At 69.5% G+C, this 44,084-nt stretch carries 52 protein-coding genes and 4 tRNA genes; 2 read left to right on the forward strand and 54 right to left on the reverse strand.

Features of this window, described 5'->3' with window-relative positions; all coding sequences use genetic code 11:
- The 51 genes from NCC78_RS03455 to NCC78_RS03700 all read right to left on the reverse strand — a co-directional run.
- Nucleotides 1-266, reverse strand: a 266-nt coding sequence (locus NCC78_RS03455; RefSeq protein WP_250791698.1) for a DUF1707 SHOCT-like domain-containing protein, incomplete at its 3' end; no start/stop codon positions are given.
- Nucleotides 267-538: 272 nt separating this feature from the next.
- Entirely contained in the window at nucleotides 539-1,390 is an 852-nt protein-coding gene (gene map, locus NCC78_RS03460; RefSeq protein WP_250791699.1) for a type I methionyl aminopeptidase, read from the reverse strand.
- Between the two features lie 87 nt (nucleotides 1,391-1,477).
- Nucleotides 1,478-2,131, reverse strand: a complete 654-nt coding sequence (locus NCC78_RS03465) for an adenylate kinase (RefSeq protein ID WP_250791700.1) — start codon at nucleotides 2,129-2,131, stop codon at nucleotides 1,478-1,480.
- Nucleotides 2,132-3,460: a preprotein translocase subunit SecY gene (gene secY / locus NCC78_RS03470; RefSeq protein ID WP_250791702.1), complete on the reverse strand. Its 1,329-nt coding sequence runs from the start codon at nucleotides 3,458-3,460 to the stop codon at nucleotides 2,132-2,134.
- A 236-nt stretch (nucleotides 3,461-3,696) separates the two neighbouring features.
- The gene (gene rplO / locus NCC78_RS03475; protein ID WP_250791703.1) at nucleotides 3,697-4,140 is read right to left on the reverse strand and encodes a 50S ribosomal protein L15; all 444 of its coding nucleotides are present in this window, start codon (nucleotides 4,138-4,140) and stop codon (nucleotides 3,697-3,699) included.
- Entirely contained in the window at nucleotides 4,140-4,322 is a 183-nt protein-coding gene (gene rpmD / locus NCC78_RS03480; RefSeq protein ID WP_120729755.1) for a 50S ribosomal protein L30, read from the reverse strand. The genes rplO and rpmD overlap by 1 nt, the downstream gene beginning before the upstream one ends.
- Entirely contained in the window at nucleotides 4,322-4,936 is a 615-nt protein-coding gene (gene rpsE / locus NCC78_RS03485; protein WP_250791705.1) for a 30S ribosomal protein S5, read from the reverse strand. Before rpsE ends, rpmD begins: the two co-directional genes overlap by 1 nt.
- Before the next feature lie 33 nt (nucleotides 4,937-4,969).
- Nucleotides 4,970-5,359, reverse strand: a complete 390-nt coding sequence (rplR, locus tag NCC78_RS03490) for a 50S ribosomal protein L18 (protein ID WP_250791707.1) — start codon at nucleotides 5,357-5,359, stop codon at nucleotides 4,970-4,972.
- Nucleotides 5,356-5,898, reverse strand: a complete 543-nt coding sequence (rplF, locus tag NCC78_RS03495; RefSeq protein ID WP_250791708.1) for a 50S ribosomal protein L6 — start codon at nucleotides 5,896-5,898, stop codon at nucleotides 5,356-5,358. The genes rplR and rplF overlap by 4 nt, the downstream gene beginning before the upstream one ends.
- Nucleotides 5,899-5,914: 16 nt before the next feature.
- The gene (gene rpsH, locus NCC78_RS03500; RefSeq protein WP_007465270.1) at nucleotides 5,915-6,322 is read right to left on the reverse strand and encodes a 30S ribosomal protein S8; all 408 of its coding nucleotides are present in this window, start codon (nucleotides 6,320-6,322) and stop codon (nucleotides 5,915-5,917) included.
- 115 nt (nucleotides 6,323-6,437) lie between these two features.
- The gene (locus NCC78_RS03505; protein ID WP_007465272.1) at nucleotides 6,438-6,623 is read right to left on the reverse strand and encodes a type Z 30S ribosomal protein S14; all 186 of its coding nucleotides are present in this window, start codon (nucleotides 6,621-6,623) and stop codon (nucleotides 6,438-6,440) included.
- Between the two features lies 1 nt (nucleotide 6,624).
- Nucleotides 6,625-7,194, reverse strand: coding sequence for a 50S ribosomal protein L5 (gene rplE, locus NCC78_RS03510; protein WP_308220858.1), 570 nt, complete (start codon nucleotides 7,192-7,194; stop codon nucleotides 6,625-6,627).
- Nucleotides 7,194-7,514 carry a 50S ribosomal protein L24 gene (rplX, locus tag NCC78_RS03515; RefSeq protein ID WP_007465276.1) on the reverse strand — a complete coding sequence of 107 codons (321 nt, stop codon included), beginning with the start codon at nucleotides 7,512-7,514 and terminating at the stop codon, nucleotides 7,194-7,196. Before rplX ends, rplE begins: the two co-directional genes overlap by 1 nt.
- Nucleotides 7,511-7,879: a 50S ribosomal protein L14 gene (rplN, locus tag NCC78_RS03520; protein WP_007073026.1), complete on the reverse strand. Its 369-nt coding sequence runs from the start codon at nucleotides 7,877-7,879 to the stop codon at nucleotides 7,511-7,513. The genes rplX and rplN overlap by 4 nt, the downstream gene beginning before the upstream one ends.
- Nucleotides 7,880-7,976: 97 nt before the next feature.
- Nucleotides 7,977-8,252, reverse strand: a complete 276-nt coding sequence (gene rpsQ, locus NCC78_RS03525) for a 30S ribosomal protein S17 (protein WP_250791709.1) — start codon at nucleotides 8,250-8,252, stop codon at nucleotides 7,977-7,979.
- The gene (rpmC, locus tag NCC78_RS03530; protein ID WP_013288628.1) at nucleotides 8,249-8,485 is read right to left on the reverse strand and encodes a 50S ribosomal protein L29; all 237 of its coding nucleotides are present in this window, start codon (nucleotides 8,483-8,485) and stop codon (nucleotides 8,249-8,251) included. Before rpmC ends, rpsQ begins: the two co-directional genes overlap by 4 nt.
- Nucleotides 8,485-8,910 (reverse strand): 50S ribosomal protein L16, encoded by a 426-nt coding sequence (gene rplP, locus NCC78_RS03535; protein WP_007465292.1) that lies wholly within the window; start codon nucleotides 8,908-8,910, stop codon nucleotides 8,485-8,487. The genes rpmC and rplP overlap by 1 nt, the downstream gene beginning before the upstream one ends.
- Before the next feature lie 3 nt (nucleotides 8,911-8,913).
- A complete protein-coding gene (gene rpsC / locus NCC78_RS03540) occupies nucleotides 8,914-9,783 on the reverse strand; it encodes a 30S ribosomal protein S3 (protein ID WP_250791710.1) in 870 nt (289 codons plus the stop codon).
- Nucleotides 9,783-10,241, reverse strand: coding sequence for a 50S ribosomal protein L22 (gene rplV, locus NCC78_RS03545; RefSeq protein ID WP_250791711.1), 459 nt, complete (start codon nucleotides 10,239-10,241; stop codon nucleotides 9,783-9,785). Before rplV ends, rpsC begins: the two co-directional genes overlap by 1 nt.
- 40 nt (nucleotides 10,242-10,281) lie before the next feature.
- Nucleotides 10,282-10,563 (reverse strand): 30S ribosomal protein S19, encoded by a 282-nt coding sequence (rpsS, locus tag NCC78_RS03550; RefSeq protein WP_250791712.1) that lies wholly within the window; start codon nucleotides 10,561-10,563, stop codon nucleotides 10,282-10,284.
- Between the two features lie 12 nt (nucleotides 10,564-10,575).
- A complete protein-coding gene (gene rplB, locus NCC78_RS03555; RefSeq protein WP_250791713.1) occupies nucleotides 10,576-11,415 on the reverse strand; it encodes a 50S ribosomal protein L2 in 840 nt (279 codons plus the stop codon).
- 12 nt (nucleotides 11,416-11,427) lie between these two features.
- Complete coding sequence (rplW, locus tag NCC78_RS03560) at nucleotides 11,428-11,730, reverse strand: 50S ribosomal protein L23 (RefSeq protein WP_088998352.1); 303 nt, start codon at nucleotides 11,728-11,730, stop codon at nucleotides 11,428-11,430.
- Nucleotides 11,727-12,377, reverse strand: a complete 651-nt coding sequence (rplD, locus tag NCC78_RS03565) for a 50S ribosomal protein L4 (RefSeq protein WP_250791714.1) — start codon at nucleotides 12,375-12,377, stop codon at nucleotides 11,727-11,729. Before rplD ends, rplW begins: the two co-directional genes overlap by 4 nt.
- Nucleotides 12,374-13,039 (reverse strand): 50S ribosomal protein L3, encoded by a 666-nt coding sequence (gene rplC / locus NCC78_RS03570; protein WP_250791715.1) that lies wholly within the window; start codon nucleotides 13,037-13,039, stop codon nucleotides 12,374-12,376. The genes rplD and rplC overlap by 4 nt, the downstream gene beginning before the upstream one ends.
- A gap of 11 nt (nucleotides 13,040-13,050) precedes the next feature.
- Nucleotides 13,051-13,359 (reverse strand): 30S ribosomal protein S10, encoded by a 309-nt coding sequence (gene rpsJ / locus NCC78_RS03575; RefSeq protein WP_007073037.1) that lies wholly within the window; start codon nucleotides 13,357-13,359, stop codon nucleotides 13,051-13,053.
- A gap of 351 nt (nucleotides 13,360-13,710) precedes the next feature.
- On the reverse strand, nucleotides 13,711-14,904 hold the full coding sequence (tuf, locus tag NCC78_RS03580) for an elongation factor Tu (RefSeq protein WP_250791716.1): 1,194 nt from the start codon (nucleotides 14,902-14,904) through the stop codon (nucleotides 13,711-13,713).
- Between the two features lie 220 nt (nucleotides 14,905-15,124).
- Nucleotides 15,125-17,221, reverse strand: a complete 2,097-nt coding sequence (gene fusA, locus NCC78_RS03585; RefSeq protein WP_284706217.1) for an elongation factor G — start codon at nucleotides 17,219-17,221, stop codon at nucleotides 15,125-15,127.
- Nucleotides 17,222-17,295: 74 nt separating this feature from the next.
- Entirely contained in the window at nucleotides 17,296-17,766 is a 471-nt protein-coding gene (gene rpsG, locus NCC78_RS03590) for a 30S ribosomal protein S7 (RefSeq protein WP_250791717.1), read from the reverse strand.
- Between the two features lies 1 nt (nucleotide 17,767).
- On the reverse strand, nucleotides 17,768-18,142 hold the full coding sequence (gene rpsL / locus NCC78_RS03595; RefSeq protein WP_007465318.1) for a 30S ribosomal protein S12: 375 nt from the start codon (nucleotides 18,140-18,142) through the stop codon (nucleotides 17,768-17,770).
- A 493-nt stretch (nucleotides 18,143-18,635) separates the two neighbouring features.
- Nucleotides 18,636-19,013 carry a hypothetical protein gene (locus NCC78_RS03600; RefSeq protein ID WP_250791740.1) on the reverse strand — a complete coding sequence of 126 codons (378 nt, stop codon included), beginning with the start codon at nucleotides 19,011-19,013 and terminating at the stop codon, nucleotides 18,636-18,638.
- 399 nt (nucleotides 19,014-19,412) lie between these two features.
- Nucleotides 19,413-19,784, reverse strand: coding sequence for a hypothetical protein (locus NCC78_RS03605; protein ID WP_250791718.1), 372 nt, complete (start codon nucleotides 19,782-19,784; stop codon nucleotides 19,413-19,415).
- A gap of 111 nt (nucleotides 19,785-19,895) precedes the next feature.
- Nucleotides 19,896-23,786 (reverse strand): DNA-directed RNA polymerase subunit beta', encoded by a 3,891-nt coding sequence (locus NCC78_RS03610; protein ID WP_250791719.1) that lies wholly within the window; start codon nucleotides 23,784-23,786, stop codon nucleotides 19,896-19,898.
- 81 nt (nucleotides 23,787-23,867) lie between these two features.
- Nucleotides 23,868-27,299, reverse strand: coding sequence for a DNA-directed RNA polymerase subunit beta (rpoB, locus tag NCC78_RS03615; protein ID WP_250791720.1), 3,432 nt, complete (start codon nucleotides 27,297-27,299; stop codon nucleotides 23,868-23,870).
- 574 nt (nucleotides 27,300-27,873) lie between these two features.
- Complete coding sequence (gene rplL / locus NCC78_RS03620) at nucleotides 27,874-28,257, reverse strand: 50S ribosomal protein L7/L12 (RefSeq protein WP_250791721.1); 384 nt, start codon at nucleotides 28,255-28,257, stop codon at nucleotides 27,874-27,876.
- A gap of 54 nt (nucleotides 28,258-28,311) precedes the next feature.
- Nucleotides 28,312-28,857 (reverse strand): 50S ribosomal protein L10, encoded by a 546-nt coding sequence (gene rplJ / locus NCC78_RS03625; RefSeq protein ID WP_250791722.1) that lies wholly within the window; start codon nucleotides 28,855-28,857, stop codon nucleotides 28,312-28,314.
- 423 nt (nucleotides 28,858-29,280) lie between these two features.
- Nucleotides 29,281-29,970, reverse strand: coding sequence for a hypothetical protein (locus tag NCC78_RS03630; RefSeq protein ID WP_250791723.1), 690 nt, complete (start codon nucleotides 29,968-29,970; stop codon nucleotides 29,281-29,283).
- Entirely contained in the window at nucleotides 29,967-30,743 is a 777-nt protein-coding gene (locus NCC78_RS03635) for an ATP-binding cassette domain-containing protein (RefSeq protein ID WP_250791724.1), read from the reverse strand. Before NCC78_RS03635 ends, NCC78_RS03630 begins: the two co-directional genes overlap by 4 nt.
- Before the next feature lie 78 nt (nucleotides 30,744-30,821).
- Entirely contained in the window at nucleotides 30,822-31,538 is a 717-nt protein-coding gene (gene rplA, locus NCC78_RS03640) for a 50S ribosomal protein L1 (RefSeq protein ID WP_250791725.1), read from the reverse strand.
- A gap of 81 nt (nucleotides 31,539-31,619) precedes the next feature.
- Complete coding sequence (gene rplK, locus NCC78_RS03645) at nucleotides 31,620-32,051, reverse strand: 50S ribosomal protein L11 (RefSeq protein WP_250791726.1); 432 nt, start codon at nucleotides 32,049-32,051, stop codon at nucleotides 31,620-31,622.
- A gap of 191 nt (nucleotides 32,052-32,242) precedes the next feature.
- Nucleotides 32,243-32,965 carry a transcription termination/antitermination protein NusG gene (nusG, locus tag NCC78_RS03650; protein ID WP_250791727.1) on the reverse strand — a complete coding sequence of 241 codons (723 nt, stop codon included), beginning with the start codon at nucleotides 32,963-32,965 and terminating at the stop codon, nucleotides 32,243-32,245.
- Nucleotides 32,966-33,003: 38 nt separating this feature from the next.
- Complete coding sequence (gene secE, locus NCC78_RS03655; protein ID WP_250791728.1) at nucleotides 33,004-33,396, reverse strand: preprotein translocase subunit SecE; 393 nt, start codon at nucleotides 33,394-33,396, stop codon at nucleotides 33,004-33,006.
- A gap of 211 nt (nucleotides 33,397-33,607) precedes the next feature.
- Nucleotides 33,608-33,680, reverse strand: a tRNA-Trp gene (locus tag NCC78_RS03660).
- Between the two features lie 128 nt (nucleotides 33,681-33,808).
- The gene (locus NCC78_RS03665; RefSeq protein ID WP_250791729.1) at nucleotides 33,809-34,201 is read right to left on the reverse strand and encodes a MaoC/PaaZ C-terminal domain-containing protein; all 393 of its coding nucleotides are present in this window, start codon (nucleotides 34,199-34,201) and stop codon (nucleotides 33,809-33,811) included.
- A 1-nt stretch (nucleotide 34,202) separates the two neighbouring features.
- Nucleotides 34,203-34,649 (reverse strand): MaoC family dehydratase N-terminal domain-containing protein, encoded by a 447-nt coding sequence (locus tag NCC78_RS03670; protein WP_250791730.1) that lies wholly within the window; start codon nucleotides 34,647-34,649, stop codon nucleotides 34,203-34,205.
- Nucleotides 34,650-34,778: 129 nt separating this feature from the next.
- On the reverse strand, nucleotides 34,779-34,946 hold the full coding sequence (gene rpmG / locus NCC78_RS03675) for a 50S ribosomal protein L33 (RefSeq protein WP_013288652.1): 168 nt from the start codon (nucleotides 34,944-34,946) through the stop codon (nucleotides 34,779-34,781).
- A gap of 132 nt (nucleotides 34,947-35,078) precedes the next feature.
- Nucleotides 35,079-35,151: transfer RNA gene (locus NCC78_RS03680), tRNA-Met, on the reverse strand.
- Nucleotides 35,152-35,176: 25 nt separating this feature from the next.
- Nucleotides 35,177-35,249: transfer RNA gene (locus tag NCC78_RS03685), tRNA-Thr, on the reverse strand.
- A gap of 96 nt (nucleotides 35,250-35,345) precedes the next feature.
- Nucleotides 35,346-37,877: a putative bifunctional diguanylate cyclase/phosphodiesterase gene (locus tag NCC78_RS03690; protein ID WP_250791731.1), complete on the reverse strand. Its 2,532-nt coding sequence runs from the start codon at nucleotides 37,875-37,877 to the stop codon at nucleotides 35,346-35,348.
- 91 nt (nucleotides 37,878-37,968) lie between these two features.
- Nucleotides 37,969-38,097, reverse strand: coding sequence for a hypothetical protein (locus tag NCC78_RS31955; RefSeq protein ID WP_284706218.1), 129 nt, complete (start codon nucleotides 38,095-38,097; stop codon nucleotides 37,969-37,971).
- 480 nt (nucleotides 38,098-38,577) lie between these two features.
- Nucleotides 38,578-39,165 (reverse strand): GNAT family N-acetyltransferase, encoded by a 588-nt coding sequence (locus tag NCC78_RS03695; RefSeq protein ID WP_250791732.1) that lies wholly within the window; start codon nucleotides 39,163-39,165, stop codon nucleotides 38,578-38,580.
- A 197-nt stretch (nucleotides 39,166-39,362) separates the two neighbouring features.
- Nucleotides 39,363-39,446, reverse strand: a tRNA-Tyr gene (locus NCC78_RS03700).
- Nucleotides 39,447-39,594: 148 nt separating this feature from the next.
- Between NCC78_RS03700 and NCC78_RS03705 the strand changes: the two genes are divergently transcribed.
- Nucleotides 39,595-40,089 carry a YajQ family cyclic di-GMP-binding protein gene (locus NCC78_RS03705; RefSeq protein WP_250791733.1) on the forward strand — a complete coding sequence of 165 codons (495 nt, stop codon included), beginning with the start codon at nucleotides 39,595-39,597 and terminating at the stop codon, nucleotides 40,087-40,089.
- Between the two features lie 175 nt (nucleotides 40,090-40,264).
- On the opposite strand, the gene NCC78_RS03710 is transcribed toward NCC78_RS03705, so the two are convergent.
- A complete protein-coding gene (locus NCC78_RS03710; protein ID WP_250791734.1) occupies nucleotides 40,265-40,645 on the reverse strand; it encodes a hypothetical protein in 381 nt (126 codons plus the stop codon).
- Nucleotides 40,646-40,796: 151 nt separating this feature from the next.
- Here NCC78_RS03710 and NCC78_RS03715 point away from each other — a divergent pair, with 151 nt between their 5' ends.
- Complete coding sequence (locus tag NCC78_RS03715) at nucleotides 40,797-40,973, forward strand: hypothetical protein (protein ID WP_250791735.1); 177 nt, start codon at nucleotides 40,797-40,799, stop codon at nucleotides 40,971-40,973.
- 518 nt (nucleotides 40,974-41,491) lie between these two features.
- On the opposite strand, the gene NCC78_RS03720 is transcribed toward NCC78_RS03715, so the two are convergent.
- Nucleotides 41,492-42,751 carry an MFS transporter gene (locus NCC78_RS03720; RefSeq protein ID WP_250791736.1) on the reverse strand — a complete coding sequence of 420 codons (1,260 nt, stop codon included), beginning with the start codon at nucleotides 42,749-42,751 and terminating at the stop codon, nucleotides 41,492-41,494.
- A gap of 156 nt (nucleotides 42,752-42,907) precedes the next feature.
- Nucleotides 42,908-43,783 carry a zinc metalloprotease HtpX gene (gene htpX, locus NCC78_RS03725; RefSeq protein WP_250791737.1) on the reverse strand — a complete coding sequence of 292 codons (876 nt, stop codon included), beginning with the start codon at nucleotides 43,781-43,783 and terminating at the stop codon, nucleotides 42,908-42,910.
- Nucleotides 43,784-44,084 lie beyond the last annotated feature (301 nt).

A 44,084-nucleotide genomic window follows, 5' to 3' on the forward strand; every position in this document is an offset into this window, starting at 1 on the left:
GCGGGCGCCCGCGCTCCGGCAGGCGGGACCGCGGCCGCACCGGCGCCCTCGGGCACCGCCAGCCGGGACGACTCCGGGACGGCCGGCGCCGGCAGGTCGGCGAGGAGCAGGTCCAACTCGGCGTACGTCCGGGCGGCGTACGCCCGCTGCAACCGTTCGTCGTACTCGTGCAGGTCCAGCCGGCCCTCGTCGACGGCCACCCGCAACCGGTCGGCCACCGCCTGGCGGTCGGCGTCGGCGGCCCGCATCCCGTCGCGCCCGTCCATGCGACCAAGCATGCCACCGGCCCGCCACCCGTCCCGCCGTCGACGGACCGGGGGAGGCGTGGAGCCAGGCCGACACCGTCCGCGCTGGCAACCGGCCGTCAGGTCAACACCGTCCGCGCCGACGAGCGGCCGTCGGCGCGGGCGCGTTCGCCGGCGGGGTGGCCGGGGCGCGCCAGGAGAGGTGGCGGCGGGGCGGTGGTTCGGCCAGCTTTCGTGCGGCTCGCCCGGCGGTGACCCCGCCCGACGGGCCTGCGTTCCGGGGCGCGCCCCGGTCAGACCGCCGGGGAGCCGGCCGGCTGCCGGGCGGTGACCAGCTCACCCAGCCGGGCCCGGCCGCCGTCCGGCGCGGTCAGCACCCAGACGCCGTCCGGGAGCAGCGCCATCGTGTGCTCGACGTGCACCGCCATCGACCTGTCCCGGGTGACGACGGTCCAGCCGTCGGAGAGCTCGACCGTCCGGGGGGACCCCATCGTGATCATCGGCTCGATGGCCAGCGCCATGCCGGGCACCAGGCGGGGGCCCTTGCCCGGCCGCCCGTGGTTGAGCACGTGCGGGTCCTGGTGCATCTCGGTGCCGATGCCGTGCCCGCCGTAGCCGTCGACGATGCCGTAGCGCCCGCCCTTGCGGACGGCGCTCTCCACGGCGTAGGAGATGTCGGTGAGCCGGCCCTTGCCGCTGGCCGCGCCCCGGGCGGCGGCGGCAATGCCGGCCCACATGGCGTCCTCGGCCACCTCGGCCATCTTCAGCAGCGCCGGGTCGACCTCACCGACCCCGACGGTGATCGCCGCGTCGCCGTGCCAGCCGTTCAGCACCGCGCCGCAGTCGATCGAGATCACGTCACCGTCGCCGAGCACCTGGTCGGGCGCGGGGATCGCGTGCACCACCTGCTCGTTGACCGACGAGCAGATCGACGCAGGGAAGCCGTGGTAGCCCTTGAACGAGGGGACGGCCCCCGCCTCGCGGATGGTCGACTCGGCGATGGCGTCCAGGTCGGCGGTGCTGACCCCGGGGGCGACCGCCTCCCGCATCCGACGCAGCGCCTCGGCGACCACCAGGCCGGCGGCCCGCATCTTCTCGATCTGGTCAGGGGTCTTCAGCTGGATGTCCAGCTGGGGACGACGCATGGAGCCGTTACCTTTCGTTGCCGAAGAGCGGGGCACGTCGCACGTACCCCGCTCTTCGCACTCTATCCGCCGGAGCCCGGCAGGACGTCAGCCGCCGTACGAGCGCAGGGCGTCGATGGCGCGGACGGTGACGTCCTCCACCGGCCCGGTGGCGTCGATGCCGACGAGCTTGCCCTGGGCGCCGTAGTAGTCGACCAGCGGCGCGGTCTTGTCCGCGTACTCCCGCAGTCGGGTCGCGATGGTCTCCGGCTTGTCGTCGTCGCGCTGGAACAGCTCGGCGCCGCACCGGTCGCAGATGTTCTCGCGGTTGGTGGCGTCGAACTCGACGTGCCAGATCTTGCCGCAGCCCCGGCAGGTGCGCCGGCCGGAGAGCCGCCGGATCACCTCGTCGTCGTCGACGACCAGCTCCAGCACCAGGTCCAGCGCGGTGCCGAGGTCGGCGAGGAGCTTGTCCAGCGCGGCGGCCTGCGGCGTGGTGCGCGGAAAGCCGTCGAGCAGGAAGCCCTCACTGGCGTCCGCCTCGGCGAGCCGGTCCCGCACCATGTTGATGGTGACCTCGTCGGGCACCAGCTCACCGGCGTCCATGTAGCGCTTCGCCTCGACGCCCAGCGGGGTGCCCTGCGAGACGTTCGACCGGAAGATGTCACCGGTCGAGATCTTTGGGACCGAGAGGTGCGCGGCGATGAACTCGGCCTGCGTGCCCTTGCCCGCGCCCGGCGGGCCAACCAGAACGAGTCTCATCTACCGCAGGAACCCTTCGTAGTTCCGCTGCATGAGCTGGCTCTCGATCTGCTTCGTGGTCTCCAGACCGACGCCGACCATGATCAGCACAGCGGTGCCGCCGAACGGGAAGTTGAGGTACTGCTGCTTGTCCAGCCAGATGAAGAAGAAGTTCGGCAGGATCGAGATGATGCCCAGGTAGAGCGCGCCCGGCAGGGTGATCCGGCTGAGGATGAAGTCCAGGTAGTCGGCGGTCGGCTTGCCGGGGCGGATGCCCGGCACGAAGCCGCCGTACTTCTTCATGTTGTCCGCGACCTCGGTCGGGTTGAACGTGATCGAGACGTAGAAGTACGTGAAGAAGATGATCAGCAGGAAGTAGGCGGCGATGTAGATCGGGCTGGTCGGGTCGACCAGGTTGTTCTGGATCCACGCCTGGGTCTTGCCCGGGTTCTGCTGGTCGAAGAACTGCAGCGCCAGCTGGGGCAGGTAGAGCAGCGACGAGCCGAAGATGACGGGGATGACACCCGCCTGGTTCACCTTGAGCGGGATGTAGGTGGAGGTGCCGCCGTACATCCGCCGGCCGATCATCCGCTTCGCGTACTGCACCGGGATCCGGCGCTGCGCCTGCTCGATGAAGGTGACCGCGGTGATGACGACCAGGACCAGGGCGATGACCAGGGCGAACTTGCCCCAGCCCTGGCTCTGCTTGATGTTCCAGCCCTCGCTGGGCAGCCGGGCAGCGATCGAGGTGAAGATCAGCACGGACATGCCGTTGCCGACGCCGCGGTCGGTGATCAGCTCACCGAGCCACATGACCACGCCGGTGCCGGCGGTCATCGTCATGACCAGGATGCTCAGGGTCAGCCAGTCCGGGATCCCGGTCCCCTCGGGGATGATCGGGAACTGGTCGCACCGGTTCTGGAAGAGCTGCCCCGAGCGGGCCAGCGCGACGAACGCCGACGCCTGGAGGATGCCCAGGCCCAGGGTGAGGTAGCGGGTGTACTGGGTGATCTTCGCCTGGCCGGCCTGGCCCTCCTTGCGGAGCTGCTCCAGCCGGGGGATGACCACGGTCAGCAGCTGCAGGATGATCGACGCGGTGATGTAGGGCATGATGCCCAGCGCGAAGACCGACAGCTGCAGCAGCGCACCTCCGGAGAAGAGGTTGAGCAGGTTCAGCACTCCGGTGGAGCCGTCCTGCAGGGTGTCGAGGCACTTCTGGACGTTGCCGTACGAGACACCCGGGCTGGGCAGGGTGGCACCAAGCCGGTAGACCGCGATGATGCCTACTGTGAACAGCAGCTTCTTGCGCAGGTCAGGCGTACGGAACGCACTGAGAAAGGCGGACAGCAACTTCTTCCTCCTGCGCGAGGCGGGCCGCCGGTGATCCCTGGCGGTTCGGGGTGGGTGCCGGGCGAGTGCCCGATATCCATAGCTGGGATGGGACTCTAACAGCCCGCTCCCGGTCCGGGCAGACGTGCCCGGCTACATAAACCGAATCCGATGTTACCCGGCGCACATGTCCCGGGTAGACCATGGCGCCCGCCCAGTCGAGAGCAACTGAGCGGGCGCCACGGGTCGTACAGCCCCTACAGCTCGGTGACGGAGCCACCGGCGGCGGTGATCTTCTCCTTGGCCGACGCGCTGAACGCGTGCGCCGACACCTGGAGGGCGACCCCACCGAGGTCCCCGGTGCCGAGGACCTTGACCGGCTGGCCCTTGCGGACCGCGCCGGCCTCGACCAGCTCGAGCGGGCCGACCTGGCCGCCGTTCGGGAAGAGCTCGGCGAGCCGGTCCAGGTTGACCACCTGGAAGACCACCTTGAACTTGTTCTTGAAGCCCTTCAGCTTCGGCAGGCGCATGTGGATGGGCATCTGCCCACCCTCGAACGCCGCCGAGATGTTCTTGCGGGCCTTGGAACCCTTGGTACCGCGACCGGCGGTCTTGCCCTTCGAGCCCTCACCGCGACCCACACGGGTCTTCGCGGTCTTGCTACCGGGCGCCGGACGCAGGTGGTGGACCTTGATCGTCATTACTCGACCTCCTCGACCTTCACGAGGTGGTTCACAGTGAAGATCATGCCGCGGATCTCGGGCCGGTCCTCCTTGACCACCACGTCGTTGATCCGCTTGAGACCGAGCGAACGCAGCGACTCACGCTGGTTGCGCTTGGTCCCGATCTCGGACCGGAGCTGGGTGACCTTGAGACGTGCCATCAGGACGCCACCCCCGCCCGCGACGCCAGCATGGCGGCCGGCGCGACGTCCTCGACCGGCAGGCCACGACGGGCCGCGACCTGCTCCGGGGACTCGAGGCCCTTCAGAGCCGCCACGGTGGCGTGCACGATGTTGATCGGGTTCGACGAGCCGAGGCTCTTGGAGAGCACGTCGTGGATGCCCGCGCACTCCAGCACGGCACGCACCGGACCACCGGCGATGACACCCGTACCGGCCGAGGCCGGCTTGAGCAGCACCACACCGGCGGCGGCCTCACCCGTGATCGGGTGGGGGATCGACTGGCCGATCCGCGGCACCTTGAAGAAGTGCTTCTTGGCCTCCTCGACACCCTTGGCGATCGCCGCGGGCACCTCCTTGGCCTTTCCGTAACCCACGCCGACGGTGCCGTCGCCGTCGCCCACGATCACCAGGGCGGTGAAGCTGAAGCGACGACCACCCTTCACGACCTTGGCGACGCGGTTGATCGCGACGACCCGCTCGAGGTGCGGGGTCTTCTCGGCGGGCGCGTTTCCGCGGCCGCCCTCACGGCGGTTGTCGCGGCGACCACCCTCGTTGCCACCGGACCCGCCGCCACGGCGCTGTTGACCTGGCATCAGCAGCCTTCCTTATCTCTCGTGACGGGGTTTCTAGAACTCGAGCCCGGCTTCGCGGGCGGCGTCGGCAAGCGCGGCGACCCGCCCCGCGTACCGGTTGCCACCGCGGTCGAAGACGACCTTGGAGACGCCGGCGGCCTTGGCCCGCTCGGCGAGCAGCGCGCCGACCTTGCCGGCCAGGGCGCTCTTGTCGCCCTCCGTGCCGCGCAGCGAGGCGTCCAGGGTCGACGCCGACGCCAGGGTGTGACCCTTGGTGTCGTCGACGATCTGGGCGACCATGTGCCGCAGGGAGCGGGTGACGACCAGGCGGGGACGCTCGGCGGTGCCGTTGACGTTCTTGCGGACCCGGAAGTGCCGACGCGCACGCCCGACGGCGCGCTTGGCGGCGACGCCGCGGCGGCGCTTGAGCAGCGTGGCGCTCACTTCTTACCTGCCTTTCCAGCCTTGCGGCGGATGACCTCGCCCTGGTACTTCACGCCCTTGCCCTTGTAGGGCTCCGGCGGGCGGATCTTCCGGATGTTGGCGGCAACCTCGCCGACCTGCTGCTTGTCGATGCCGGCCACGTGGAACAGGGTCGGCCGCTCCACCGTGAAGGTGATGCCGTCCGGCGCGGGGACCAGCACCGGGTGCGAGAACCCGAGCGCGAACTCGAGGTCCTTGCCCTTGGCGGTGACCCGGTAACCGGTACCGGCGATCTCCAGGCTCTTGCGGTAGCCCTCGGTGACGCCGACGATCATGTTGGCGACCAGGGTACGGCTCAGGCCGTGGAGCTCCTTAGCCTTGCGCTCGTCGTTCGGGCGGTTGACGTTCAGCTGCCCGTCCTCGGCCCGCTCGACCGTGATCGGCTCGGCAAGGGTGTGCGAGAGCTCGCCCTTGGGGCCCTTGACCTTGACGGTCTGCCCGTCGATCGTGATGTCGACGCCGGCTGGCACCGGGATCGACTTACGTCCAATTCGCGACATTTCTACCTGTCTCCCGTTACCAGACGAAGGCGAGGACTTCCCCGCCAACACTCCGCTTGCGGGCCTGCCGGTCGGTGAGCAGCCCCTGGGACGTCGAAATGATCGCCACGCCCAGCCCGCCGAGCACCCGCGGGAGCCCGTCCGACTTGGCGTACACCCGGAGACCGGGCTTGGACACGCGCTTGATGCCGGCCAGGCTCCGCTCGCGGTTCTGGCCGTACTTCAGCTCGACGACCAGTCGCTTGCCGACGGCGCCCTCCTCGGGCTCCTCGACCGACCAGGTGGCGATGTAACCCTCGGCCTTGAGGACCTCGGCGATGTTCGCCTTGATCTTCGAGTAGGGCATCTTCACCTGGTCGTGGTACGCCTGGTTGGCGTTACGCAGACGCGTGAGCATGTCTGCGATCGGGTCGGTCATCGTCATGGATTTCGTCAGCCTTTCTCGCCGGGGTTCCCGGGGCGATGCCCCGGGCCTACGGCGAAGAGCAATACATGATCGGTGCAAGGGGTCCCGGCCTCAGGCCGGGACGCGGTCGCCCTTACCAGGAAGCCTTGGACACGCCCGGCAGCTCACCGCGGTGGGCCATCTCCCGGATGCAGACCCGGCAGAGACCGAACTTGCGGTAGACCGCCTTGGGACGCCCGCACCGCTGGCAGCGGGTGTACGCGCGAACCGAGAACTTCGGCTTCGCGGCCGCCTTGATGATCAGCGCCTTCTTGGCCATCTCAGTTCTCCTTGAACGGGAAGCCCAGGAGCTTGAGCAGCGCCCGGCCCTCGTCGTCGGTCGTGGCGGTCGTGACCACCGTGATGTCCATGCCCCGCTGCCGATCGATCTTGTCCTGGTCGATCTCGTGGAACACCGACTGCTCGGTCAGACCGAACGTGTAGTTGCCGTGCCCGTCGAGCTTGCGCCCGTCCAGACCGCGGAAGTCGCGGATACGCGGCAGCGCGATCGAGAGCAGCCGGTCCAGGAACTCCCACATCCGGTCACCGCGGAGGGTGACCTTCGCGCCGATCGGCATGCCCTCGCGGAGCTTGAACTGCGCGATGGACTTGGTCGCCCGCCGCACCTGAGGCTTCTGGCCGGTGATGGTGGCCAGGTCGCGGACGGCGCCGTCGATCAGCTTGGCGTCCCGGGCGGCCTCGCCGACACCCATGTTGACGACGATCTTGACCAGCCGCGGCACCTGCATGGGGTTGCCGTAGCTGTGCTGCTCACGCAGCTGCGCCACGATCTCGTTGCGGTACCGCTCCTTGAGGCGCGGCATGGTCTTGGTTTCGGTAGCCGTGGTCATCACAGGTCCTTACCGGTGCTACGCGCGATGCGGACCTTCTGGCCGTTGTCGTCGATCCGGTAACCGACGCGGGTCGGCTTGCCGTCGGAGTCCAGGACCTGCACGTTCGAGACGTGGATCGGGGCCTCCTGGGTGACGATGCCACCGGTCTTGGCGCCACGCTGGGTGGTGCTGATACGGGTGTGCTTCTTGACCCGGTTCACGCCCTCGACCAGGACCTTGTCCTGCCGCGGGTAGGCCGCGATGACCTTACCCTTGGCACCCTTGTCCTTGCCGGCGATGACGACGACCGTGTCGCCCTTCTTGACCTTCACGGTCACAACACCTCCGGCGCGAGAGAGATGATCTTCATGAACCGCTTGTCCCGCAGCTCCCGACCCACCGGGCCGAAGATACGGGTACCGCGCGGGTCCCCGCCGTCCTTGATGATGACGGCGGCGTTCTCGTCGAAGCGGATGTACGAACCGTCGGGGCGACGCTTCTCCTTGGCGGTGCGAACGACGACAGCCTTGACGACGTCGCCCTTCTTGACACCGGCACCCGGGATCGCGTCCTTGACGGTGGCCACGATGACGTCGCCGATGCTCGCGTAGCGCCGACCGGAGCCACCGAGAACCCGGATGCACAGGATCTCCCGGGCACCCGTGTTGTCGGCGACGCGCAGTCGCGACTCCTGCTGAATCACGTCTATCTCCTATGTCTGCCGGTTCTCCGGCCGCGCAGGGCGGCCGGAGCCTGGCGGAACCCGCGCCCGACTGACGCCGGGCGAGCTTGAGCCTTCGCTACTTGGCCTTTTCCAGGATCTCCACGATCCGCCAACGCTTGGTGGCGGACAGCGGCCGGGTCTCCATGATCAGGACCCGGTCGCCGGTGCCGGCGGCGTTCTGCTCGTCGTGGACCTTGAGCTTGCGGGTCCGGCGCATGATCTTGCCGTACAGCGCGTGCTTGACCCGGTCCTCGACCTCGACCACGACGGTCTTTTCCATCTTGTCGCTGACCACGAGGCCCTCACGCACCTTACGGCGGGCCCGCGCGGCGGCGGTGGTGTTCTCGCTCATGATGCAGTCACCTCAGTCGGCGCGGCCGAGAGCCCCAGCTCGCGCTCACGCATGATCGTGTAGATCCGGGCGATTTCCCGACGGATGACCTGCAACCGCCGGTTGTTGTCCAGCTGCCCGGTCGCGGCCTGCACGCGGAGGTTGAACAGCTCCGCCTTGGCCTCACGCAGCTTCGTGACCAGCTCCTCTTCGGAGAGCTCACGCAGCTCGGAAGGCTTGACGCCAGCTGCCATCAGGATTCACCCACTTCGCGCGTAACAATCCGGCACTTCATCGGGAGCTTGTGGATCGCGCGACGCATTGCCTCTCGCGCGATCTGCTCGTTGGGGAAGGACATCTCGAAGAGCACCCGCCCCGGCTTGACGTTGGCGACCCACCACTCGGGCGAACCCTTACCGGAACCCATGCGGGTTTCCGCCGGCTTCTTGGTGAGCGCCTGGTCCGGGAAGATCGTGATCCAGACCTTGCCACCACGCTTGATGTGGCGGGTCATCGCGATACGCGCCGACTCGATCTGGCGGTTGGTCACGTACGCCGGCTCGAGAGCCTGGATCCCGAACTCGCCGAACACCACCCGGTTACCACCCTTGGACGCGCCACTGCGGTCCGGGTGGTGCGGCTTGCGGAAGCCCTTCGGGGGCTTGCGCGGCATCAGCATCTGTCAGCCCTCCTGCTGCGTTTCTGCCGGAGCGGAAGCCGTGGCGGCGACAGCGGCGCTGTCGACCGGCTCGCCGCTCGGCGTCTCGGCCTGCTGCGCGATCGTGGTCGCGGCAGCCCGGCCGGCCTCGGTCCCGCCAGCGGTCGTGCCGGCCGAACCCGACCGACCACGGCGCGGACGCTCCGGACGATCGCCACGCTCACCACGACGCGGGCGGGACGGAGCCTCGGTCGGGGTCTCCCGACCCGGCACCGCGTCACCCTTGTAGATCCAGACCTTCACGCCGATCCGGCCGAAGGTGGTACGGGCCTCGAAGAAGCCGTACTCGATGTTGGCCCGCAGCGTGTGCAGCGGAACCCGGCCCTCGCGGTAGAACTCGGTCCGGCTCATCTCGGCGCCGCCGAGGCGACCCGAGACCTGGACCCGGATGCCCTTGCAGACCGGGTTCTTCATCGCCGACTGCATGGCCTTGCGCATCGCCCGACGGAAGCTGACCCGGCTGGAGAGCTGCTCGGCCACACCCTGTGCGACGAGCTGCGCGTCCGACTCGGGGCTCTTCACCTCGATGATGTTCAGCTGGACCTGCTTGCCGGTGAGCTTCTCGAGCTCGCCGCGGATCCGGTCGGCCTCCGCACCCTTACGGCCGATGACGATGCCCGGCCGGGCGGTGTGGATGTCGACGCGGACCCGGTCCCGGGTGCGCTCGATGTCGACCTTGGAGATGCCGGCGCGCTCGAGGCCCTTGGACATCATCCGGCGGATCTTGACATCCTCGCCGATGTAGTCCTTGTAGAGCTTGTCCGCGAACCAGCGGGACTTCCAGTCGGTCGAGATGCCGAGCCGGAACCCAGTGGGGTGAACCTTCTGACCCATTACTCGGCGCCCTCCGTCTTGCTCTGCGTCTCAGCCGGCTCCGCCTGCTTCGCCGGGGCGGTCTTCTTCGCCGCTGCCTTCTTCGGCGCGGCGGGCGCGACCGCCTCGACCGCCACGGTGATGTGGCACGTGCGCTTGCGGATCCGGAACGCCCGGCCCTGCGCCCGCGGCTGGAACCGCTTCATCGTCGGGCCCTCGTCCACGAACGCCTCGCTCACGAGCAGCGCATCGGGGTCCAGCCGCTCGTTGTTCTCCGCGTTGGCGATCGCGCTAGCGAGCACCTTGTACACCTGCTCGCTCGCAGACTGCGGCGCGAACTGCAGCACCGTGAGCGCCTCCTTCGCGGGCAGGCCGCGGACGAGGTTGACCACCCGGCGCGCCTTCATCGGCGAGATGCGCACGTGCCGCGCAACCGCCCGCGCGCCCGGAAGCACCGGAGCGTCGCCCTTTCCTGGCATCGCTGTAACCCCTTGTTCCTCTATCCGTATGCCCGCGGCGTCAGCGCCGACGGCTCTTCCGGTCGTCCTTCTCGTGACCCTTGAACGTGCGGGTCAGCGCGAACTCGCCGAGCTTGTGCCCGACCATCGCCTCGGTCACGAACACCGGGACGTGCTTGCGTCCGTCGTGCACGGCGATCGTGTGACCCAGCATGTCCGGGATGATCGTCGAGCGCCGCGACCAGGTCTTGATCACGTTCTTCGTGCCCTTTTCGTTCTGCGTCTCCACCTTCTTGAGCAGGTGGTCGTCGATGAACGGGCCCTTCTTCAGGCTGCGAGGCATGTCTTATCTCCCTCAGCCGCGCTTACGCGTGGCGTAGCGGCGGCGGACGATCAGCCGGTCACTCGGCTGGCCCTTACGACGGGTGCGGCCCTCGGGCTTACCCTGCGGGTTGACCGGGTGGCGACCGCCGGAGGTCTTACCCTCACCACCACCGTGCGGGTGGTCGACCGGGTTCATGGCGACACCACGGACGGTCGGGCGCCTGCCCTTCCACCGCATGCGGCCGGCCTTGCCCCAGTTGATGTTCGACTGGTCGGCGTTGCCGATCTCGCCGATGCTGGCGCGGCAGCGGACGTCGACCCGCCGGATCTCACCGGACGGCATACGCAGGGTCGCGTACGCGCCCTCACGGCCGAGCAGCTGGATGCCGACGCCGGCCGAGCGGGCCAGCTTGGCGCCGCCACCCGGACGCAGCTCCACGTTGTGGATCGTGGTACCGACCGGGATGTTGCGCAGCGGCAGGTTGTTGCCGGGCTTGATGTCCGCGCCCGGACCCGACTCCACGCGGTCGCCCTGCTTCATGTCCTTCGGCGCGATGATGTACCGCTTCTCGCCGTCGGCGTAGTGCAGCAGCGCGATACGCGCGGTGCGGTTCGGGTCGTACTCGATGTGAGCGACCTTCGCCGGCACGCCGTCCTTGTCGACCCGCTTGAAGTCGATCAGACGGTACTGGCGCTTGTGGCCGCCACCGTGGTGGCGCGTGGTGATCCGGCCGTGGGCGTTGCGTCCGCCCTTCTTCGGCAGCGGAGCCAGCAGCGACTTCTCGGGCGTCGACCGGGTGATCTCGGCGAAGTCGGCAACGCTCGAGCCACGCCGGCCCGGCGTCGTCGGCTTGTACTTACGGATAGCCATTGTCTACACCCCTCAGCTGACCGGGCCGCCGAAGGCCTCGATACGGTCACCGTCAGCCAGCTTGACGATCGCCCGCTTGGTGGCCTTGCGCTGACCGAACCCAGTCTTGGTCCGCTTGCGCTTGCCCTGGCGGTTGAGCGTGTTGACCGTCAGGACGCGGACGTCGAAGATCTGCTGGATAGCGATCTTGATCTCGGTCTTGTTCGCGTCCGGGTGCACCAGGAAGGTGTACCAGTTCCGGTTCAGCTCGCTGTAGCTCTTCTCCGAGACGACCGGCGCCACGATGATGTCGCGCGGGTCGGCGATCGTGCTCACTTGCCACCCTCCTCGGTGGTCTCGGCGGGAACACCCAGGAACTCGTCCAGGGCGTCCTTGGTGAAGACCACGTCGTCGGCCACCAGCACGTCGTACGTGTTGAGCTGGCCGGCCTCGATCAGGTGCACGCGCGGCTCGTTGCGCAGCGACACCCAGTTCAGCTCGTCGGTGCTGCTCAGCACGACCAGGACCCGACGGGCCTCGGTCAGCTTCGCCAGCGTGGCCAGGGCGGCCTTGGTCGACGGCTTCTCGCCCGAGACGAACGCCTCGACGACGTGCACCCGCCCGGCGCGGGCCCGGTCCGACAGGGCGCCACGCAGGGCGGCGGCCTTCATCTTCTTCGGGGTGCGCTGGCTGTAGTCGCGCGGCACGGGACCGTGGACCACGCCACCGCCGGCGAACTGCGGCGCGCGGATCGAGCCCTGCCGGGCACGACCGGTGCCCTTCTGCTTGTACGGCTTCTTGCCGCCACCGGCGACCTCGCCGCGGGTCTTGGCCTTGTGCGTGCCCTGCCGGGCCGCCGCGAGCTGACCCACCACGACCTGGTGCATCAGCGCGAGGTTGGCCTGGGCGTCGAAGATGTCGGCCGGCAGCTCGACGGAGCCGCTCTTGGCGCCTTCGACGTTGAGGACGTCAACGGTGGTCACTTGGCCACACCGCCCTTCTTCACCTTGGCCTTGGCCGCGGTACGGACCAGGACCAGCGCGCCCTTGGGGCCGGGAATGGCACCACGAACGAGCAGGAGGTTGTTCTCGGTGTCGACCGCCTGGACGGTCAGGTTCTGGACGGTGTAGCGCGTGCCACCCATCCGGCCGGCCATCCGGGTGCCCTTGAAGACGCGACCCGGGGTGGAGGCGCCGCCGATGGAGCCCGGCGACCGGTGCTTGCGCTCGACACCGTGGCCGGCGCCCAGACCGTGGAAGCCGTGCCGCTTCATGACACCGGCGTAGCCCTTGCCCTTGGTCTTGCCGGTGACGTCGATCGACATGCCGGCCGGGAACTCCTCGACCGTGATCTCCTGGCCGAGCGAGTAGTCCGCCGCGTCGGCGGTGCGCAGCTCGACGATGTGCCGGCGCGGCGCGACGTCCGCCTTCGCGTAGTGCCCGCTGATCGGCTTCTTGACCCTGCGCGGGTCGATCGTGCCGTACGCCAGCTGGACCGCGGAGTAACCGTCCTTGTCGGCGCTACGAACCTGGCTGATGACGCACGGGCCGGCCTGAACCACGGTCACCGGGACAACACGGTTGTTGTCCCAGACCTGGGTCATGCCGAGCTTTGCGCCCAGGATCCCCTTGACTTGCCTGTCCATTTGTCCGGTCCCTACAGCTTGATCTCGATGTCGACGCCAGCCGGCAGGTCGAGGCGCATGAGCGAGTCGACCGTCTTCGGGGTCGGGTCGATGATGTCGATCAGCCGCTTGTGCGTGCGCATCTCGAAGTGCTCGCGCGAGTCCTTGTACTTGTGCGGCGAGCGGATAACGCAGAAACGGTTGATCTCCGTGGGCAGCGGCACCGGGCCCGCGACCTGCGCCCCGGTGCGCGTCACCGTCTCGACGATCTTCCGAGCCGAGGAGTCGACGACCTCGTGGTCATAGGCCTTGAGCCGGATGCGGATCTTCTGTCCCGCCATGGTGGCTTCTGTTCCTTCTCTCGATGCCGCTGTGTTGCGGGCGCCTGTACCGGCTGGCACAGGCCCACTTCGCCGACCCCCGCGGTCGGGCGTGTCGCGCCCTCGGGCCAGGCTCCGCCCCGGGACTCCGGAGCGGTACCGACCGCGCGGTGGGTCAAGGCGCCGATCGCATTACCGCGACCTGAACGCCGTGCGAGGGTGGTTGACGGACGGGCCGTCAACCACCCTACGCCCGACTAGTCCTCCCGCCCGGAGGTTCAGCGTGAGCCGAACGCAGGCGTCGAACTGTCGTTACGCAACCTGACTAGTATGCCGCACGACTGGCGGCGGGTCTAATCGGGGTTACCTAGCTCACTTGATGATCTTGGTGACGAACCCGGCGCCGACGGTGCGGCCACCCTCGCGGATCGCGAACTTGAGGTTCTCCTCCATGGCGATGGGCTGGATCAGCTTCACCGTCATGGTGGTGTTGTCACCCGGCATGACCATCTCGGTGCCCTCGGGGAGCGTGACGACACCGGTGACGTCCGTGGTCCGGAAGTAGAACTGCGGACGGTAGTTCTGGAAGAACGGGGTGTGCCGGCCGCCCTCCTCCTTGGAGAGGATGTAGACCGTCGCCTCGAACTCGGTGTGCGGGGTCGTGGTGCCCGGCTTGATGACGACCATGCCGCGCTCGACGTCCTCGCGCTTGATGCCACGCAGCAGCAGACCGACGTTCTCGCCCGCGCGGGCCTCGTCGAGCAGCTTGCGGAACATCTCGATGCCGGTGCAGGTGGTCTTCATCGACTTCTCACGGATGCCGACGATCTCCACCTCCTCGTTCGGCTTGAGGATGCCGCGCTCGGCGCGACCGGTGACGACGGTGCCACGACCGGTGATCGTGAAGACGTCCTCGATGGGCATGAGGAACGGCTTCTCGGTCTCACGCTCCGGCTGCGGGATCGCGGTGTCGACCGCGGTCATCAGGTCCAGGAGCTTGCCGGTCCACTCGGGGTCACCCTCGAGGGCCTTCAGCGCCGAGACGCGGACGACCGGCAGGTCGTCGCCCGGGTAGTCCTGGTTCGACAGCAGCTCGCGAACCTCGAGCTCGACGAGCTCCAGGAGCTCCTCGTCGTCGACCATGTCGCTCTTGTTCAGCGCCACGACGATGTAGGGCACGCCGACCTGGCGGGCCAGCAGCACGTGCTCGCGGGTCTGCGGCATCGGGCCGTCGGTCGCCGCGACCACCAGGATCGCGCCGTCCATCTGCGCGGCACCGGTGATCATGTTCTTGATGTAGTCGGCGTGACCGGGGCAGTCGACGTGCGCGTAGTGCCGCGCCTCGGTCTGGTACTCGACGTGCGCGATCGAGATCGTGATGCCGCGGGCCTTCTCCTCCGGCGCCTTGTCGATCTCGTCGAACGGCGTGTACGGGTTCAGGTCCGGGAACTGGTCGTGCAGGACCTTGGTGATGGCCGCCGTCAGCGTCGTCTTACCGTGGTCGATGTGACCAATGGTGCCGATGTTGACGTGCGGCTTAGTCCGCTCGAACTTCGCCTTCGCCACTGGTGTCCTCCTGTGGACTTCTTGGTTCGTACGCCCGGCGCGCCGGTCGGCGCTTAGGACTCTGTCGACAGCCTTTCCGGCCTGACGGCCGGAGAGCTTTGTGGGTTCTGCGGCGATGAAGCCTACAGGCCCGGTCTCACACAACCCGACCAAGGTGGCCGCGGGCGGGGATACCCTCCCGCGACCAGCCCCGGTTCATCGGATCAGCCGAGGGTGAGCGTCACTCACCCGTCGCCTTGGCGATGATCTCCTTCGCCACGCTCTGCGGAACCTCGGCGTAGGAGTCGAACTGCATGCTGTAGCTAGCCCGGCCCTGGGTCTTCGACCGCAGGTCGCCGACGTAGCCGAACATCTCCGACAGCGGCACCAGAGCCCTGACGACGCGGGCGCCGCTGCGCTCCTCCATCGCCTGGATGATGCCCCGCCGGGAGTTGAGGTCGCCGATGACGTCACCCATGTTCTCCTCGGGAGTGGTGACCTCAACAGCCATCATCGGCTCGAGGAGAGCGGGGTCGGCCTTGCGGGCCGCCTCCTTCATCACCATCGAACCGGCGATCTTGAATGCCATTTCCGACGAGTCGACCTCGTGGTACTGGCCGTCCAGCAGCGTCAGCTTGACACCCACCAGCGGGAAACCGGCGAGAATGCCGTACTGCATCGCATCCTGGGCGCCGGCGTCCACCGACGGGATGAACTCCCGGGGGATGCGGCCACCGGTGACGGCGTTGGCGAACTCGTAGGTCGGCGAGTCGTTGCCCAGGGGCAGCGGCTCGATGCTCACGATCACGCGGGCGTACTGGCCGGAACCACCGGTCTGCTTCTTGTGGGTGTACTCGATCTTGTCCACCTTGCGGCGGACGGTCTCGCGGTACGCCACCTGCGGCTTACCGATGTTCGCCTCGACGTTGAACTCGCGGCGCATCCGGTCGACCAGGATGTCCAGGTGCAGCTCGCCCATGCCGGAGATGACCGTCTGGCCGGTCTGGTCGTCGAGCTTGACCCGGAAGGTCGGGTCCTCCTCGGCGAGCCGCTGGATGGCGGTGCTGAGCTTCTCCTGGTCGGCCTTGGTCTTCGGCTCGATCGCGACCTCGATGACCGGCTCCGGGAAGGTCATCGACTCCAGGATGACCGGGTTCGCCGGGTCGCACAGGGTGTCACCGGTGGTGGTCTGCTTGAGACCCTGCACCGCGATGATGTCGCCAGCCTGGGCCGAGCCGCGCTCTTCCCGCTTGTTGGCGTGCATCTGGTAGATCTTGCCGATGCGCTCCTTGCGGTCCTTGGTGGAGTTGACCACCTGGGTACCGGTCTCGACCAGGCCGGAGTAGACCCGGACGTAGGTGAGCTTGCCGAGGTGCTTGTCGGTCTGGATCTTGAAGGCCAGGCCGGAGAAGGGCTCCGACTTGGACGGCTGCCGCTGCAGCGGGGTCTCGCCGTCGGTGGCCGTACCCTCGATCGCCGGAACGTCCAGCGGCGACGGCAGGAAGTCGATGACGGCGTCGAGCATGGGCTGCACGCCCTTGTTCTTGAACGCCGAGCCGCAGAGCACCGGGTTGGCCTTGCTGGCGATGGTGGCCCGACGGATGGCGGCCTTGATCTCCTCGGCGGAGATCTCCTCGCCCTCCAGGTACTTCTCCATCACCGCGTCGTCGACGTCGGCCAGGGTCTCGATCAGCTTCTCGCGCCACTCGGCCGCGGAGTCGGCCAGCTCGGCCGGGATCTCCTCGATCGCGTAGTCCTCACCCTTCTGGGTTTCCCCGCGCCAGGTGAGGGCGCGCATGCCGATCAGGTCGACGACACCGATGTGGTCGCCCTCGAGGCCGATCGGGATCTGGAGCACCAGCGGGGTGGCGTTGAGCCGGTCGATCATCATCTGCACGCAGCGGAAGAAGTCGGCACCGGTCCGGTCGAGCTTGTTGACGAAGCACATCCGCGGGACGTCGTACTTGTCAGCCTGACGCCAGACGTTCTCCGTCTGCGGCTCCACGCCGGCGACACCGTCGTAGACCGCGACCGCACCGTCCAGCACCCGCAGCGACCGCTCGACCTCGACCGTGAAGTCGACGTGACCGGGCGTGTCGATGATCTGGATCGTGTGGCCCTTCCACTCACACTTGGTAGCAGCGGAGGTGATGGTGATACCACGCTCCTGCTCCTGCTCCATCCAGTCCATGACGGCAGCGCCCTCGTGGACCTCACCGATCTTGTACGTGATACCGGTGTAGAACAGGATCCGCTCGGTGGTCGTGGTCTTACCGGCATCGATGTGCGCCATGATGCCGATGTTGCGTACGTTGGCGAGCGCGTCTGCGGCGGCCACTTCAATCCCTACTTATCGTCGTCTCGACACAACTGGTGGCGGTTCCGGCGCCCGTGGGCGCCGGAACCAGGGTGTTACCAGCGGTAGTGCGCGAAGGCCTTGTTCGACTCGGCCATCTTGTGCGTGTCCTCGCGCCGCTTGACGGCGGCACCGAGGCCGTTGCTCGCGTCGAGCAGCTCGTTCATCAGCCGCTCGACCATGGTCTTCTCACGACGGGCGCGGGAGTAGCTGACCAGCCAGCGCAGACCGAGGGTGGTCGCCCGGGCCGGACGGACCTCGACCGGCACCTGGTAGGTGGCGCCACCGACGCGGCGGCTGCGCACCTCGAGGGTCGGCTTGACGTTGTCCATCGCGCGCTTGAGCGTGACGACCGGGTCGGTGCCGCTCTTCTCGCGGCAGCCCTCCAGGGCGGCGTACACGATGCTCTCGGCGAGCTGACGCTTGCCGCGCATCAGGATCTTGTTCACCAGCTGGGTGACCAACGGCGAGTTGTACACCGGGTCAGCGACGAGCGGCTTCCGCGGAGCGGGTCCCTTACGCGGCATGTCAGCTCTTCTCCTTCTTCGCGCCGTACCGGCTGCGCGCCTGCTTGCGGTTGCGGACACCCTGGGTGTCCAGCGAGCCGCGGACGATCTTGTAACGCACGCCGGGGAGGTCCTTCACCCGGCCGCCGCGAACGAGCACGATCGAGTGCTCCTGCAGGTTGTGACCGACGCCCGGGATGTAGGCGGTCACCTCGATCTGGCTGCTGAGCTTGACACGCGCGACCTTGCGGAGCGCCGAGTTCGGCTTCTTGGGGGTGGTGGTGTACACGCGGGTGCACACGCCGCGCCGCTGAGGGGAACCCTTCAGCGCCGGGGTCTTGGTCTTGGTCGTCTTGGCCTGTCGGCCCTTTCGGACCAGCTGCTGGATCGTGGGCACCGGGTTTCTCCGCTCCCTTCGGCCGCTCGCGCGGCCGCGCCGTCTGCTCGTAGCCGACCTGATGGGCGGCTCTCCTACATTCCAACCAGGGCCACCTGCTGGCGGTCCCGGCACCCGCGGTCGGGCGTGTCGCCCAGATCACGGTCCCGGCGCCGACGCTCACGCGTGTCGACCGGGGTTTGTCACCGGCACACGGCTTGCCGCGCGCCGGATCTTTGGCTTTGTCGTGCTCCCGCTCGATCTCCGGTAACCGGATCCAGCGCACGCACGAGTTGCCCGGGCTGGCCCGGGCACAAGGGGAAAGAGTACCTACCACAGCCGCACAGGTCAAAACGGATGGGCCGGCGGTGCGTCTCGCCACCCGCCGTTCGAACCCGTCGTCCCTGACCGCCCGTGATGGGCACCTACAGCCACAAGTGTACCGGCTTCCCCGCAGCGCGGCCCGTCGCCCCCGGCGCGACCGCGCTCACGCCCAGACGACCGGCACGCCCGGTCACGCCAGCGACACCAGCAACGCCAGCCCCAGACCGAGCACGCTGAGCAGCAGTCCCGTTCCGCCGCAGCTGACCCCGGCGACCGCCAGGCCGCGCCCGGTGAACCGGACCGCCGGCGGCGCCATCGGGCGACGGATCTGCCGCAGCCCGAGCAGACCGGCGACGACCGCCCCCGTCCCCGCCAGGACCCCGAGGACGGTGAATGCGCCGGCCGCCCAGACGCCGCCCGCACCGGTGGCGATACCGAAGCAGATGACGAGCAGCGCGACCAGGATCGAGACGACGCCGGCCGTCAGGGAACCCACCGCCAGGCCGGAGGTGACCGGGGGCACGTCGAGGTGGACCACGCCGAACGGCGTGCCGGGGACCGGCTCCACCCGCTTCGGCGGCCGGGACGCCTCCCGCGGCGGCGGGGGCGGCAGGCCCGGAGCGGAGACCGACGCACCCGGGCTCCCGGGCGGCGTACCCCAGCCTCCGCCCGACGGCGCAGACCCCCAAGCCGTGGTCGGCGGCCCCGACGTCGGCGGCGGCGCGTACCGCACGGGTGAGATCTCGGACGGGGCACCGGACTGCTGGTCGGGCCGCGCCCACTGCCCCCCGGCCGGCGGGACGGCGTCCGGGCCCGCGGCGGGGTCGCTGCCCGGGAAGCGCGCCGGTTCCGTCACGGGGTCCTCCTGTCGGCGATCGGCGTCCACCGCCGCGCGACGGACACCGGCCAGGCTACCGCCGCCGGCCCACCGGTCCGCGCCGGGCGCGGTCGGTTCCCCCCGGAGCGCTCAGTCCACGTTCGGCGCGAAGTCCTGCCCGTAGGACGCGTCGGCGAGCCGGACCACCCCGATCACCACCGCGGCCACCACGCTGACCGCGACGAGCACCAGGCCCGTCCAGGCCAACCGCTCCCCCCGGCGCAGCCAGGCCGCGCCGGTAAGGAAACCCCCCGAGGCGTACGCCTCCCGGCGCGCCTGCCGGGCGAGCTGCAGCGCCACCGTGGCGGGCACCAGCCCGCCGACGAAGAGGCCGGTCAGCGCAGCGATCAGGCCGAGCGCGAAGACCGCCCTCGCCTTGGTGGCCCGGGCCGGGTCCGGGTCGAGCGGATGCCGTGGCGGCATCGACTGGGCGACGGGCACCTGCCCGGGCGCGGTCGTCATGCCCACCATCATGCCCCGGTCCGGGGACCGGTGGTGCCGGCACGTGGCGGTCCGGCCGCCGGACGCGACGAGGCCCCCGGCGGGTGCCGGGGGCCTCGTCGTCCGTGCTGCTTAGCGGTACGACCCGAAGTCGAAGTCGTCCAGCGGAACCGCCTGGCCGCTGGCCGGCCCGAAGCCGTAGTCGGTCTCCGGGTAGCCGGTCATCGAGTAGACCTTGGCCTTCGCCTCCTCGGTCGGCTCGACCCGGACGTTGCGGTACTTGCTGATGCCCGTACCGGCCGGGATGAGCTTACCGATGATCACGTTCTCCTTGAGGCCGACCAGCGAGTCGCTGCGCGAGTTGATCGCAGCGTCGGTCAGCACCCGGGTGGTCTCCTGGAAGGAGGCCGCCGACAGCCAGGAGTCCGTGGCCAGCGAGGCCTTGGTGATACCCATCAGCACCGGGCGACCGGCGGCGGGCTCGCCACCCTCGGAGACGAGTCGGCGGTTCTCCGACTCGAACAGCGCCCGGTCGACCAGCACACCCGGCAGGAACTCGGTCGAGCCGGAGTCGATGACCGTCACCCGCTTGAGCATCTGGCGGATGATGATCTCGATGTGCTTGTCGTGGATGAGCACACCCTGCGAGCGGTAGACCTCCTGGACCTCCTGGGTCAGGTGGACCTGGACCGAACGCGGGCCGAGGATGCGCAGCAGCTCGTGGGGGTCGATGGTCCCCTCGGTGAGCTTCTCGCCGACCTCGACGTGACCGCCGTCGTGGGTCCGCAGCCGGACCCGCTTGGAGATCTTGTCGTAGACGATCTCCTCGCTGCCGTCGTCCGGCACCACGATGATCTTCCGCGACCGCTCGCCGTCCTCGATCCGGATCCGACCCGGGGTGTCGGCGATGGGCGCCTTACCCTTCGGGACCCGGGCCTCGAAGATCTCCTGGACACGGGGCAGACCCTGGGTGATGTCCTCACCCGCGACACCACCGGTGTGGAAGGTACGCATGGTCAGCTGCGTGCCGGGCTCACCGATCGACTGGGCGGCGATGATGCCGACCGCCTCGCCGACGTCCACGGTCTTGCCGGTCGGCAGCGAGCGGCCGTAGCACGCACCGCAGACGCCCAGCTTCGACTCGCAGGTGAGCACGCTGCGCACCCGGACCGTCTCGACCCCGGCGGCGACGATCTTGTCGACCAGGATCGAGTTGATGTCCGAGCCCCGCTCGGCGACGACGGTGCCGTCCGGCCCCTTGATGTCGTCGGCGAGGGTACGCGCGTGCACGCTGGTCTCCGCGTGCTCGTGCACGGCCAGCTTGCCGCCCTCCAGGCGCTCGCCGATCTGCATCGGGATCGCCCGGTCGGTGCCGCAGTCCTCCTCGCGGATGATCACGTCCTGCGAGACGTCCACCAGACGACGGGTCAGGTAACCCGAGTCGGCGGTACGCAGGGCGGTGTCCGCGAGGCCCTTACGGGCACCGTGCGTGGAGATGAAGTACTCCAGCACGGACAGACCCTCCCGGTACGAGGCCTTGATCGGCCGCGGGATGATCTCGCCCTTCGGGTTGGCCACCAGACCACGGATCGCCGCGATCTGCCGGAGCTGGAGCAGGTTACCGCGGGCACCCGAGTGGATCATCTTCCACAGCGGGTTCTCCTGCGGCAGCGCGGTGTCCATCTCCTTGGCGACCTCGTTGGTCGCCTTGGTCCAGATCTCGATGAGCTCGCCGCGACGCTCCTCGGCGGTCATCAGACCACGCTGGTACTGCTTGTCGATCCGGTCGGCTTCCTTCTCGTACTTCTCCAGGATCTCCCGCTTGCGCGGCGGAGCGATGACGTCCTCCATGCCGATGGTGACGCCGGACCAGGTGGCCCAGTGGAAGCCGGCCTCCTTGAGGCCGTCCAGGGTGGCCGCGAGGGCCACCTTCGGGAAGCGCTCGGCGAGGTCGTTGACGATCGCGGAGAGCTGGCCCTTGCGGATCTCGTAGTTCACGAAGCGGTAGCCCTGCGGCAGCGTCTCGTTGAACAGGACCCGGCCCAGCGTGGTCTCCACGGTCAGCGCGTCGCCCTCGACCCAGCCCTCCGGGGCGGTCCACTGCTCGGCGCCGGCGCCGTTGTCGACCCCGACCACACCGCGCAGCCGGATCTTCACCGGGGCCTGCAGGTGCAGCTCGCCGTTGTCGAACGCCATCCGGGCCTCGGCGTCCGAGCTGAACGCCCGGCCCTCGCCCTTCTCACCGGTGGTGAGGTGGGTGAGGTGGTAGAGGCCGATGACCATGTCCTGGGTGGGCATGGTGACCGGCTTGCCGTCGGCCGGCTTGAGGATGTTGTTCGACGACAGCATCAGGATCCGCGCCTCGGCCTGGGCCTCGGCGGACAGCGGCACGTGCACCGCCATCTGGTCACCGTCGAAGTCGGCGTTGAACGCGGTGCAGACCAGCGGGTGGATCTGGATGGCCTTGCCCTCGACCAGCTGCGGCTCGAAGGCCTGGATGCCCAGCCGGTGCAGGGTCGGCGCCCGGTTCAGCAGGACCGGGTGCTCGCCGATGACCTCTTCCAGCACGTCCCACACGACCGGCCGCTGCCGCTCGACCATCCGCTTGGCGGACTTGATGTTCTGCGCGTGGTTGAGGTCGACCAGCCGCTTCATCACGAACGGCTTGAACAGCTCCAGCGCCATCTGCTTGGGCAGGCCGCACTGGTGCAGCTTGAGCTTCGGGCCGACCACGATGACCGAACGGCCGGAGTAGTCGACGCGCTTGCCCAGCAGGTTCTGGCGGAACCGGCCCTGCTTGCCCTTGAGCATGTCGGAGAGCGACTTCAGCGGGCGGTTGCCCGGACCGGTGACCGGCCGGCCGCGACGGCCGTTGTCGAACAGCGCGTCGACGGCCTCCTGGAGCATCCGCTTCTCGTTGTTGACGATGATCTCGGGCGCGCCGAGGTCGATCAGCCGCTTGAGGCGGTTGTTCCGGTTGATCACGCGGCGGTACAGGTCGTTCAGGTCGGAGGTCGCGAAGCGGCCACCGTCGAGCTGCACCATCGGGCGCAGGTCCGGCGGGATGACCGGGACGCAGTCCAGCACCATGCCGAGCGGCGAGTTGCGGGTGTTCAGGAACGCCGCGACGACCTTGAGCCGCTTGAGCGCTCGGATCTTCCGCTGGCCCTTGCCCGAACGGATGGTCTCGCGCAGGCTCTCGGCCTCGGCGTCGAGGTCCATGTTCTGGACCAGCGCCTTGATCGCCTCGGCGCCCATGCCGCCGGTGAAGTACTCGCCGAACCGGTCCCGCAGCTCGCGGTAGAGCAGCTCGTCGGTGACCAGCTGCTTCGGCTCCAGCTTGCGGAAGGTGTCCAGCACCTCGTCCAGGCGGTCGATCTCGCGCTGGGCCCGGTCGCGGATCTGGCGCATCTCGCGCTCTCCGCCCTCCTTGACCTTGCGCCGGACGTCCGCCTTGGCACCCTCGGCCTCCAGCTCGGCCAGGTCGGCCTCGAGCTTGGCGGCCCGCTTCTCGATCTCCGAGTCGCGGCTGTTCTCGGCCTGCCGCTTCTCGGCGAGGATCTCGTTCTCGATGGTCGAGAGGTCACGGTGACGCGACTCGGCGTCCACGCTCGTCACGACGTACGAGGCGAAGTAGATGATCTTTTCGAGGTCCTTGGGGGCGAGGTCCAGCAGGTAGCCCAGCCGGCTCGGCACGCCCTTGAAGTACCAGATGTGGGTCACCGGAGCGGCGAGCTCGATGTGCCCCATCCGCTCACGACGGACCTTCGACCGGGTCACCTCGACGCCGCAGCGCTCGCAGATGATGCCCTTGAAGCGGACCCGCTTGTACTTACCGCAGTAGCACTCCCAGTCCCGCTGCGGACCGAAGATCTTCTCGCAGAAGAGCCCGTCCTTTTCCGGCTTCAGGGTGCGGTAGTTAATCGTCTCAGGCTTCTTGACCTCACCGTGCGACCACTGACGGATGTCGTCGGCGGTGGCGAGGCCGATGCGCAGCTCGTCGAAGAAGTTGACGTCGAGCACTATGTCCCCTATGTCGTCGTCTGTACTGCTTAGCTATTGGGTGGGGTCGGGAGCCGGCGAGCCGGCCCCCGACCGCTCACCTCAGACCTCTTCGACCGAGCTCGGCTCGCGCCGGGACAGGTCGATGCCCAGCTCCTCCGCGGCCCGGAACACCTCGTCGTCGGTCTCGCGCATCTCCAGGGCCACACCGTCGCTGGAGAGCACCTCGACGTTGAGGCACAGCGACTGCAGCTCCTTGAGCAGCACCTTGAACGACTCCGGGATGCCCGGCTCCGGGATGTTCTCGCCCTTGACGATGGCCTCGTAGACCTTGACCCGGCCCAGGACGTCGTCGGACTTGATCGTCAGCAGCTCCTGCAGGGCGTACGCGGCGCCGTACGCCTGCATCGCCCAGCACTCCATCTCACCGAAGCGCTGACCACCGAACTGCGCCTTACCACCCAGCGGCTGCTGCGTGATCATCGAGTACGGGCCGGTCGACCGAGCGTGGATCTTGTCGTCGACCAGGTGGTTGAGCTTCAGGATGTAGATGTAGCCGACCGCGATCGGATCCGGCAGCGGCTCACCGGAGCGACCGTCGAACAGCTGCGCCTTGCCGCTGGAGCCGATCAGCTGCTTGCCGTCCCGGTTGGGCAGGGTCGACGAGAGCAGACCGGAGATCTCCTCCTCCCGGGCACCGTCGAAGACCGGGGTGGCCACGTTGGTGTCCGGCTCGGACTCGTGGGCGTCGATCGAACGGAGCTGACGCTTCCAGTCCGTGTCGTCGCCCTCGACGCTCCAACCGGTCTTGGCCACCCAGCCGAGGTGCGTCTCCAGCACCTGGCCGATGTTCATCCGGCTCGGCACACCCAGCGGGTTGAGCACGATGTCGACGGGGGTGCCGTCCTCCAGGAACGGCATGTCCTCGATCGGCAGGATCTTGGAGATGACGCCCTTGTTGCCGTGCCGGCCGGCGAGCTTGTCGCCGTCCTGGATCTTCCGCTTCTGGGCCACGTAGACCCGGACCAGCTCGTTGACGCCCGGCGGCAGCTCGTCGCCGTCCTCGCGGGAGAAGGTACGCACACCGATGACCGTGCCGGTCTCGCCGTGCGGCACCTTCAGCGAGGTGTCCCGGACCTCGCGCGCCTTCTCACCGAAGATCGCGCGGAGCAGCCGCTCCTCCGGGGTCAGCTCGGTCTCGCCCTTCGGCGTGACCTTGCCGACCAGGATGTCGCCGGGGACGACCTCGGCGCCGATCCGGATGATGCCGCGCTCGTCGAGGTCGGCGAGCATCTCCTCGCTGACGTTCGGGATGTCGCGGGTGATCTCCTCCGGACCCAGCTTGGTGTCCCGGGCGTCGACCTCGTGCTCCTCGATGTGGATCGAGGTGAGCACGTCCTGCTGCACGAGGCGCTGCGACAGGATGATCGCGTCCTCGTAGTTGTGGCCCTCCCAGCACATGAACGCCACCAGCAGGTTGCGCCCGAGCGCCATCTCGCCCTCGTCGGTGCAGGGACCGTCGGCGATGACCTGGCCGGCCTCGATGCGGTCGCCCTCGAAGACGACCGGCTTCTGGTTGACGCAGGAGCCGGCGTTGGAGCGGCGGAACTTGTGCAGCAGGTACGTCCGGCGGTGGCCGTCGTCCTGGTGGATGGTGATGTAGTCGGCGCAGAGGTCCTCGATCACACCGCCGACCTCGGCGACGACGACGTCACCGGCGTCGACCGCGGCGCGGTACTCCATGCCGGTGCCGACCAGCGGCGACTCGGCCTTGACCAGCGGCACCGCCTGGCGCTGCATGTTCGCGCCCATCAGTGCCCGGTTGGCGTCGTCGTGCTCGAGGAACGGGATCATCGCGGTCGCGACCGAGGTCATCTGCCGCGGCGAGACGTCCATGTAGTCGACGGCCCCGGGAACCACGTCCTCGGTCTCGCCGCCCTTACGGCGGCACAGGACCCGGTCCTCGGCGAAGGTGCCGTCGGCCTTGAGCGGCGCGTTGGCCTGCGCCTTGACGAACCGGTCCTCCTCGTCCGCGGTCAGGTAGTCGATCTGGTCGGTGACCCGACCCTCGACGACCTTCCGGTACGGCGTCTCGATGAAGCCGAACGGGTTGACCCGGGCGAAGGTGGAGAGCGCGCCGATCAGACCGATGTTCGGGCCTTCCGGCGTCTCGATCGGGCACATCCGGCCGTAGTGGGACGGGTGCACGTCGCGGACCTCGAAGCCGGCCCGCTCCCGGGACAGACCACCCGGGCCGAGCGCGCTCAGCCGGCGCCGGTGGGTCAGGCCCGCCAGCGGGTTGGTCTGGTCCATGAACTGGGACAGCTGCGACGTACCGAAGAACTCCTTGATCGCCGCCACCACCGGGCGGATGTTGATCAGGGTCTGCGGCGTGATCGCCTCGACGTCCTGGGTGGTCATCCGCTCGCGGACGACCCGCTCCATCCGGGAAAGACCGACCCGGACCTGGTTCTGGATCAGCTCACCCACGGTACGCAGGCGGCGGTTGCCGAAGTGGTCGATGTCGTCGGCCTCGTAGCCATCCTCACCGGCGTGCAGCCGGCAGAGGTACTCCACGGTGGCGACGATGTCGTCCTCGGTCAGCGTGCCGGTGGTGATCGGCACGCCCACTTCGAGCTTCTTGTTGAACTTGTAACGACCGACCTTGGCGACGTCGTACCGCTTCGGGTTGAAGAAGAGGTTGTCGAGCAGGGTCTGGGCGTTCTCGCGGGTCGGCGGCTCGCCAGGGCGGAGCTTCCGGTAAATGTCGAGCAGCGCCTCGTCCTGGCCGGCGATGTGGTCCTTCTCGAGCGTGGTCATCATCAGCTCGGACCAGCCGAACCGCTCGCGGATCTGCTCGGCCGACCATCCGATGGCCTTGAGCAGCACGGTGACGGCCTGCCGGCGCTTGCGGTCGATGCGGACACCGACCGTCTCGCGCTTGTCGATGTCGAACTCCAGCCAGGCACCCCGGCTCGGGATGACCTTGACGCTGGAGAGGTCGCGGTCGGAGGTCTTGTCCGGCTCCTTGGAGAAGTAGACGCCCGGCGACCGGACGAGCTGGCTGACCACGACGCGCTCGGTGCCGTTGATGATGAAGGTGCCCTTCGGCGTCATCATCGGGAAGTCACCCATGAACACCGTCTGGCTCTTGATCTCGCCGGTGGTGTTGTTGGTGAACTCCGCGGTCACGAACAGCGGCGCGCAGTAGGTCAGGTCCTTCTCCTTGCACTCCTCGATCGAGGCCTTGACCTCGTCGAAGCGCGGTGCCGAGAAGGAGAGCGACATGGTGCCGGAGAAGTCCTCAATGGGACTGATCTCTTCGAGGATCTCCGCGAGACCCGAGCGTGCGTGCGGGTCGTCCGCCGACCGGCCCTGCCAAGCCTCGTTGCCGACGAGCCAGTCGAAGGACTCGTTCTGAATGGCGAGGAGGTTGGGGACCTCGAGGTGTTCGGTGATCCTGCCGAATGAAACTCGGCGGGGAGCGAAAGCGCTCGACGTACGACTGGTCTTCGCAGGGCGGGAAGCTGCCAAGATGCGTCCTTCCGAGGACCGGTGCTGCAGAACGGCTGGTACGCGTGCACTCCAATGACCCCACCAGAAATATCCGTAAACGGACATTTCCGAGCAGGGGTCAATTCGGAAGGCAGCGCAAACTAGCAGTGTAGCCGAGAGGCTAACCGCTGTCCAGCCCACCCCGCAGGTCGTCGCGGAACGTGCCTCGGGACCCCTCGGACGGGGTCTCACCGGGCCGCTCAGAACACAACGTTCCTGCCGGGCCGCTCAGGTGCCGCGGGCGATGGTGTCGCCCCTGCCATTACCCAAGTGGTGGCCGTTGCAAGCGCGGAAGGTCTTGCTGGTGTCAGCGTGCCTGCCGAGCCGGGGCCGCGTCAAGGGCCGGTCTCCGGGTCGCCGTGTCTTTCCCACCGACGGGCGACCGCCCGGCACCGCTCGCCGGCACGGACACAGAGCGTCGACGCCCTGCTCACGCGCGCTGCCGCCGGAACCACCAACACGGCGGGCGGCGATCCACTGTCGGATCACCGCCCGCCGTGACGCGGTGTGCCCCGGCTCACGTGAGCCGGAAGCGCGCCTGGTCGCACTCAGATCACTTGAGGGTGACCTTGGCGCCTTCGCCCTCGAGCTTGGCCTTGGCCTTGTCCGCGGTCTCCTTGTTGGCCTTCTCCAGGACGGCCTTCGGAGCGGCCTCGACCAGGTCCTTGGCCTCCTTGAGGCCCAGGCCGGTCAGCTCACGCACGACCTTGATGACCTGGATCTTCTTGCCGCCGTCAGCCTCGAGGATGACGTCGAACTCGTCCTTCTCCGGCTCGGCCTCGGCCGGGGCGGCAGCGCCACCGGCAGCGGCGACCGCGACCGGAGCGGCGGCGGTGACCTCGAAGGTCTCCTCGAACTGCTTCACGAACTCGGAGAGCTCGATCAGCGTCATCTCCTTGAACGCGTCGAGGAGCTCGTCGGTGCTGAGCTTCGCCATGTCTGGCGTCCTTTCCTGAATCTGTTAGGTAAGAACTGGGTGCGCCGGGGGGCCTCAGGCCGCCTCGGCGCCCTCCTTCTCGCGCTTGTCCTGCAGGGCGGCCGCCAGGCGGGCGGTCTTCGACAGCGGGGCCTGGAACAGGGCCGCGGCCTTGCTCAGGTTGCCCTTCATCGCGCCGGCCAGCTTGGCCAGCAGCACCTCGCGGGACTCCAGGTCGGCGAGCTTCGTGACCTCGGCCGCGGAAATGGCCTTGCCCTCGAAGACACCGCCCTTGATGACGAGCTTCGGGTTGGCCTTCGCGAAGTCGCGAAGCCCCTTCGCCGCCTCGACGACGTCGCCCGAAACGAAAGTCAGCGCGGTAGGACCGGAGAACAGCTCGTCGAGCCCGGAGATGCCCGCCTCGGTCGCGGCACGCTTTGCCAGCGTGTTCTTCGCGACCGTGTAGGTGGTCTCCTTGCCGAGCGAGCGCCGCAGCTGGGTGAGCTGGGAAACCGTCAGACCGCGGTACTCGGTCAGCACCGCAGCGCCCGCGTTACGGAAGCTCTCGGTCAGCTCAGCGACGGCCGTGGCCTTGTCGGCCCGGATCGGCTTGTCCGCCATGTCCCTCCTCTCTCGTTGCTCGAGGCTGGTCACCGTCGTAGGCCGGAGCTTTCGACGGGGGCGGAGGCGTCGCGACAACGAAAAAGCCCCGGCGCAGGGCGCACGGGGCGAGGGCCGGCGGCGAGGTCACGGTCGGCGGACCATGATTCACAGCCGAGTTTCGCTTGCCGCCCTGCGCGGGTCGCCCGTCGTAGCGGAACCTTCGACCGTGCCGGGGCACGGTGACCAGCGGTCTCTGGGTGGAACTTCGCGGCCAAGGTTACGCGACACGTCCCCTGACGCCAAATCGCCCCCCGCGTGGACCGCATCACCCCCTCCCCAGTCCCGCCGTGACCAGGGCGCCGGGGGGCGGGCCGCCCGCGGTCAGGGTCCGCCGCCAGAGATAGCGCCAGCCGGCGACCGGGGCGTTGGGGGCGTCAGCGGTCAGGGCCGGTGGCGCCGCCGCCAGAGATAGCCCGCGCCGGCGGTCGCGCTCCACGCCAGGGCCCAGGCGGTGAGCAGGGCTGCGGTCGGCGCGGCCAGGTCGTCCGCGGCGGCCCGGGCGGTCGCCATGACCGGCGGGGCCAGCCAGGGAGCCACCGAGCCGGTCAGGCCGAGCACGACCGCGCCGACCCCGCCGAGGGCCAGCACCGCGACGCCGTACCCGGCGCCGCCCGTGGACGCCCGGCTGGCCAGCGCCCCGAGGGGCACCGCCGCCGGTACGGCCAGCAGATGCGCCCACACCCCGACGGCGAGGCCGACCGGAACGGACCGGTCGCCCGGCTCCACCGGGCCGGTGACCCCACCGACCAGCCAGGGGAAGAGCAGCGCGACGGCCACCGTGCCGAGCCCCGCCATGCCGGCGGCCAGCAGCCCGGCCAGTCGCTCCCGGGGCACCCCGACCAGCACCTGGGCCAGTCTGCGCTGCACGTCGGGCTCCACGTCCAGCAGCACCTTCGTCTGCCAGGCCAGCACCGGGAAGAGCACCACCGCCGAGACGCCGTACGCCTCCCCCGGCTGGGCCCGGCCGCCGCCGTAGAGGACACCGAGGGCCACCAGGCCGGCGAGCACCGGCGCCAGCGCCCGTCCGGTACGCAGGAAGCCGGCGAGCCGCAGCCGCAGCAGCGCGGTCACCCGGGCCCTCCGGCAGCCGGATCCGCCTCGGCGGCGGGGGTGGCGTCGGGGCGTACCCGCAGGATGTGATGGCCCCCGGCGCGCAGGCGGGCGACGGCGCCGGCGACCCGCGCGGCCGGCACCGCGACCTCGACCACGACCATCGCCGTGTCGGTCGACGGCGCGCCGTCGGTGACCGTGCCGTCGGTCACCGTCCAGCGGCGGGCCCCCGGCAGCCGGGCGACCTCGCCGCGGTGGTCGCTGACCAGCACCGACCCGCCCGCGGCCCGCACCTCGTCGACCACCGCCGGTACGAGGTCGCGGGTGGCGGCGTCCAGGCCCTCCCAGGGCTCGTCGAGCACCAGCAGACCGGGCGGACGCAGCAGCGCTTGAGCCAGCCCCACCTTCTGCGCCGTCCCCTTCGACAGCTCCGGCAGCCGGACCCGGCGGAACCCGGTCAGGCCCAGCCGGGAGATCCAGTGGTCCACCGCCCGGTCCGCCGCCTCCGGGTGCAGGCCGGCGGCCCGGCCTATCGCGCTCAGGTAGCGCTCGACGGTGAAGGGTTGGTCGGCCGGGAAGCGCTCCGGGACCCAGCCGACGTGCCGGGGCCGGTCGGTCACCCGCCCCCGGCTCGGCCGGAGGACCCCCGCGGCCACCTGGAGCAGGGTCGACTTGCCCGCGCCGTTGCGGCCGAGGACGACCACCACCTCGCCCGGGTCGATCCGCGCCTGCGTCTCCCGCAGCACCCACGGCCCGCGCCGGTGGTACCGCAACCAGACGTTCTCCAGCCGCATCCGGTGAGCCTGCCACAGCGGACAGACGAACGGGGCCCCGCCACGATCCGTGGCGGGGCCCCGTTACGGGAGTCGTGCTCAGGCCTCGGCCGAGCCCTCCTGGATGTTCTTCACCACGTTGGGGTCGACCGGGACGCCCGGGCCCATGGTGGTGGTGAGCGTGACCTTGCGCAGGTACTTGCCCTTCGCGGCGGACGGCTTGGCCCGCAGGATCTCCTCGAGAACCGCCGCGTAGTTGTCGATCAGCTGGCTCTCGGAGAACGAGGACTTGCCGATGATCAGGTGCAGGTTCGAGTGCTTGTCCACCCGGAAGGTGATCTTGCCACCCTTGATGTCCGAGACGGCCTTGGTGACGTCCATGGTCACCGTGCCCGTCTTCGGGTTCGGCATCAGGCCGCGCGGGCCCAGGATCCGCGCGATCCGGCCGATCTTGGCCATCTGGTCCGGCGTGGCGATCGCCGCGTCGAAGTCCAGCCAACCGCCCTGGATCCGGGCGACCAGCTCGTCGGTGCCCACCTCGTCCGCACCCGCGGCGGCGGCCTCTTCGGCCTTCGCGCCGGCGGCGAAGACGATCACGCGGGCGGTCTTACCGGTGCCGTGCGGCAGGTTGACCGTGCCGCGGACCATCTGGTCCGCCTTGCGGGGGTCGACGCCGAGGCGCATGGCGACCTCGACCGTGGCGTCGAACTTGGCGGTGGTGGTGTCCTTGGCGATCTTGACCGCCTCGGCCGGGGTGTAGAGCTTCGACCGGTCGATGACCTCGGCGGCCTTGCGGTAGCTCTTGCTGCGCTGCATGTCTGGTTGCTCCTGTGGTCTCTGGCGGGCCGCGATCACCGCGCGCCCTCCCACGATCTGTTCGGTCCGGTGGTGCCGACGTCAGTCGTTGACGACGATGCCCATCGACCGGGCGGTGCCGGCGATGATCTTCTCAGCCTGGTCGAGGTCGTTGGCGTTGAGGTCGACCATCTTCTTCTCGGCGATCTCGCGCACCTGGGCGCGGGTGACCGAGCCGACCTTCTGGCTCTGCGGGACGCCGGAGCCCTTCTCCACGCCGGCGGCCTTGATCAGCAGCCGGGCGGCGGGCGGGGTCTTCAGGACGAAGGTGAAGCTCCGGTCCTCGTACACGCTGATCTCGGCGGGGACGATGTCGCCCCGCTGAGCCTCGGTCTGCGCGTTGTAGGACTTGCAGAACTCCATGATGTTGACGCCGTGCTGGCCGAGCGCGGGGCCGACCGGCGGCGCCGGAGTCGCCTGGCCCGCCTTCAGCTGAAGCGTGAACGTCTTGACGAGCTTCTTCTTCGGAGGCATGTCACTTCCTGGGGCTTGAAACTGGGAAAGGTGCAGCTGACGCCACCCGCGGGCGCGCACGGTCAGCACGATGCGACAGCGGCGACGTTCTAGGGTAGCGCAGGGCTTGGCCGCCCCGTCCGCCGAGGTCGAGCGGCAGGACAAAAGGTACGCCGGCGGCGGGCCAACGCCCACCGCCGGCGACCGACGAATCAGATCTTGGTGACCTGGTTGAAGTTGAGCTCCACCGGCGTCTCGCGGCCGAAGATCGACACCAGCACCTTGAGCTTCTGCTGGTCGGCGTTGATCTCGCTGATCGTCGCCGGCAGCGAGGCGAAGGCCCCGTCGGTGACGGTGACCGAGTCACCGACCTCGAAGTCGAGGACCCTGATCTCGGGCTTGGCCTTCTTCTGCTCGGTCTCGACGGCCGGCGCCAGCCACTTCAGCACCTCGTCGAGGGAGAGCGGCGCCGGCCGGTCGGCCCGGTCCGTCGCGCCCACGAAGCCGGTCACGCCCGGCGTGTTGCGCACGCAGGAGTAGGACTCGGCGGTCAGCTCCATCCGGACCAGGATGTAGCCCGGGAAGACCTTGGCCTGGACCTGCGACCGCTTGCCGTTCTTGACCTCGACCTCTTCCCGGGTCGGCACCTCGACCTGGTAGATGTAGTCCTCCATGTCGAGGCTGGTGATCCGGGTCTCGAGGTTGGTCTTGACCTTGTTCTCGTAGCCGGCGTACGAGTGCACCACGTACCAGTCGCCCGGGGCGTAGCGCAGCTTCTGCCGCAGCTCGGCGACCGGGTCGTACTCCTCGTCCGGCGCGGGCTCGGTGGTCGGGAACTCCGGCTCGCTGGCGGCCTCGATCGACTCGTCACCAGCCGCCGTCGCCACCGTGGACTGGTCGTCCGTGGTCTCGGCGGTCTCGTCGTACTCAGGCACGCTCGCTCACTTCCGTCACTATCGGCTCAGTCGGCCGCTCAGCTGGGGTTGCCGAAGACCCACAGCACGCCCTTCGCGAACGCGAAGTCGAGAAGGCCCACGATCGTCAGCATCACCGCGACGAAGGCGACCACCACGGCCGTGTAGGTCAGCAGCTCCTTGCGGGTCGGCCAGATGACCTTACGCAACTCGGCCACGACCTCGCGGATGAACCGGGCGATACGGCCGAACAGGCCCACCCGGTCGGTCTCGGCACGGGTCTTGGACCGGCTGTCGGCAGACTCCGCCTTCGCCCGCGACCGGGTCGCGGTGCCGCCCCGGGTGACCGGCTCGTCCGCGTCGGTGGCGTCGTCATCGGCCACGTCGTCGACGACCTCGTCGTCCAGACGATCGTCGCCGGCGTCCTCGCCGCGCCGCTTGTTGTCGGCCACTTCGCCCTCCGTCGCGGGATGTCGGGTCGCACGCCATCGGCGTGCGCGGCGTTTGGTCACGCCGGCCGGACCAACCGTCCCGCGACGGGCCGCGGCCGGCGGATCGACCGGGGGGCCCGATTGCCTCGGAACCACCCCGCCGATGCCACCACCACGGGCCGGACGCCGCCGGACGGCGGCGCGACCCACGGGAACGGTCAGGCCTGAGGCGCAGGGGTGACAGGACTTGAACCTGCAGCCTGCGGTTTTGGAGACCGCTGCTCTGCCAATTGAGCTACACCCCTGTGCGGCAACACTCACCCCACCCCGCCATGGAAGGCCGGGCAGGGCTCACTTGCCCCACGGCGGACCAGTGTACGGGTAGCGGCACGACTTTCCCAACCGGTCTGCCCGTCGCGCGTCGGAAGCCCGGTCAGCGGGCCGTCCGGACCGTCGCCCTAGCCTGCGAGAGGACCTTCTCCCCCAGGCAGGTGGCGGTCACGTCGAGTCTGGTCAGACCGTCCTCGGTGACCTCCCGGACCACGGCGGTGACCTCGACCTCGGTGCCCTCGTCGTCGTCCGGCACGACCACCGGCCGGGTGAACCGCACGTTGTAGTCGACGACCGCGTCCGCCGCGCCGGCCCACTCCGCCAACGCCCGGCCGACCAGCGCCATGGTGAACATGCCGTGGGCGATCACGCCGGGCAGGCCGACCTTGGTGGCGACCCGGTCGCTCCAGTGGATCGGGTTGAAGTCCCCCGAGGCGCCGGCGTAGCGGACCAGGTCCGCGCGCGTCACCCGGAACGTCCTGGCTGGCAGCTCCATCTCAGCCCTCCCCGCGTACAACGATCTTCGACCAGACGGTGACCACCGGCTCCCCGGCCGCGGTGCTGACCTCGGTGCGGGTGGTCAGGAAACCGTGCCCACCACGGTTGCTGACGTCCTCGATGACGTTGACGCAGACCAGCTCGTCCCCGGCCACCACCGGACGGGTGTACGCGAAGCGCTGGTCGCCGTGGACGACGCGGCTGTAGTCGACGCCGAGGGCCGGGTCCTCGATGATCTGCTGGCTGGCGGCCATGGTGACCACCACGGGAAAGGTCGGCGGGGCGACCACGTCCGGGTGGCCGAGCGCGCGGGCGGCCTCCGGGTCGTGGTGGGCCGCATCGGTGGCGCCGATCGCCGACGCGAACTCGCGGATCTTTTCTCGGCCCACCTGGTAGGGGGCGGTCGGCGGATACGTCCGGCCGACGAAGGACGGGTCCAGGGACATGCCGGTGAACCTACACGCAAAAAACAATCGCCGATCTATACGGGCAGGCCACGGCCGGAGCCGTGCCGCCCGTACAGATCGGCGTTCGTAAAGTGTCGTGGAGCCGGGGCCGGCGAAGCCGGCCGCAGGTCAGCGGGTCTCGCGGTGGACCGTGTGCTTGCCGTCCCGCGGGCAGAACTTCTTCAGCTCGATACGGTCCGGGTCGTTACGACGGTTCTTGCGCGTGATGTAGTTGCGCTCCTTGCACTCCACACACGCCAGAGTGATCTTCGGCCGGACATCGGTCGCCTTCGCCACGGCGGAGTGCCTTCCTCGCTACGGATAACAACTACAGCGCATCAGCCTAGGCGCTGACAACGCGGACATGCAAAGTGGGCGCCTGTGGCGCCCATCCCACCGACCGCCGGGTGCGGCCCCGGTGGACGAGAGTAGCGGTGGCCGGACTTGAACCGGCGACACAGCGATTATGAGCCGCTTGCTCTGCCATCTGAGCTACACCGCCGTGGCGGGTCCAGCCGGACCCTCTGAGCCCCCTTACGGAATCGAACCGTAGACCTTCTCCTTACCATGGAGACGCTCTGCCGACTGAGCTAAGGGGGCCTGCGCGATCTCCCCGGGGGGTGACGCGCAGGAGATACATTACACGGCCACGCGGCGGAGATGAAATCGGATCCCCCACTGCCGCGTTCCCGCAGCTCAGGGCACGACCCGCAGCCTGGGCAGCTCCCCGGCGGAGATCGTCTCCGGGTCCACCTGGGCGCCGAACCAGGCCTCCAGCCGCTCGTACGGCAGGGGTCGGCTGAACAGGAAACCCTGACCGATCTCGCAGCCGATGTCCTGGAGCAGCTCCAAGGTCAGCTCGCTCTCCACGCCCTCCGCGACCACGGCCAGGCCGAACTGCTGGGAGAGGGTGACCACGGCGTTCACGATCGCCAGGTCGCCCGGATCCGTCGCCATGCCCTGCACGAAGGAGCGGTCGACCTTCACCTCGTGCACCGGCAGCCGGCGCAGCTGGGCCAGCGACGAGTTCCCGGTGCCGAAGTCGTCCACCGAGAGCCGTACGCCGAGGTCCCGCAGCCGGCGCAGGGTCGGGATGGGCCGCTCGGTGCCGTCCAGCACCCCGGCTTCCTTGATCTCCAGGGTGAGCCGCTGGGGCGGCAGCCCGTACTCGTCGAGCAGGTCCTGCACCTGGGCGGGGAAGTGCGGGTCGGTGAGCGTACGGCCGGAGAGGTTGACCGCGACGGCGAGCGGCTGGCCGGCGTGCGACCAGTCGCGACTGCGCCGCAGCCCCTCGCGGAGCACGAACTCGGTGAGCCGGCCCAGCTGGCCGGTGTGCTCGGCCACCGCGACGAAGTCCTCCGGCGCGACCGTCCCGTGGGCCGGGTGCTCCCAGCGGGCCAGGCACTCCACGCCGACCAGCCGACGTTCCCGCAGCGTCACCTTGGGCTGGAAGTAGACCTGCAGCTCGCCGTCGTCCAACGCGCGCCGCAGGTCGCCGGCGAGCCCGAGGCGCCGCAGCGACCGGGACTCCAGGGCCGGGTTGAACAGCTGCACGCTGCCCGGCACGGACTTGGCCGCCGTCGCCGCCAGGTCCACCCGTTGCAGCAGGGAGGCGGCGTCGCTGCCGTGATCCGGGTGTACGGCGACACCGACCGCCGTGTCCACGTCCAGCGTCAGCGCGTCGAAGACCATCTCGTCGCGGATCTGCTCGCGCAGCTGCCCCGCCAGCTCCAGCGCCGCCTCGGCGCTCTCCAGCCGCAGCGTGACCAGGAACTCGTCCCCGCCGGCCCGGCCCACCAGAGCCGAGGAGGGGGCGCAGGCGCGCAGCCGGTCGGCGACCTCGACGAGGACCTTGTCTCCCGCGGCGTGCCCGAGCGACTCGTTGACCTGGCGCAGCCCGTCGACGTCGAAGAGCAGCAGCGCCACCACCTCGCCCGGCGCCCGGATCTTCACGGCCTCGTCCAGCGCGCCGGTGATCCGTCGCCGGTTGGGCAGCTTGGTCAGCGTGTCGTGGTACGCGTCGTGCCGCAGCCGGTCGACCAGCCGGGAATTCTCCAGCGCCACCGCCGCGTGCGCCGCCACCGTCTCCAGGACGGCGATGTCGCTCGGGGTGAAGTGGTTGCCGTCGCCGAGCCGGTTGGCGACCTCCAGCGTGCCGATGACCACCTGGCCCGAGCGGAGCGGAACGATCACCACGTCCTTGATCCGGCGCTCGGCGAGGTCGCCGCGGAACTCCGGATCGGTGGTGACCACCCGGCCGATCGCCACGGTGCGACCGCTCTCCCGCACCCTGCGCCGGATGTTCGGCGGGGTACGCGCCAGGTCCAGCAGGCCCGGGTCGTCGACCCGGGCGGTCAACAGCGTCTCCGGGTAGAGACCCTGCGCCGGCAGCCAGAGCGTCGCGTACTCGGCCTGCATCAGCGCACGCACCCGACCCAGCAGCGCGTCGGCGAGGGTGCCGCTCGGCCCGCTCTCCATCACCGCACGGGTCAGGTCGTAGAGGTCGGTCAGGGTCCGGTGCTGGCGGAAGAACTGCGCGTACGAGCGGTAGACCAGAGCCAGACCGGCGGCGAGGGCCGCGAGCAGCACCAGCGACCACCAGGTCGCCTGGACCACGATGAGCACGACCAGGGCGACCGAGACGTTGATCGCGGCGGTGAGCAGCGCCGGCTTCCCGGTACGCAGCGCGCCCCGGCCGGTCTGCCAGCCGTGCAGCAGGGTGTGCACCCCGACGACGGAGACGACGCTCACCAGCATGAGCAGGCTGACGGCGGCGAACATGCTGCCCCAGGTCCGCGGCCCGACCCCGTCGATCGGCGGGAAGGCCTGCAGGGCGAGGGTCGCCAGCGAGGTGCCCGCCGCCGCCCGTGCCACGTTGAACCAGACCTTGGGCGCCGACATCCGGTGCCCCCGGATGTGCGTGACGAGCGACGCCAGCGTGTAGACGGCGACGACCGTCAGCGGCGGTAGGTAGTAGAGCGCGAAGACGAGCGGCAACTCGGTGAGCGTCACACCGAGCGTCTGCCGCCGGACGATCAGGCTCAGCAGCGGCAGCCCTGCCGCGATCATGAGGACGAGGAGCAGCGCCGCCTCCGCCCAGTCGCCGACCGGCCGGTCGGCGACGAGCCCCGTGACGGTGGCGCAGACCACCGCCAGCAGCGCCAAGGGAGCCGTGATGATCCAGGCGTCCTCGGACGACCTACGTCGGGATCGATCGCGCCCGATCATCCGGCTCCTTGGGTTTCGCGTCATGACGCAGTGTCACCGACGCGCGGGGCGGCCCCCATGCCTGAGCGGCAGGGAAGGGACCGCTGGCCGGTCACTGCCAGACGAGATCCTGGGTCTGCAGATCGCCCAGACCGCCAAGGTCCACGACACCGAAGGCAGCAGCGAGGGTGAGGAGAACGAGAAGCGAGCCAAGCAGCCGGCCCGACCTTCGACCAGACATGATTGCTCCTGTCGCGAGAGAGACACAGGGGTGATGGGTTCCACGATCGTGCCACACCGCGCGCACCCAGAAAAGCGGTGAGCGGGGCGCCGGACCGAGCGTCGGGCAGGTTTCGCCGTTCGGGCGAGGCCCGACACCACGCCGGTCCAGATCACGGGCACTGTCGGGCACTGTGCACTTCGCACATTGCGCAATGCGACCTTCGAGGCAATTCACACGACCGCCGCTCCGGCCGGCGGAGACGCTCACCCTGAGTGACCCTCAGCGGGCGACACGATCCCGGACATCGACCACCATACTCGCTCGGCGCGATCGCGCCAGTGCCGAGAACAAGTTCGGCGGCCGCCACCGGTCGCCGCCCCCGATGCGCCCTCCGCTCCCGGGTATCACACGTGCGCGCCCCGGTTGTGTCAGTGCGGTGAGGAACCCACGACCGGCGTCGCCACCCGCAGGATGAGGAGCAACTCTGATGTCCACCACCTAGGTCGCCGTCACCGTTTTGGCCGCCGCCACCCCCGGCCAATCGCGCCACTGTTCGGCGAGCAGTCCGTAGATCAGGGTGTCCGTCCACTCGCCTTTCGCCCAGTGGTCCCGGCGCAGGTGCGCTTCCTTGACCATGCCCACCCGTTCGCACAGGCGCGCCGATGCCTCGTTCCGGGCGTCGACGTGGGCGATCACACGGTGCATGCCACAGTGCGCGAAGGCCAGGCCGAGGAACGCGCGCACCGCCTCCGTGGCGAACCCACGGCCCGACACCGACGGGCGGAAGGCCCAGCCCATCTCTCCCCGGGACAACGTCTCGTCGGCCGGCCACAGAATGACATCGCCGACGACCTCGCCCTCGTGCTCCGCCACCAGCGCCAGCCGGGACTCGGGCCCGGTGATGCCCGAGCTGTGGAGGCGCTTTTCGACCACCTCGGCCGCGAACTCGCGCGACCACGGCTCCCAGGGGATGTAGCGGGCAACGAGCGGGTCGCTGTAGTACGCGAGCAGGGCGTCCACGTCATCGGCCCGGTACTGGCGAAGGAGCAGTCGCTCGGTGCGGATCGGCAGTGCCAGCTCGGACATGCCGCCAGTATCGGCCTCCGTGCCTCATGGCGCGCTCGGCGGCCCCCAGGCGGACTCCATGATCTAACGCGTCATCGCCGCCTGCCTGACGCCGGCCTGACGTGCTGGACGACGAGGGTGACCGAGGTCGACGACAACAAGGGACGACAAAGGCCCCTGACCAGCGTTTCCGCAGACCACGGGCCTTTGTCGTTGCCTGGTGGCGGGTAGAGGATTCGAACCTCTGAAGCTTTCGCGACGGATTTACAGTCCGCTCCCATTGGCCGCTCGGGCAACCCGCCAGGGCACCCCACCGCGTCGTAACGCGGCGGCGCAAGCAAGGATAGCGGCTCCCCCCGGCACCGGCGCAACCGGGTACGGTCAGGGGGTCGTACCGCTGGTCAGCGGGGGACGCAGGACCACAAATCGCCGGACAGCAGGAGCATGAGCATGGCAGCGAACCCGTCGTTCGACATCGTGAGCAAGGTCGACCGCCAGGAGGTCGACAACGCCCTCCGCCAGGCGGAGAAGGAGCTCGCGACGCGGTTCGACTTCCGGGGCACCGGCGCCGAGATCTCCTGGTCCGGCGAGGAGGCCATCGGCCTCCAGGCGGAGACCGAGGAGCGGGTGCGGGCTGCGCTGGACGTCTTCAAGGAAAAGCTCGTCAAGCGGAACATCTCGCTCAAGTCGCTGGACGCTGGCGACCCGCGTCCGTCCGGCAAGACCTTCAAGATCGACTGCAAGGTCATCCAGGGCATCGAAACCGACAAGGCCAAGGCGATCAGCAAGAAGATCCGCGACGAGGGTCCCAAGGGCGTACAGGCCCAGATCCAGGGCGACCAGCTGCGGGTCACCGGCAAGAAGAGGGACGACCTCCAGGCCGTCATCGCCCTGCTCAAGGGTGAGGACTTCGGCGTGGCTCTCCAGTTCACCAACTACCGGTAACCGGCAGCCACCCCGGCCGGGCGAGCGGTCGATCCCCCGCTGTGACCTGGGCGGACGTCGTCGCCAGTGGTCGTCGTTCGGCAGCACTGTCTGACGCCCGACGGCCTGGCGACGGCCTGCCTTGCTGCCCTGAGAACCAACCCGCGCCGCCCAACGGCTACCTGGCGGCCGGCGGTCACGACCAGGGTGGCTCCCCCAGCAGTTCACGGCAGGCCGTCATCACCTTCTGCTGGGCGTCGCCGATCCGGGCCTCGGCCTGTGTCATGTCCGCCTTGCCGTGGCTGCCCACGTCCAGGTCGCCAGCCTTCTGCGCAGCCTCCAGCAGTTCGCGGCCGCCGGCGCTGACTTTGGCGTCGGTCGCGCCGCTGGCCCGCCTCCCGGCGGTGAGATTCAAGGCGAAGAAGACGTTGTTCCTCTCCACCACATACGCCACGGCGTCACAGCCGCGGCGGGTGACGTCGTCCGGGGTGGGTCGACTGGCGGCGGGCTTTTCGTCCGTGCAGGCACCCAGGAGCAGGGCGACAGCCAGCATGCTCGCCGTGAGGGGACGATTCACGGGGGAATGGTAGACCGGCGATCATGCACCGGGATGGCCGGTCGTCTCGGCATCGCCGAACCGCTCGCCGTCGCCACCGGTCGTGTCCGGCCAATCAACCCAACGACGCTGGCCTCGGCAGGACAATGGAACCCGACGAGGGAGGTCGGCGATGAGCGAGGACCGGGAGCACCCTGACCGGTCGACGGACGACGAGTCCGAAGCCCGGCGCGCCAGGTTCGGCAAGCTGCCGGCCCGAGTCGCGCCGGAGGACCTGGTCGAGACGAGAGACACCGATCCACCGCACGACGAGCCGGGGGAGCCTCCGGTGCGCCGGGAGTGGGTGTAGGGCCGGCTCACATCGGCGGGATGACCGCCCGCGAGCGCAGCCGAGGCTGGAAAGCGCCGAGCCCGGCGGCGAGGGGCCGGCCGGGTCAGGTGGCGAAGATCAGCAGCAGGATCACCGTCAGGATCGCGCTGATCAGCAGGGAGCCCAGGCATCCCACCCGGTTCGAGAAGAAGAAGAACATGAGGGTGCTGTACCCCCGGCGCCGGCATCCAGACCGGCACGGCGCGATCGTGGCGGCGCGCCAGCCCGTCGGTCTGCCGTGTTGACCGGCGGGAACCGCCGACACCAGCGCGGACTCACCGCGCACCCGCCCCAGGCCGGTGCCCGGCTCCAGGTCGCACAACCGCGCCGCCTCCGCGCCGGGGCACGTCCCCCGGAGCGCCGGGGGCGGCCGGTAAGGCCGGGTTGCCGTCGGCGTCGCGGGACACCCCCACCAGGCCCTGCGAACGAGGACGAGGCATCGCGCCGACGATCATCGCCAGCACCAGCGAGCGGACCGGGGATCCCGTGCGGCCGGATCAGGCCGGAACGGGCTCCTCGGCGCGTACCGCCGTGGCCTCCGCGCGGGAGATGGGGCCGGCGGGCAGGCCGGCGACCCCGGCCCCGACGGCGACCGCCGCCCCGGCGAAGAGGAACGCCCAGGGCACCCCGCCGGCGTGGTCGACGATCAGCCCGGCCACCGCGCCGCCGGCGGCGCTCGCGCCGACCGACATGGTCACCACCCAGGTGTACGCCTCGTTCAGCATGCCGGCCGGGGAGATCCGCCCGATCAGGGTGTTCTCCAGGGTGAGCGCGGGCGCGATCGTGGCGCCGCCGATCACCAGGGCGGTGCCCAGCGCCGCCGGGGTGGGCATGAGCGCGAAGACGACGAAGGTCGCGGCCACTGCGGCGAGCAGCCAGGAGAACTGCCGGGTCATGTTCCGGGCCGGTCTGCGTACGCCGAACCAGAACCCGCCCACGGCGCTGCCGATGCCCCAGACGGCCAGCAGCAGACCGGCGAGGCTGTCCGGGTCGTCGGCGGTGTAGCCGGTCGCGAACGCCGGCACGATGACGCCCGCCGCGCCGAAGGCGATACCCAGACTGGCGACGCAGACCAGCAGCGCCGGGAAGCCCCCGACCCGCAGCGGGCCGAGCCCTCGGGCGTGGTTTTCGTGCGGGTGGGGACGCCAGCCGCGCATCACCCGGCCGAGCGCCACCGCCGTGGTGCCGACGAGGGTCACCACCGCCGAGCCGACCAGCGCGGCGGCGGCGTCGGCGATCAGCACGAACCCGGCGACGAGCAGCGGGCCGAGCACGAAGACGATCTCAAACAGGGTGGTCTCCGCGGCCAGGGCGGTGTTGCGCAGGTGCCACCGGCCGGAGGCGGGACCGGTCAGCTCGTTCCAGGCGCCCCGGATCGCGGCGGTCAGCGGCGGGTACGTCGCGCCGGCCACGCCGGCTGCCACGAAGACCAGGGCGAGGCTGCCGGCCTCCGCGCGGGCGGCCCAGAGCAGTCCGAGCAGGGCCAGCGGGTGGGCGACGGCGGTGCCGAGGAGCACCGGACTCGGACCGATCCGGTCGGCGATCCGCCCGGCGACCGGGCTGAGCGCGGCCCCGGAGAGGGCGTAGATGCCGCCGGCGACCGCGGCGAGCGAGTAGCGCCCGGTGACCTGCTCCACGACCAGCAGCAGCGCCAGCGGTGTCATTCCGATCCCGAGCCGGCCGATGATGCCGGTCACCAGCAGCATCGGCGCGCCGGGGATCCGCCAGACGCCCAGGTACTGGCGCAGTGCGGCCACGGTCGACCTCCAGGGATGTAATGGGTGGGAGCCCTTGCGACCCTAACGCTCGGGGCGTCCGGGCAGAAACGGTTAACACGCTCACACCCGGCGCCCGACAGACTCCGCCCGCGCCCGGACGGGCCGGGCGCGGGCGGAGGTGGTGCCGTCAGCGGGTCAGCGCTGGAACTGGACCGGGCCGCTGTTGGCGGCCATCCGCTCCAACCGGGCGACCCGCTCCTCCATCCGGGGGTGGGTGGAGAAGAGCGCAGCCACGCCGCCGCCCTTCAACGGGTTGTCGATCATCAGGTGGGCGGTGCTGGTCAGCTGCCCGTGGGCCGGCAGCGGTCGGCGCTGCGTCCCCATGTGGATCTTCCGGAGGGCGCTGGCCAGAGCCAGCGGGTCGCGGGTCAGCTGGGCGCCGGAGGCGTCCGCCTGGAACTCCCGGCTCCGGCTGATCGCCAACTGGATCACGGTGGCCGCGATCGGGCCCAGGATGATGGTGAGCAGCAGCACGGCCGGGTTCGGGGCGTCCTCGTCGTCCCCACCGCCCAGCGGGATGAACCAGGCGATGTTGGCCAGCGCGGTGATGATGCCGGCCAGACCGGCCGCCACGCTGGAGATGAGGATGTCCCGGTTGTAGACGTGCGACAGCTCGTGCCCGATCACCCCGCGCAGTTCACGCTGGTCGAGGATCTCGGTGATCCCCTGGGTGACGCAGACGGCCGCGTGCTGCGGGTTGCGCCCGGTGGCGAACGCGTTGGGCTGCGAGGTGGGGCTCACGTAGAGACGGGGCATCGGCTGCCCGGCCTCGGTCGCCAGCTCACGCACCATCCGGTACAGCTCGGGGAACTCCGCCTCGCTGACCGGTTGCGCCCGCATCGAGCGCAGTGCGAGCTTGTCCGAGTAGAAATAGGTGATGCCGTTCATCACCAACGAGATGAGGACGGCGATGACCAGGCCGCCACTGCCGCCGAACCAGTAGCCCACCGCCAGGATCAGCGAGGTGAGCAGGCCGAGCAGCGCGGCGGTCTTCAGACGGTTGTGGTGCACGATCACTCCTTCGGTGCACGGACCACCAGGGTCCGCTGACCGGTACAACAACCCGGTACCCGTCAACCATCCGTCTCATGGCTGAGAATTGGCTGGAATGCCCGCAGCGCGAGCGGGCCTGATCCCGCCGGATGCGGGAACCCGGGTGTGGAGAGCGCGCCCGTCAGCGGGCGGCGACGTCGAGCACGAGCTGCGGGGCGAAGCCGAGCACGACGGCCACCGCCGTCGTCACGGCCAGCACCGCGCCGACCGTCCGGGCCCGCACGACCGGGACGGCGGCCGGAGCCGGGGTCCCGGCGGC

Source organism: Micromonospora phytophila, from assembly GCF_023656545.1.
Taxonomy (GTDB): Bacteria; Actinomycetota; Actinomycetes; order Mycobacteriales; family Micromonosporaceae; genus Micromonospora; species Micromonospora phytophila.

What these genes read in the sequence shown, in the direction of transcription:
- map (WP_250791699.1), bottom strand. Translation starts at nt 1,390, where the DNA reads ATGCGTCGTCCCCAGCTGGACATCCAGCTGAAGACCCCTGACCAGATC.
- NCC78_RS03465 (WP_250791700.1), bottom strand. Translation starts at nt 2,131, where the DNA reads ATGAGACTCGTTCTGGTTGGCCCGCCGGGCGCGGGCAAGGGCACGCAG.
- rplO (WP_250791703.1), bottom strand. Translation starts at nt 4,140, where the DNA reads ATGACGATCAAGGTCCACCACCTGCGTCCGGCGCCCGGTAGCAAGACC.
- rpmD (WP_120729755.1), bottom strand. Translation starts at nt 4,322, where the DNA reads ATGGCACGTCTCAAGGTCACCCAGCTCCGGTCCGAGATCGGGACCAAG.
- rpsE (WP_250791705.1), bottom strand. Translation starts at nt 4,936, where the DNA reads ATGCCAGGTCAACAGCGCCGTGGCGGCGGGTCCGGTGGCAACGAGGGT.
- rplF (WP_250791708.1), bottom strand. Translation starts at nt 5,898, where the DNA reads ATGTCGCGAATTGGACGTAAGTCGATCCCGGTGCCAGCCGGCGTCGAC.
- rpsH (WP_007465270.1), bottom strand. Translation starts at nt 6,322, where the DNA reads ATGACGATGACCGACCCGATCGCAGACATGCTCACGCGTCTGCGTAAC.
- NCC78_RS03505 (WP_007465272.1), bottom strand. Translation starts at nt 6,623, where the DNA reads ATGGCCAAGAAGGCGCTGATCATCAAGGCGGCCGCGAAGCCGAAGTTC.
- rplE (WP_308220858.1), bottom strand. Translation starts at nt 7,194, where the DNA reads ATGACCACGGCTACCGAAACCAAGACCATGCCGCGCCTCAAGGAGCGG.
- rpsQ (WP_250791709.1), bottom strand. Translation starts at nt 8,252, where the DNA reads ATGAGCGAGAACACCACCGCCGCCGCGCGGGCCCGCCGTAAGGTGCGT.
- rpmC (WP_013288628.1), bottom strand. Translation starts at nt 8,485, where the DNA reads ATGGCAGCTGGCGTCAAGCCTTCCGAGCTGCGTGAGCTCTCCGAAGAG.
- rplP (WP_007465292.1), bottom strand. Translation starts at nt 8,910, where the DNA reads ATGCTGATGCCGCGCAAGCCCCCGAAGGGCTTCCGCAAGCCGCACCAC.
- rpsC (WP_250791710.1), bottom strand. Translation starts at nt 9,783, where the DNA reads ATGGGTCAGAAGGTTCACCCCACTGGGTTCCGGCTCGGCATCTCGACC.
- rplV (WP_250791711.1), bottom strand. Translation starts at nt 10,241, where the DNA reads ATGCCAGGAAAGGGCGACGCTCCGGTGCTTCCGGGCGCGCGGGCGGTT.
- rpsS (WP_250791712.1), bottom strand. Translation starts at nt 10,563, where the DNA reads ATGCCTCGCAGCCTGAAGAAGGGCCCGTTCATCGACGACCACCTGCTC.
- rplB (WP_250791713.1), bottom strand. Translation starts at nt 11,415, where the DNA reads ATGGCTATCCGTAAGTACAAGCCGACGACGCCGGGCCGGCGTGGCTCG.
- rplC (WP_250791715.1), bottom strand. Translation starts at nt 13,039, where the DNA reads ATGGACAGGCAAGTCAAGGGGATCCTGGGCGCAAAGCTCGGCATGACC.
- rpsJ (WP_007073037.1), bottom strand. Translation starts at nt 13,359, where the DNA reads ATGGCGGGACAGAAGATCCGCATCCGGCTCAAGGCCTATGACCACGAG.
- rpsG (WP_250791717.1), bottom strand. Translation starts at nt 17,766, where the DNA reads ATGCCGCGTAAGGGACCCGCTCCGCGGAAGCCGCTCGTCGCTGACCCG.
- NCC78_RS03605 (WP_250791718.1), bottom strand. Translation starts at nt 19,784, where the DNA reads ATGACGACCGCGCCCGGGCAGGTGCCCGTCGCCCAGTCGATGCCGCCA.
- rplL (WP_250791721.1), bottom strand. Translation starts at nt 28,257, where the DNA reads ATGGCGAAGCTCAGCACCGACGAGCTCCTCGACGCGTTCAAGGAGATG.
- rplJ (WP_250791722.1), bottom strand. Translation starts at nt 28,857, where the DNA reads ATGGCGGACAAGCCGATCCGGGCCGACAAGGCCACGGCCGTCGCTGAG.
- NCC78_RS03635 (WP_250791724.1), bottom strand. Translation starts at nt 30,743, where the DNA reads ATGCGGCTGGAGAACGTCTGGTTGCGGTACCACCGGCGCGGGCCGTGG.
- rplA (WP_250791725.1), bottom strand. Translation starts at nt 31,538, where the DNA reads ATGCAGCGCAGCAAGAGCTACCGCAAGGCCGCCGAGGTCATCGACCGG.
- rplK (WP_250791726.1), bottom strand. Translation starts at nt 32,051, where the DNA reads ATGCCTCCGAAGAAGAAGCTCGTCAAGACGTTCACGCTTCAGCTGAAG.
- NCC78_RS03665 (WP_250791729.1), bottom strand. Translation starts at nt 34,201, where the DNA reads ATGGAGCTGCCAGCCAGGACGTTCCGGGTGACGCGCGCGGACCTGGTC.
- NCC78_RS03670 (WP_250791730.1), bottom strand. Translation starts at nt 34,649, where the DNA reads ATGTCCCTGGACCCGTCCTTCGTCGGCCGGACGTATCCGCCGACCGCC.
- NCC78_RS03690 (WP_250791731.1), bottom strand. Translation starts at nt 37,877, where the DNA reads ATGATCGGGCGCGATCGATCCCGACGTAGGTCGTCCGAGGACGCCTGG.
- NCC78_RS31955 (WP_284706218.1), bottom strand. Translation starts at nt 38,097, where the DNA reads ATGTCTGGTCGAAGGTCGGGCCGGCTGCTTGGCTCGCTTCTCGTTCTC.
- NCC78_RS03695 (WP_250791732.1), bottom strand. Translation starts at nt 39,165, where the DNA reads ATGTCCGAGCTGGCACTGCCGATCCGCACCGAGCGACTGCTCCTTCGC.
- NCC78_RS03705 (WP_250791733.1), top strand. Translation starts at nt 39,595, where the DNA reads ATGGCAGCGAACCCGTCGTTCGACATCGTGAGCAAGGTCGACCGCCAG.
- NCC78_RS03715 (WP_250791735.1), top strand. Translation starts at nt 40,797, where the DNA reads ATGAGCGAGGACCGGGAGCACCCTGACCGGTCGACGGACGACGAGTCC.